This window comes from Micromonospora sp. CPCC 205554 (assembly GCF_036902745.1).
Classification (GTDB): Bacteria; Actinomycetota; Actinomycetes; order Mycobacteriales; family Micromonosporaceae; genus Micromonospora; species Micromonospora tulbaghiae.
In genome coordinates, this window is the sequence record NZ_JBAKHP010000021.1 from 1 (window position 1) to 56636 (window position 56636).

Annotated in this window: 57 protein-coding genes and 1 pseudogene; 23 read left to right on the top strand and 35 right to left on the bottom strand. The window is 73.0% G+C overall.

Features of this window, described 5'->3' with window-relative positions; translation table 11 throughout:
• Positions 1 to 56: 56 nt before the first annotated feature.
• From purB to V6U82_RS22525, 4 genes are all read right to left on the bottom strand, one after another.
• The gene (gene purB / locus V6U82_RS22510; protein ID WP_334464247.1) at positions 57 to 1481 is read right to left on the bottom strand and encodes an adenylosuccinate lyase; all 1425 of its coding nucleotides are present in this window, start codon (positions 1479 to 1481) and stop codon (positions 57 to 59) included.
• A gap of 88 nt (positions 1482 to 1569) precedes the next feature.
• A complete protein-coding gene (locus V6U82_RS22515; protein WP_334464249.1) occupies positions 1570 to 2319 on the bottom strand; it encodes a hypothetical protein in 750 nt (249 codons plus the stop codon).
• The gene (locus V6U82_RS22520) at positions 2316 to 2831 is read right to left on the bottom strand and encodes a SigE family RNA polymerase sigma factor (protein WP_121682930.1); all 516 of its coding nucleotides are present in this window, start codon (positions 2829 to 2831) and stop codon (positions 2316 to 2318) included. Before V6U82_RS22520 ends, V6U82_RS22515 begins: the two co-directional genes overlap by 4 nt.
• Positions 2832 to 2924: 93 nt before the next feature.
• Positions 2925 to 4217 carry an acetyl-CoA C-acetyltransferase gene (locus V6U82_RS22525; protein ID WP_334464254.1) on the bottom strand — a complete coding sequence of 431 codons (1293 nt, stop codon included), beginning with the start codon at positions 4215 to 4217 and terminating at the stop codon, positions 2925 to 2927.
• Positions 4218 to 4272: 55 nt separating this feature from the next.
• On the opposite strand from V6U82_RS22525, the gene V6U82_RS22530 reads away from it, so the two are divergent.
• The 7 genes from V6U82_RS22530 to V6U82_RS22560 all read left to right on the top strand — a co-directional run bounded on the left by V6U82_RS22530 (position 4273) and on the right by V6U82_RS22560 (position 11322).
• Positions 4273 to 5631: a 3-oxoacyl-ACP reductase gene (locus V6U82_RS22530; protein ID WP_334464256.1), complete on the top strand. Its 1359-nt coding sequence runs from the start codon at positions 4273 to 4275 to the stop codon at positions 5629 to 5631.
• Positions 5631 to 6680 carry a MaoC/PaaZ C-terminal domain-containing protein gene (locus V6U82_RS22535; protein ID WP_334464258.1) on the top strand — a complete coding sequence of 350 codons (1050 nt, stop codon included), beginning with the start codon at positions 5631 to 5633 and terminating at the stop codon, positions 6678 to 6680. The genes V6U82_RS22530 and V6U82_RS22535 overlap by 1 nt, the downstream gene beginning before the upstream one ends.
• Positions 6681 to 6760: 80 nt before the next feature.
• Positions 6761 to 7519 (top strand): NUDIX hydrolase, encoded by a 759-nt coding sequence (locus tag V6U82_RS22540; protein ID WP_334464260.1) that lies wholly within the window; start codon positions 6761 to 6763, stop codon positions 7517 to 7519.
• Positions 7516 to 8457 (top strand): serine/threonine protein kinase, encoded by a 942-nt coding sequence (locus V6U82_RS22545; RefSeq protein WP_334464262.1) that lies wholly within the window; start codon positions 7516 to 7518, stop codon positions 8455 to 8457. The genes V6U82_RS22540 and V6U82_RS22545 overlap by 4 nt, the downstream gene beginning before the upstream one ends.
• A gap of 10 nt (positions 8458 to 8467) precedes the next feature.
• Entirely contained in the window at positions 8468 to 9427 is a 960-nt protein-coding gene (locus tag V6U82_RS22550; protein ID WP_334464264.1) for a hypothetical protein, read from the top strand.
• Entirely contained in the window at positions 9424 to 10683 is a 1260-nt protein-coding gene (locus V6U82_RS22555) for an adenylosuccinate synthetase (RefSeq protein WP_334464266.1), read from the top strand. The genes V6U82_RS22550 and V6U82_RS22555 overlap by 4 nt, the downstream gene beginning before the upstream one ends.
• 24 nt (positions 10684 to 10707) lie before the next feature.
• On the top strand, positions 10708 to 11322 hold the full coding sequence (locus V6U82_RS22560; protein WP_334464268.1) for a DedA family protein: 615 nt from the start codon (positions 10708 to 10710) through the stop codon (positions 11320 to 11322).
• Between the two features lie 32 nt (positions 11323 to 11354).
• Here V6U82_RS22560 and V6U82_RS22565 read toward each other — a convergent pair whose 3' ends face one another.
• Positions 11355 to 11999: a response regulator gene (locus V6U82_RS22565; RefSeq protein WP_128138266.1), complete on the bottom strand. Its 645-nt coding sequence runs from the start codon at positions 11997 to 11999 to the stop codon at positions 11355 to 11357.
• Positions 11996 to 13138 (bottom strand): sensor histidine kinase, encoded by a 1143-nt coding sequence (locus V6U82_RS22570; RefSeq protein ID WP_334464270.1) that lies wholly within the window; start codon positions 13136 to 13138, stop codon positions 11996 to 11998. The genes V6U82_RS22565 and V6U82_RS22570 overlap by 4 nt, the downstream gene beginning before the upstream one ends.
• Positions 13139 to 13298: 160 nt before the next feature.
• Between V6U82_RS22570 and V6U82_RS22575 the strand changes: the two genes are divergently transcribed.
• Positions 13299 to 13931: a DedA family protein gene (locus V6U82_RS22575; protein ID WP_128138263.1), complete on the top strand. Its 633-nt coding sequence runs from the start codon at positions 13299 to 13301 to the stop codon at positions 13929 to 13931.
• On the opposite strand, the gene V6U82_RS22580 is transcribed toward V6U82_RS22575, so the two are convergent.
• Positions 13906 to 14544 (bottom strand): TetR/AcrR family transcriptional regulator, encoded by a 639-nt coding sequence (locus V6U82_RS22580; RefSeq protein WP_181726684.1) that lies wholly within the window; start codon positions 14542 to 14544, stop codon positions 13906 to 13908. The genes V6U82_RS22575 and V6U82_RS22580 overlap by 26 nt on opposite strands.
• A gap of 79 nt (positions 14545 to 14623) precedes the next feature.
• On the opposite strand from V6U82_RS22580, the gene V6U82_RS22585 reads away from it, so the two are divergent.
• The 4 genes from V6U82_RS22585 (at position 14624) to V6U82_RS22600 (ending at position 19603) form a co-directional block, all read left to right on the top strand.
• Positions 14624 to 15076: an SCP2 sterol-binding domain-containing protein gene (locus V6U82_RS22585; RefSeq protein ID WP_120572351.1), complete on the top strand. Its 453-nt coding sequence runs from the start codon at positions 14624 to 14626 to the stop codon at positions 15074 to 15076.
• Between the two features lies 1 nt (position 15077).
• Complete coding sequence (locus V6U82_RS22590) at positions 15078 to 16292, top strand: acyl-CoA dehydrogenase family protein (protein ID WP_121684968.1); 1215 nt, start codon at positions 15078 to 15080, stop codon at positions 16290 to 16292.
• Positions 16293 to 16460: 168 nt separating this feature from the next.
• Complete coding sequence (locus V6U82_RS22595; protein ID WP_334464274.1) at positions 16461 to 18026, top strand: AMP-binding protein; 1566 nt, start codon at positions 16461 to 16463, stop codon at positions 18024 to 18026.
• 77 nt (positions 18027 to 18103) lie between these two features.
• A complete protein-coding gene (locus tag V6U82_RS22600) occupies positions 18104 to 19603 on the top strand; it encodes a N,N-dimethylformamidase beta subunit family domain-containing protein (protein ID WP_334464275.1) in 1500 nt (499 codons plus the stop codon).
• Here V6U82_RS22600 and purD read toward each other — a convergent pair.
• From purD to V6U82_RS22620, 4 genes are all read right to left on the bottom strand, one after another.
• Positions 19587 to 20834 (bottom strand): phosphoribosylamine--glycine ligase, encoded by a 1248-nt coding sequence (purD, locus tag V6U82_RS22605; RefSeq protein WP_334464277.1) that lies wholly within the window; start codon positions 20832 to 20834, stop codon positions 19587 to 19589. The genes V6U82_RS22600 and purD overlap by 17 nt on opposite strands.
• Before the next feature lie 90 nt (positions 20835 to 20924).
• Complete coding sequence (locus V6U82_RS22610) at positions 20925 to 21314, bottom strand: hypothetical protein (RefSeq protein ID WP_334464279.1); 390 nt, start codon at positions 21312 to 21314, stop codon at positions 20925 to 20927.
• 30 nt (positions 21315 to 21344) lie between these two features.
• Positions 21345 to 21848 (bottom strand): type IV toxin-antitoxin system AbiEi family antitoxin domain-containing protein, encoded by a 504-nt coding sequence (locus V6U82_RS22615; protein WP_334464280.1) that lies wholly within the window; start codon positions 21846 to 21848, stop codon positions 21345 to 21347.
• A gap of 251 nt (positions 21849 to 22099) precedes the next feature.
• Positions 22100 to 23389, bottom strand: coding sequence for an adenylosuccinate synthase (locus tag V6U82_RS22620; RefSeq protein ID WP_128139228.1), 1290 nt, complete (start codon positions 23387 to 23389; stop codon positions 22100 to 22102).
• Positions 23390 to 23510: 121 nt separating this feature from the next.
• On the opposite strand from V6U82_RS22620, the gene V6U82_RS22625 reads away from it, so the two are divergent.
• On the top strand, positions 23511 to 24509 hold the full coding sequence (locus V6U82_RS22625; protein WP_334464282.1) for a diacylglycerol kinase family protein: 999 nt from the start codon (positions 23511 to 23513) through the stop codon (positions 24507 to 24509).
• Positions 24510 to 24583: 74 nt separating this feature from the next.
• Positions 24584 to 26512 carry a MinD/ParA family ATP-binding protein gene (locus tag V6U82_RS22630; protein WP_334464284.1) on the top strand — a complete coding sequence of 643 codons (1929 nt, stop codon included), beginning with the start codon at positions 24584 to 24586 and terminating at the stop codon, positions 26510 to 26512.
• Positions 26513 to 26560: 48 nt separating this feature from the next.
• Here the strand turns inward: V6U82_RS22630 and V6U82_RS22635 are convergent, their stop codons facing one another.
• Positions 26561 to 26989, bottom strand: a complete 429-nt coding sequence (locus V6U82_RS22635) for a DUF3151 domain-containing protein (RefSeq protein WP_091414087.1) — start codon at positions 26987 to 26989, stop codon at positions 26561 to 26563.
• 262 nt (positions 26990 to 27251) lie between these two features.
• Here V6U82_RS22635 and V6U82_RS22640 point away from each other — a divergent pair, with 262 nt between their 5' ends.
• On the top strand, positions 27252 to 28466 hold the full coding sequence (locus V6U82_RS22640; RefSeq protein ID WP_334464286.1) for an LOG family protein: 1215 nt from the start codon (positions 27252 to 27254) through the stop codon (positions 28464 to 28466).
• A gap of 54 nt (positions 28467 to 28520) precedes the next feature.
• Here the strand turns inward: V6U82_RS22640 and fbaA are convergent, their stop codons facing one another.
• Together fbaA and V6U82_RS22650 are read right to left on the bottom strand one after the other, a co-directional pair.
• Positions 28521 to 29543 carry a class II fructose-bisphosphate aldolase gene (gene fbaA / locus V6U82_RS22645; protein ID WP_121686339.1) on the bottom strand — a complete coding sequence of 341 codons (1023 nt, stop codon included), beginning with the start codon at positions 29541 to 29543 and terminating at the stop codon, positions 28521 to 28523.
• A 162-nt stretch (positions 29544 to 29705) separates the two neighbouring features.
• A complete protein-coding gene (locus tag V6U82_RS22650) occupies positions 29706 to 30089 on the bottom strand; it encodes a phage holin family protein (RefSeq protein WP_128137870.1) in 384 nt (127 codons plus the stop codon).
• A 138-nt stretch (positions 30090 to 30227) separates the two neighbouring features.
• Here V6U82_RS22650 and V6U82_RS22655 point away from each other — a divergent pair, with 138 nt between their 5' ends.
• The 4 genes from V6U82_RS22655 (at position 30228) to V6U82_RS22670 (ending at position 35414) form a co-directional block, all read left to right on the top strand.
• Positions 30228 to 30440, top strand: coding sequence for a hypothetical protein (locus tag V6U82_RS22655; protein WP_091414081.1), 213 nt, complete (start codon positions 30228 to 30230; stop codon positions 30438 to 30440).
• 101 nt (positions 30441 to 30541) lie between these two features.
• A complete protein-coding gene (locus V6U82_RS22660; RefSeq protein ID WP_334464290.1) occupies positions 30542 to 32038 on the top strand; it encodes a 3' terminal RNA ribose 2'-O-methyltransferase Hen1 in 1497 nt (498 codons plus the stop codon).
• On the top strand, positions 32035 to 34551 hold the full coding sequence (locus V6U82_RS22665) for a polynucleotide kinase-phosphatase (RefSeq protein WP_334464292.1): 2517 nt from the start codon (positions 32035 to 32037) through the stop codon (positions 34549 to 34551). Before V6U82_RS22660 ends, V6U82_RS22665 begins: the two co-directional genes overlap by 4 nt.
• Before the next feature lie 23 nt (positions 34552 to 34574).
• Positions 34575 to 35414: a DedA family protein gene (locus tag V6U82_RS22670; RefSeq protein ID WP_334464294.1), complete on the top strand. Its 840-nt coding sequence runs from the start codon at positions 34575 to 34577 to the stop codon at positions 35412 to 35414.
• Between the two features lie 173 nt (positions 35415 to 35587).
• Here V6U82_RS22670 and V6U82_RS22675 read toward each other — a convergent pair whose 3' ends face one another.
• The 16 genes and pseudogenes from V6U82_RS22675 to V6U82_RS22750 all read right to left on the bottom strand — a co-directional run bounded on the left by V6U82_RS22675 (position 35588) and on the right by V6U82_RS22750 (position 48681).
• On the bottom strand, positions 35588 to 35965 hold the full coding sequence (locus V6U82_RS22675; protein WP_007454255.1) for an ArsR/SmtB family transcription factor: 378 nt from the start codon (positions 35963 to 35965) through the stop codon (positions 35588 to 35590).
• Positions 35966 to 36022: 57 nt separating this feature from the next.
• Positions 36023 to 36562, bottom strand: coding sequence for an orotate phosphoribosyltransferase (gene pyrE / locus V6U82_RS22680; protein ID WP_091413808.1), 540 nt, complete (start codon positions 36560 to 36562; stop codon positions 36023 to 36025).
• A 153-nt stretch (positions 36563 to 36715) separates the two neighbouring features.
• Positions 36716 to 37525 (bottom strand): SDR family NAD(P)-dependent oxidoreductase, encoded by an 810-nt coding sequence (locus V6U82_RS22685; RefSeq protein ID WP_334464298.1) that lies wholly within the window; start codon positions 37523 to 37525, stop codon positions 36716 to 36718.
• A 170-nt stretch (positions 37526 to 37695) separates the two neighbouring features.
• Positions 37696 to 38343, bottom strand: a pseudogene (locus tag V6U82_RS22690) (hypothetical protein); the annotation flags it as partial.
• A gap of 72 nt (positions 38344 to 38415) precedes the next feature.
• Complete coding sequence (locus tag V6U82_RS22695; protein WP_128138747.1) at positions 38416 to 39195, bottom strand: hypothetical protein; 780 nt, start codon at positions 39193 to 39195, stop codon at positions 38416 to 38418.
• Positions 39196 to 39262: 67 nt separating this feature from the next.
• Complete coding sequence (locus tag V6U82_RS22700; RefSeq protein WP_334464412.1) at positions 39263 to 40261, bottom strand: hypothetical protein; 999 nt, start codon at positions 40259 to 40261, stop codon at positions 39263 to 39265.
• A 64-nt stretch (positions 40262 to 40325) separates the two neighbouring features.
• Positions 40326 to 41894, bottom strand: coding sequence for a polyamine aminopropyltransferase (locus tag V6U82_RS22705; protein ID WP_334464301.1), 1569 nt, complete (start codon positions 41892 to 41894; stop codon positions 40326 to 40328).
• Positions 41891 to 42664, bottom strand: coding sequence for a hypothetical protein (locus V6U82_RS22710; RefSeq protein ID WP_334464303.1), 774 nt, complete (start codon positions 42662 to 42664; stop codon positions 41891 to 41893). Before V6U82_RS22710 ends, V6U82_RS22705 begins: the two co-directional genes overlap by 4 nt.
• Entirely contained in the window at positions 42664 to 43086 is a 423-nt protein-coding gene (locus V6U82_RS22715) for a DUF350 domain-containing protein (protein ID WP_030269725.1), read from the bottom strand. The genes V6U82_RS22710 and V6U82_RS22715 overlap by 1 nt, the downstream gene beginning before the upstream one ends.
• Before the next feature lie 31 nt (positions 43087 to 43117).
• Positions 43118 to 43543, bottom strand: coding sequence for a DUF4247 domain-containing protein (locus V6U82_RS22720; protein ID WP_334464307.1), 426 nt, complete (start codon positions 43541 to 43543; stop codon positions 43118 to 43120).
• On the bottom strand, positions 43540 to 44034 hold the full coding sequence (locus V6U82_RS22725) for a DUF2617 family protein (protein WP_334464308.1): 495 nt from the start codon (positions 44032 to 44034) through the stop codon (positions 43540 to 43542). Before V6U82_RS22725 ends, V6U82_RS22720 begins: the two co-directional genes overlap by 4 nt.
• 1 nt (position 44035) lies before the next feature.
• Positions 44036 to 44674 (bottom strand): DUF4178 domain-containing protein, encoded by a 639-nt coding sequence (locus V6U82_RS22730; RefSeq protein WP_334464309.1) that lies wholly within the window; start codon positions 44672 to 44674, stop codon positions 44036 to 44038.
• Between the two features lie 85 nt (positions 44675 to 44759).
• The gene (locus V6U82_RS22735; RefSeq protein WP_334464311.1) at positions 44760 to 45137 is read right to left on the bottom strand and encodes a hypothetical protein; all 378 of its coding nucleotides are present in this window, start codon (positions 45135 to 45137) and stop codon (positions 44760 to 44762) included.
• A 224-nt stretch (positions 45138 to 45361) separates the two neighbouring features.
• Complete coding sequence (clpB, locus tag V6U82_RS22740) at positions 45362 to 47953, bottom strand: ATP-dependent chaperone ClpB (protein WP_120572376.1); 2592 nt, start codon at positions 47951 to 47953, stop codon at positions 45362 to 45364.
• Positions 47954 to 48112: 159 nt separating this feature from the next.
• The gene (locus V6U82_RS22745) at positions 48113 to 48367 is read right to left on the bottom strand and encodes a hypothetical protein (RefSeq protein WP_120572377.1); all 255 of its coding nucleotides are present in this window, start codon (positions 48365 to 48367) and stop codon (positions 48113 to 48115) included.
• The gene (locus V6U82_RS22750) at positions 48364 to 48681 is read right to left on the bottom strand and encodes a DivIVA domain-containing protein (protein ID WP_412098840.1); all 318 of its coding nucleotides are present in this window, start codon (positions 48679 to 48681) and stop codon (positions 48364 to 48366) included. The genes V6U82_RS22745 and V6U82_RS22750 overlap by 4 nt, the downstream gene beginning before the upstream one ends.
• A gap of 251 nt (positions 48682 to 48932) precedes the next feature.
• On the opposite strand from V6U82_RS22750, the gene V6U82_RS22755 reads away from it, so the two are divergent.
• The 4 genes from V6U82_RS22755 to V6U82_RS22770 all read left to right on the top strand — a co-directional run bounded on the left by V6U82_RS22755 (position 48933) and on the right by V6U82_RS22770 (position 51550).
• Positions 48933 to 49163, top strand: a complete 231-nt coding sequence (locus V6U82_RS22755) for a winged helix-turn-helix domain-containing protein (protein ID WP_281579381.1) — start codon at positions 48933 to 48935, stop codon at positions 49161 to 49163.
• 68 nt (positions 49164 to 49231) lie between these two features.
• Complete coding sequence (locus V6U82_RS22760; protein ID WP_091416018.1) at positions 49232 to 49732, top strand: cation:proton antiporter regulatory subunit; 501 nt, start codon at positions 49232 to 49234, stop codon at positions 49730 to 49732.
• A gap of 5 nt (positions 49733 to 49737) precedes the next feature.
• Positions 49738 to 50955: a cation:proton antiporter gene (locus V6U82_RS22765; protein ID WP_128137996.1), complete on the top strand. Its 1218-nt coding sequence runs from the start codon at positions 49738 to 49740 to the stop codon at positions 50953 to 50955.
• A 166-nt stretch (positions 50956 to 51121) separates the two neighbouring features.
• Positions 51122 to 51550: a hypothetical protein gene (locus V6U82_RS22770; RefSeq protein ID WP_013473407.1), complete on the top strand. Its 429-nt coding sequence runs from the start codon at positions 51122 to 51124 to the stop codon at positions 51548 to 51550.
• Positions 51551 to 51811: 261 nt separating this feature from the next.
• Here V6U82_RS22770 and V6U82_RS22775 read toward each other — a convergent pair whose 3' ends face one another.
• The 5 genes from V6U82_RS22775 to dnaK form a co-directional block, all read right to left on the bottom strand.
• Positions 51812 to 52018 carry a hypothetical protein gene (locus V6U82_RS22775; protein WP_013283368.1) on the bottom strand — a complete coding sequence of 69 codons (207 nt, stop codon included), beginning with the start codon at positions 52016 to 52018 and terminating at the stop codon, positions 51812 to 51814.
• Between the two features lie 177 nt (positions 52019 to 52195).
• Positions 52196 to 52636: a heat shock protein transcriptional repressor HspR gene (locus V6U82_RS22780; protein ID WP_120572381.1), complete on the bottom strand. Its 441-nt coding sequence runs from the start codon at positions 52634 to 52636 to the stop codon at positions 52196 to 52198.
• Between the two features lie 24 nt (positions 52637 to 52660).
• On the bottom strand, positions 52661 to 53848 hold the full coding sequence (dnaJ, locus tag V6U82_RS22785; RefSeq protein WP_334464323.1) for a molecular chaperone DnaJ: 1188 nt from the start codon (positions 53846 to 53848) through the stop codon (positions 52661 to 52663).
• Positions 53849 to 53927: 79 nt separating this feature from the next.
• Positions 53928 to 54665 carry a nucleotide exchange factor GrpE gene (gene grpE, locus V6U82_RS22790; protein ID WP_120572383.1) on the bottom strand — a complete coding sequence of 246 codons (738 nt, stop codon included), beginning with the start codon at positions 54663 to 54665 and terminating at the stop codon, positions 53928 to 53930.
• A 48-nt stretch (positions 54666 to 54713) separates the two neighbouring features.
• Positions 54714 to 56576 (bottom strand): molecular chaperone DnaK, encoded by a 1863-nt coding sequence (gene dnaK, locus V6U82_RS22795; RefSeq protein ID WP_071097240.1) that lies wholly within the window; start codon positions 56574 to 56576, stop codon positions 54714 to 54716.
• Positions 56577 to 56636 lie beyond the last annotated feature (60 nt).

The following is a 56636-nucleotide window of genomic DNA, read 5'->3' on the forward strand; positions in this document are numbered from 1 at the left end:
GGTCAGTCAGAGGGTGAGTCAGACCGGCCGGGTGACCCGCTCCCACATCATCACTGTCAGAGGATGGGGGGCGGGGAGTAGGCCGCGGCCTGGGGGTGGGTTTCCACGATCTCGGTGATTCGTGCGGTCACGCGGTTGACCTGGTCGGTGGCGGCGCCCACGAAAGCGTTGCGGTCGGCCACCAGGGTGTCGATCTCGGGCCGGGTCAGGCCCAGCCGGCCGTCGGCGGCCAGCCGGTCGAACAGGTCGTTCTCGGCCGCGCCCTTCTCCCGCATGGCCAGCGCCACGGCCACCGCGTGCTCCTTGATCACCTCGTGCGCGACCTCCCGGCCCACACCCCGGCGCACGGCCGCCACCAGGATCTTCGTGGTGGCGAGGAACGGCAGGAAGCGCTCCAGCTCCCGGTTGATCACCGCCGGGTACGGGCCGAACTCGTCCAGCACGGTGAGGAACGTCTGGAACAGCCCGTCGGCGGCGAAGAACGCGTCCGGCAACGCGACCCGGCGCACCACCGAGCAGGAGACGTCGCCCTCGTTCCACTGGTCACCGGCCAGCTCGCCGACCATCGACAGGTAACCCCGGATGATCACCGCGAAGCCGTTCACCCGCTCCGACGAGCGCGTGTTCATCTTGTGCGGCATCGCGCTGGAGCCGACCTGGCCCGGCTTGAAGCCCTCGGTGACCAGCTCCTGGCCCACCATGAGCCGGATCGTGGTCGCCAGCGACGACGGCGCGGCGGCCACCTGGGCCAGCGCGGAGAGCACGTCGAAGTCCAGTGAGCGCGGGTAGACCTGGCCGACGCTGTCCAGCACCCGGCGGAAGCCCAGGTGCCCGGCCACCCGCTGCTCCAGCTCGGCCACCTTGCCGGCGTCGCCGTCGAACAGGTCGAGCTGGTCGGCGGCGGTGCCCACCGGCCCCTTGATCCCGCGCAGCGGGTAGCGGCCGATCAGGTCCTCCAGCCGCTCGTACGCGATCAGCAGCTCCTCCGCCGCCGACGCGAAGCGCTTGCCGAGCGTGGTGGCCTGCGCGGCGACGTTGTGCGACCGGCCGGTCATCACCAGCGCGGAGTACTCGCCCGCGTGCCAGCCCAGCCGGGTCAGCGTGGCGACCACCCGGTCCCGGATCAGCTCCAGCGAGGCGCGGATCTGGAGCTGCTCGACGTTCTCGGTGAGGTCTCGGGAGGTCATCCCCTTGTGCACGTGCTCGTGCCCGGCGAGCGCGCTGAACTCCTCGATCCGGGCCTTCACGTCGTGCCGGGTGACCCGCTCGCGCGCCGCGATCGAGGCCAGGTCGACGTCGTCCACCACGCGCTCGTACGCCTCGACGACCCCGTCCGGCACCGGCACGCCGAGGTCACGCTGGGCCTTGAGCACCGCCAGCCAGAGCCGGCGCTCCATCCGGACCTTCTCCTCCGGCGACCAGAGGGCGACCAGTTCGGGCGAGGCGTACCGGTTGGCGAGCACGTTCGGGATCGTCGTCACGTACCTCAGTCTTTCACGACGCCCGGGCCGGCCCCGGCGACGCCGGTACCCGGTCCGGCCTGTGGGCGGGCCGGACCGGGACACACCGTCAGCCCAGCCGGATCTCCGGGTCCAGCGCGACCGCGGCCATCTCCTCGACTGTCATCAGATGCCGGTCGGTGGACGAGTGCGTCTGCACCGACACGAACGCGCCGTCGGCCCGCTTGACGGTCACGCTACGCAGGACGGTCCGCTCGGTCACCGGACCGACCAGGCGTCGGCCCTCGGCGTCGTTGGCGACCACCAGCTCGCCCCCGGGACCGGTGAAGGACCGGCATGTGACCTCGCCGAGGCGGCACCGGTCCGGTCCCGACGTGTGGCCGGGGCGCACCCGGCCCACGTTGATGTTCAGGTACGACCGGACCTCGCCCCGGGCCGCGACACCCACAGCCAACCAGCCGGTCGCGGACTCCCACTGCAACCGCTGCACCGACCACGGCGGCTCGTCGGTGACCGGGCCGTCCCAGGTCTCGCGGTCGGCTGTCGACGCGCCCAGCACCCACCGCAGGTCCGGTGCCTCCCGGTGGAACGCGGCCAGGATCGCCACCTGCAGGCGCTCCGGCTCGCTCCGGGCGGTGGCGGACGGCGCGGCCGAGTGGGCGGGCGCCGGGCCACCGGACGCCCCCGGCTGCACGACCACGCCGACGCCGAGCGCCAGCGCCAGCACCGCTGTCGCCGAGGCGTACGCGCCCAGGCGTCGCCGCCGGCGACGGCCCTCCCGCGCCACCAGGGCGTCCACGTCCACCGCCGTCGGCGGCGCGTCGCCGATCGCCTCGTCGAAGATCTGCCGGTACGTCATCGCTGCCTCCCGCTCTCCACCGGCGAATGGTGCGAGGCGAGCAGCCGCAACGTCTCCAGCGCGCGGGCGGCCTGACTCTTCACGGTGCCGGTGCTGACGCCCAGGATCTGCGCGGTCTCCTCGACGGACAGGTCGCAGTAGAAGCGGAGCACCACCACCGCCCGTCGCCGCGGCGCGAGCCGGCCCAGCATGTCGAGCAGCATCTCCCGCTCACCGACCGACGGCTCCCCGGCCGCCAGGTCCGCCCGGTCCGGCACCTCGTCGGTGCTGTGCTCCCGCCGCCACGGGCGGCGCCGCTCGTCCAGCCACGCGTTGGTGAGCATCCCCCGGACGTACGCGTCGAGGTTGTTCGCGCCGAGCGCCCGCCGCCAGTTGCGGTAGAGCTTGCCCAGCGTGATCGACACCAGGTCGTCCGCCGTGTGCCAGTCCCGGCAGAGCAGGTACGCCGTGCGGCGCAGCGGCTCCAGCCGGGCGGTCACGTAGTCGCGGAACTCCTCGTCACGCCCGGTCACGGGGGGCCGCTCCTCGTTCGCCTCATGCCCAGGGGACGGAACGGGCCGGCACGCGGGTTGCCCGCCCGGCGAACAACCGGGCGGGCGTCGTCGTCAGCGCTCCAGGATCGCCGTCACGCCCTGCCCGCCGGCGGCGCAGATGGAGATCAGGCCGCGCCCGCTCCCCTTGGAGTCCAGCAGCTTGGCGAGCGTGGCGACGATCCGGCCGCCGGTGGCGGCGAACGGGTGCCCGGCCGCCAGAGACGAGCCGTTGACGTTGAGCTTGTCCCGGTCGATCGAGCCGAGCGGGGCGTCCAGGCCGAGGCGCTCCTTGCAGAACTCCGGCGACTCCCAGGCGGCGAGGGTGGCCAGCACCTGCGAGGCGAACGCCTCGTGGATCTCGTAGAAGTCGAAGTCCTGGAGGCTCAGCCCGGCCCGGGCCAGCATTCGCGGCACCGCGTACGCGGGGGCCATCAGCAGGCCCTCGTCGCCGTGCACGAAGTCGACGGCGGCGGCCTCGGACCAGGAGAACCAGGCCAGCACCGGCAGGTTGTGCGCCTTGGCCCACTCCTCGGAGGCGAGCAGCACCGTCGACGCGCCGTCGGTGAGCGGCGAGGAGTTGCCGGCGGTCATGGTGGCCCGCTCGGCGTCCGCGCCGGAGGCGCCGAAGACCGGCTTGAGCGAGCCGAGCTTCTCCAGGCTGGTGTCCGGGCGCAGGTTCTGGTCCCGGGTCAGCCCCAGGTAGGGGGTCATCAGGTCGTCGAAGAACCCCCTGTCGTACGCGGCGGCGAGCCGCTGATGCGAGCGCAGCGCGAGTTCGTCCTGAGCGGCGCGGTCGACGTTCCAGCGCAGCGCGGTGCGGGCCGCGTGCTCACCCATCGACAGCCCGGTACGCGGTTCGGCGTTGCGCGGGATGTCCGGCTTGAACGGCTGGTGCGGGCGCAGCTTCGCCGCGATCTTCAGCCGTTCGCCGAGCGTACGGGCCGAGTTGAGCTGGATCAGGGTGCGCCGCATGTCCTCGTTGACGGCGAGCGGCGCGTCCGAGGTGGTGTCGACGCCACCGGCGATGCCGACCTCGATCTGCCCGAGGGCGATCTTGTTGGCGACCAGGATGGCCGCCTCCAGTCCGGTGCCGCAGGCCTGCTGGATGTCGTACGCGGGGGTGTGCGGGTCGAGCCGGGAGCCGAGCACCACCTCGCGGGTGAGGTTGAAGTCGCGGGAGTGCTTGAGCACCGCGCCGGCCACGACCTCGCCGACCCGCTCGCCGGCCAGCCCGAACCGGGCGACCAGCCCGTCGAGCGCGGCGCCGAGCATGTCCGCGTTCGACGCGTGCGCGTAGCGCGAGTTGGACCGGGCGAAGGGGATGCGGTTGCCCCCGATGACCGCGACCCGCCGGACACTCTGCACGATCGGCCTCCCTCGAAACTGTTGCCCGAACCCTACTCGCCAGTAGGCTACGCCTATGACCGACAGGTACGCGAGCTTCGTCCAGACGGGGGCCGGTCGCGCGCTGGTCAAGCGCCTCGGGCTGCCCGACCCGCCCCGACTGCGCCGGCACACGCCGGGCGACCCGCTCGTTCCCGGGCCGGTCCTGCTCGGCGCCTCGACCGGCGGCCGGATCGCCGAGCCGGCCGGCAAGATCCTGACCGCCGCCGGGGTCGAGCTGGCCGACCCGGTCGCCGCCCACGACGCCGACCGCCGCTTCGCGGCCCTGGTGTACGACGCCAGCGGCATCACCGACTCCGCCGGGCTGCGCCAGCTCTACGACTTCTTCCACCCGCAGGCCCGCTCGCTGCTGCCCAGCGGCCGGGTGATCGTGCTGGGCACCCCGCCGGCCGAGTGCGGCTCCCCCCGGGAGGCTACCGCCCAGCGCGCGCTGGAGGGCCTGACCCGCAGCATCGGCAAGGAGTTCGGCCGGGGCGTGACCGCCCAGCTCGTCTACGTGACCCGCGAGGGTGACGCCGGCACCCCGGTGAGCCTGGAGTCCACGCTGCGGTTCCTGCTCTCCGGCCGTTCCGCGTACGTCTCGGGCCAGGTCGTACGCGTCGGCACCGGCACCGCCGTCGCGCCGGCCGACTGGGACCGGCCGCTGGACGGGCAGGTGGTGCTGGTGACCGGCGCGGCCCGGGGCATCGGCGCGGCGCTGGCGAAGGTGCTGGCCCGCGACGGCGCCCAGGTGGTGGCGCTGGACATCCCGGCGGCCGGGGACGAACTGGCCGCCGTTGCGAACGACATCGGCGGGAGCGCGGTGCAGCTCGACCTGACCGCGCCTGACGCGCCGACCCGGCTGGCGGAGCATCTGGCGTCCCGGCACGGCCGGGTCGACGTGGTGGTGCACAACGCGGGCATCACCCGGGACAAGACGCTGGGCCGGATGGACGCCGACCGGTGGGACTCGGTGATCGACGTGAACCTGTCCAGCCAGGAGCGGATCAACGACGTGCTGCTGGAACGCGACCTGATCCCGGCGGGCGGCCGGATCGTGTCGGTCTCGTCGATCGCCGGGATCGCCGGCAACCGGGGGCAGACCAACTACGCGACGAGCAAGGCCGGCGTGATCGGCCTGGTCGACTCGCTCTCCCCGGTGCTGCGCGAGCGCGGGATCAGCCTGAACGCTGTCGCGCCGGGCTTCATCGAGACGCGGCTGACCGCGCGTATCCCGCTGACCATCCGCGAGGCGGGACGGCGGATGAACAGCATGGCCCAGGGCGGCCTGCCGGTGGACGTGGCCGAGACGATCGGCTGGCTCTCCTGGCCGGCGAGCGGCGCGGTGAGCGGCAACGTGGTCCGGGTCTGCGGCCAGAGCCTGCTGGGGGCGTGATGGCGAAGGACCACGAGGACGACGACCTGAGCCTGCACGACCTGATCGAGGGCCCCACCCGCGACCTGACGTCGGCCCGGGCCGCCGCCCTGGCCCAGGCCAACGCCCGCCCAGCGTCCGGCGATCATGAAGTTGACGGCACTTCTGGAGATCCACGAGGCGGCCAACTTCATGATCAACCGAGCGAAGGGGCGGCGGGGCGGCGGCGGGTGGAGCTGGAGCGGCTGCCCGCCAGTGGGGCGCTGTATCGGCGGGCGCTGCTGGGAGTCGTGCCCGGGGTCGGGGGGCGGCGCGGGACGGACGTGCCGGCGCTGGAACTCGCCGTCGGTGGGGTCCTGGTGGATCCGGGGCATCTGGCGGACTACGACCGGGTGTGCGGGTTCCGGCTGACCGACCGGCTGCCGGCGACGTACCTGCACGTGCTCGGGTTCCCGCTGTCGCTGCGGCTGATGACGGGTCCGGGCTTCCCGATCCCGCTCACCGGCGTGGTGCACGTGGCCAACCGGATCACCGTGCACCGGCCGGTAGAGGTCGGCGAGCGCGTCGACTTCCACACGTACGCGGAGAACCTGCGCCCGCACGAGCGGGGCCGCCAGCTCGACGTGGTGCTCGTCGGGTCGATCGGCGGCGAGGAGGTGTGGCGCGGCGTGTCCACGTACCTCGGGAAGGAGCGCGGCGGCCCACGGCGCGACCGGGGTGACCGCCCGGCACCGCCGGCCTCCTCGGCGCGGTGGCGGGTGACGCCCCGCGTCGGTACGGACTACGCGCGCGTCTCCGGCGACCACAACCCGATCCACACCTCGAAGCTGGGCGCGCGGCTGTTCGGCTTCCCGCGCCCGATCGCACACGGCATGTGGAGCAAGGCGCGCTGCCTGGCCGCGCTGGAGCCCCGGCTGCCCGAGGCGTACACGGTGGACGTGTCGTTCAAGCTGCCGGTGCCGCTGCCGTCGACTGTGGCGTTCAGCGCCTCGGCGGCGGGCGCGGGCTGGGACTTCGCGCTGCACAGCGCCCGGGACGGAAGGCCGCATCTGGCCGGTTCCGTGCGCTGAGCGAAAGAGGGGACTTGCCGTCCCCTCTTTTCGGCGCTAAGTTCTTCTCAGATTGAGTTGTTCTCAACCTGAGAGAGTGAGTGACCGTGAACGAGCAGGAGTTCCTCGCCGGGTACGACCCCCGGGACTACCCGGCGGTCGCGGTCACCGTCGACGTGGTCGCGCTGACCATCCGCGAGGGCGCGCTGCACCTGCTGCTGATCCGCCGGGGCGCGCCGCCCTACGCGGGGCACTGGGCGCTGCCCGGCGGCTTCGTCCAGCCGGGCGAGGACCTGGCCGCGGGCGCCCGGCGCGAGCTGGCCGAGGAGACCGGCCTCGGCGGCGAACGGCTGCGCCGGGTGCACCTCGAACAGCTCGGCAGCTACGGCGCGCCCGACCGCGACCCGCGCATGCGGGTGGTCTCGGTGGCGCACCTGGCGTTCGCCCCCGACCTGCCCGACCCGGTCGCCGACACCGACGCCGACGAGGCGATCTGGCTGCCGGTCACCGCGCTGACCAGCCGGCAGCTCGCCTTCGACCACGGCCGGATCATCGACGACGGCCTGGAGCGCGCCCGCTCCAAGCTGGAGTACACGCCGCTCGCCACCCGGTTCCTCGCCCCCGAGTTCACGATCACCGAGCTGCGGGAGGTCTACGAGACGGTCTGGGGGCATCCGCTGCACGCCGGCAACTTCCACCGCAAGGTGCTCTCGGTGCCCGGCTTCGTGGAGAGCACCGGCGCCAGCACCGAGCGCGGCGGCGCGCGCGGCGGCCCTCGGGCCAAGCTCTACCGCGCCGGAGACGCCCGGCTGCTGCACCCGGCGCTGCTGCGCCCCGCCCGGGAGGAGACGGTGCGGTGAGGACCGAGGAGGCGATCCGGCTGGTCACCGCCGCGCGCACCGACGCCGACCTGTTCGGCACCGAGGCGCCGGCCCGTCGCTACCGCGAACTGGTCGGCGCGCTGCACCCCGACCGGCTGGGCGCGGCCGACCCGGGGGTACGCGCCGCCGCCGCCGACGCGCTCGTCACAGTCACCACCCGGTGGCGCACCCCCGCCCCGATGTACGCCGGCGACATCGCCGACCTGCACGACCACGGGGACGGGCGGCTGCTGAAGGTGGCCCGGCACCCCGGCGACAACGACCTGATGGCCCGCGAGGCGCGCGCGTTGCGCCGGATCGCCGAGCACGGCGACGCCCGGCACCTCGCGTACGTGCCCCGGCTCGTCGACTCCTACCCGGCGCGTGACCCGTCGACCGGCGTGCAGCGGCAGGTCAACGAGCTGGTGACAGTACCCGGGCTGCACAGCCTGGACGACGTGCGCCGCGCGTACCCGGACGGGCTGGACCCGCGCGACGCGGCCTGGATGTGGCGGCGGCTGCTCGTGGCGCTCGGCCTGGCCCACCGGGCCGGCGTGGTGCACGGCGCGGTGCTGCCCCGGCACGTGCTGATCGAGCCGGACGCGCACGGCGTGGTGCTCGTCGACTGGTGCTTCTCGGCCGAGCCGGGCGGGCTCGTGCCGGCGCTGGTGCCCGGCCACGAGGACTGGTATCCGCCGGAGGTCGCCGCGAAGCGGCAGTGCGGGCCGGGCACCGACATCGCGATGGCCGCCCGCTGCATGACCTGGCTGATGGGCGACCGCGCGCCGCGCGAGCTGCGCGCCTTCGCGGGCGGTTGCCAGGGCACCGCGCTCGCCACCCGGCCGGACGACGCCTGGCGGCTGCTGCGCGAACTCGACGAGGTGCTGCACCGGCTGTACGGGCCGCGCACCTTCCGACCCTTCACCCTCAACCCGTAGGGAGGCTGCCATGGGCAGTGGAATCTGGTCCACCGACGTGTACGACGCCGCCGACCGTTACCGGCGCCGCACCGGCAAGAGCGCGTTCTCGTACAGCGACAGCGGCGCCCGCAAGGTGCACCCGGCGCTCGACCCGCGCGACGCGGCACGGGAGAGCCGCGACTCCGCCGAGCACCCGCAGTCGACGCCGATCGCCGTGCTGTTCGACGTCACCGGCTCGATGGGGCACGTGCCCCGGGTGCTGCAGAGCAAGCTGCCGCAGCTGCTGGGCCTGCTGCTGCGCCAGGGGTACGCCAAGGACCCGCAGGTCATGTTCGGCGCGATCGGCGACGCCACCTGCGACCGGGTGCCGTTGCAGGTCGGGCAGTTCGAGTCCGACAACCGGATGGACGACGACCTCGGCCGGATCGTGCTGGAGGGCGGCGGTGGCGGCCAGATGATGGAGTCGTACGAGCTGGCGCTGTACTTCATGGCCCGGCACACGGCCACCGACAGCTGGGACAAGCGCGGCCGGCGCGGCTACCTGTTCATCATCGGCGACGAGCTGGCGTACCCGGCCGTGAAGACCGCTGAGGTGGCCCGGCTGATCGGCGACGACCTGCGCGAGGACGTGCCGGTCCGGCAGATCGTGGACGAGGTGACCGCGCGCTGGGACACCTACTACCTGCTGCCCGCCGGCAGCCACTACGCGGGCAACCGCAAGGTGCTCGACTTCTGGCGCGGCCTGCTCGGGCAGAACGCGGTCGAGCTGGACGACCTGGACGCGGTCTGCGAGACGATCGCGCTCACCGTCGGCCTCGGCGAGCAGGCCATCGACCTGGACGCCGGGCTGCGCGACCTGGACCGGGCCGGCTCCACCGCCACCCGGACGGTGTCGAGGGCGCTGGCCCGGCTCGGCTCCGGCCGCCGCACCGTGGCGACGCTGCCGTTCAGCCCGGCCGACGGCGGAAGCGGGGTCACCCGGCTGTGAACCACGTGATGGTGGTCGACCTCGGCTACGGCGACGCCGGCAAGGGCACCGTGGTGGACCTGCTCTGCGCCACCCGGCAGGTGCACACGGTGATCCGGTTCAACGGGGGCGCGCAGGCGGCGCACAACGTCGTCCTGCGCGACGGGCGGCACCACACGTTCGCGCAGTTCGGCGCCGGGACGTTCCGTCCGGGCGTACGGACGCACCTGGCGCGGCACGTGGTGGTGGACCCGCTGGCGCTGGCCGCCGAGGCCGACCACCTCGCGTCGGTCGGCGTGCCCGACGCGCTCGACCGTCTGACAGTGGACGGGGAGGCGCTGCTCGCCACCCCGTACCACCGGGCCGCGAATCGCGCCCGGGAGATCGCCCGGGGAGCCGACCGGCACGGCTCCTGCGGGCTCGGGGTGGGCGAGGCGGTCGCGTACGGCCTCGCCCACCCCGACGAGGCACCCCGGGTGGCGGACTGCCGCCGCCCGGCCGTGCTGCGCCGGCGGCTGACCGCGCTGCGCGACCGGCTCACCGCCGAGCTGGGACCGCTCGACGCGCCACCGGTGGAGGACTGCCTGCCCGCCTACGCGGCCTTCGCGCGCCGGGTCGCGATCGTCGACCGGAGCTGGCTCGCGGGCGCGCTGCGCGAGGGCACCTGCGTGTTCGAGGGAGCGCAGGGGGTGCTGCTCGACGAGTGGCACGGCTTCCACCCGTACACGACGTGGAGCACCACGACGTTCGCCAACGCCGAGACGCTGCTGGCCGAGGCGGGCATGGCCGGGACCGCGCAGCGGCTCGGCGTGCTGCGGACGACCACCACCCGGCACGGCCCCGGGCCGCTGGTCACCGAGGACGCGGCGCTGCCGTTCACCGACCGGCACAACTCGGCGAATCCCTGGCAGGGCCGGTTCCGGTTCGGGCACTTCGACGCGGTCGCCCACCGGTACGCGCTGGAGGTGGCGGGCGGCGTGGACGGCCTGGCGCTCACCCACCTCGACCTGGCCAGTCCCGAGCTGCGGATCTGCCGCCGGTACGAGGACATCGACCGGCTCGTCCCCGGCCCGGCCGGTGACCTGGACCGCCAGGCCGCGCTCACCCGCCGGCTGCTGCGCGCCCGTCCGGTGCTGGACGAGCCGCCCACCGACTGGCCGGCGGCCGTCTCGGAGGCGCTGGGGGCGCCGGTGGTGCTCACCTCGCACGGCCCCACGGCCGAGGCGAAGGAAGGGCCCCTGCTCGACGCCTTTTGCCTGAGAAGCGCCCCTGCCTGACACCGCACCACCGAGCATGGGTGCATGGGGGACGTGCTCGACCTGCTGCACCACACGGTGACGTCGCCGTGGGTGTACCTGGTGATCGTCGCGGTCACCGCCGTCGACGCGTTCTTCCCGGCGGTACCCGGCGAGACTGTGGTGATCACCGCCGGGGTCTTCGCGGCGGGCGGCGAGCCGAACCTGGCGCTGGTGATCGTGACCGCCGCGTTCGGCGCGCTCGTCGGCGACCACATCTCGTACGCGATCGGGCGCGGCGGCGGCGCGCACCGGCTGGCCCGGTTCCCGGCGGACAGCAGGCGGCGGGCCAGCTCGGAGTGGGCCCGCCGGGCGGTCGACAGGCGCGGCGGGATGATCCTGACCACCGCCCGGTACGTCCCCGGCGGCCGGACCGCCGTCACGCTGACCATGGGCGCGGTCCGCTATCCGGCGCGCACGTTCCTGCTGTACGACGGCCTGGCGTGCGTCACCTGGGGGATCTACTGCGGGCTCCTCGGCTATTTCGGCGGCCTGGCGTTCGAGCACAACCCGCTGTCCGGCCTGCTCGCCGGCGTCGCCATCTCGCTTGCCGTCACCGGCCTGTTCGAGGCCGCCCGCTGGAGCCGGCGGCGGGCGCGCGCCCGGGCCGCCCGCCGCTGACCGGAACCGGGGCCGGGCCGGGGCCGGGGCCGTCAGTCCAGCAGGTCGGCGTCGTGCACGAGGATGGCGAGCTGCACCCGGTTGGTCACGCCGAGCTTGGCCAGCGCGCGACTGACGTGCGTCTTCACTGTCGCCTCGCTGGTGCCGACCCGGCGCGCCACCTCGGCGTTCCCGTCCCCCCGGGCCACCTCGCGGACGATCACCGCCTCCCGCTCGGTCAGCCGGGCCAGCCGCTGCCGGGCGACCTCCCGCCGTGCCGGGCCACGCTCGGCGAAGGAGCTGATCAGCCGCCGGGTCACGGTCGGCGCGAGCATGGCGTTCCCGGCGGCGACGGTCCGCACGGCGGTGGCGAGTTCCCGGGGCGGCGTGTCCTTGAGCAGGAAGCCGACCGCGCCGGCCCGGAGCGCCTCGTGCACGTACTCGTCCAGGTCGAAGGTGGTCAGCATGACCACCTTCGGTCCGGCGGCCACGATCGCGGGGGCCGCGGTCAGCCCGTCCACGCCGGGCATGCGGACGTCCAGCAGCACCACGTCCGGGCGCAGCCGCACGGTGGCGGCCAGTGCCTCGGTGCCGTCGGCGGCCTCACCCACCACGGTGATGTCCGGCGCGGCCTCCAGGATCAGCCGCAACCCGGCGCGGATGAGCTGCTCGTCGTCCGCGAGCACGACCCGGATCACGACGCCTCCCCGGCCGGCACCAGTGCGCGCAGCAGGAATCCCCCGCCTGGGGTCGGTCCGGCCGTCAGCCGCCCGCCGGTCAGCTCGACCCGTTCGCGCAGGCCCACCAGGCCGAGCCCGGCGCCGGGCAGGACCGGGCCGGCACTGTCGGACGGGTCGTTGCGGACGCTGACCTCGACCCCGTCGGCCAGGTGCCGCAGGCACACGTCGACAGCCGCGTCCGGGGCGTGCTTCCGCGCGTTGGTCAGCCCTTCCTGCACCACCCGGTGCACGGTCCGGGCCACCGCGTCCGGTACCGGCCCGGGCGTTCCCTCGTCCGTCCGGCTCACCCGCAGTCCGGCCGCGCGCGACTCACGGACCAGATCGTCGACCGTGTCCCAGCCCGGGGCCGGGAGCGGCCGTTCCTGACGCAGCACGCCGAGCACCTCCCGCAGGTCGGTCAGAGCGGCCCGGCCCGTGGACCGGATCAACCCGGCCGTCTCGACCGTGGCGGGGTCGGCGGTGGTCACCTCCAGCGCGCCCGCGTGCACCACCATGAGCGAGACCCGGTGCGCCACGACGTCGTGCATCTCCCGCGCGATCCTGGCCCGTTCGTCGGCCCGTACCCGGTCGGCACGCGCCTCCTGCTCGCGCTCCAGCCGCTCGGCCCGGTCCCGCAGGGCGGCCAGGGCGTCCCGGCGGGCCCGGATCCAGAGCCCGACGATCGCCGGAGCGATCACCAGCCAGGCGTAGAACACCACCGCGTTTCCGGGAGTGGCCATGACCAGGCGGCGTTCGCCACCCATCACGCTGCCGACCGCCATTCCCGCGAGCATGACCGGGAACGTCCCGAGCAGGTACGCGGCGAGCTGCCGGCCCCGCAGTCCGGTGCCGGCCCGCCAGGACGCGACCACGACGGCGGCCCAGGCAGCCAGGACCAGCCAGCACACGGCGGCCACGGCGGGTAGCACCCAGCGGCGTGACGGGAGCACCGACGCACCGGTGGCCAGCGCGAGCAGGAGGATCACCGCGGTCGGCAGCGGCGAGCGGACACCGAGCCCGCCGGTCGCCGAGGCCCAGGTGGCGGCGGCCACCGTTGCGGCCAGCAGCACCGGCAGGTGCGGTTCGACGCGCCGGACGGCGCCCGGCCAGGCGGTCACCTGACGAGCCTAGGCCCGCCGGGCCCGCGACGGCACCGGGCTCGGGGAGGGTTGGGTGCCGACCCCGAGTCCGTCTCGGGGTACGGCACGACGAAAGTGGACCCTCCCCGCCGACCGACGACAGATTCCGTCGGCGCCCGGCCGGACCAGCATCGACGCCATGGATGCCGCTCTGGAACTGCTCCACGACACGATCTCCTCGCCCTGGGTCTACCTGGCGCTGTTCGCCATCGCCGTGGTGGACGGGTTCTTCCCGGTCGTACCGAGCGAGACCGCCGTCATCACCGCCGGCGTGTTCGCCGCCACCGGCCAGCCGGACCTGCCGCTGGTGATCGGCGTGGCCGCGTTGGGGGCGCTGGTCGGCGACCACGTGTCCTACGCGATCGGCCGGCACGGCGGCGCGCGGCTGCTGGACCGGCTGCCACGGGAGAGCCGCCGACGGGCCGCGGTGGACCGGGCCCGGCGGGGAATCGCGGTTCGCGGCGGGCTCATCCTCACCGTCGCCCGGTACGTGCCGGGTGGCCGGACCGCTGTCACCCTCACCATGGGCGCGACCCGCTTTCCCCGGCGACGGTTCCTCGCCTTCGACGCGCTCGCCGCCGCGACCTGGGGCACCTACTCGGCGTCGGTCGGCTATCTCGGCGGACTCGCCTTCGAGCAGGACCCGATCCGGGGACTGCTGTTCGGTCTGGGGCTGGCCCTGACGGTGACGCTCGTGGTGGAGGTGGTGCGCTGGGCGCGGGGCCGCCGCGCGCCGCAGACCGGCGTCACGTCACCGGCGGATGCCAGGTGACGCCGCGCAGCAACTGGTCGGCCCCGAGCCAGGCCACGTTCATCATCCGGGTCGCGGTCTTGCCGGCGTCGGCCTCGGGGTGGTCGGCCAGCCAGTCGGCGAGCGACTCGCTGGCGCCGACGAGCGCGTACGCGACCACCTCCAGGTCGGTGGCGCCGACCTCGCGCCCGGACGCGCGCAGCGCGTGGTCGAGCATCCCGGCGACCACCTCGACCAGCCGGCCCCGCATGGCGGCGAGTTCGGCGGCGAACGGCTGGGAGCCGCGGGCCTGCCGGTAGAGCACGGCCCAGCCGTCGCGGTGTGCGCCGACGAAGCCGAAGAACGCGCGCAGCCCGCGCCAGAGCCGCTCGTCGGCGGGCAGCTCGGGGGCGGCGGCGCCGGCGATCGCCTCCATCATCCGGGTGCTCTCCCGGTGCAGGCAGGCGACGAAGAGCTCCTCCTTGGTGCCGAGGTAGGCGTAGACCATCGGCTTGGAGATGCCGGCGTCGTCGGCGATCTCGTCCATGCTGGCGGCGTGGAAGCCGCGACGGGAGAACACCTTCACGGCCGCGTCGAGCATCTGCTGCTCGCGTACGGCCCGAGGGAGGCGCTTGAAGGTCGGCGTGCTGGACACCCTTGCGAGCATACCTACCCGTGCGTAAGGTTACGCCAGAGTAACCAAAGTCGGCTCCGCCCGAGAGGTGCAATCCCCCATGACTGACTTCGACCCGGCCAACTTCGCGAACGTGGGCCCGAAGGAGTTCGCGCAGCTGGTCAAGACCACGCCGGACGCCAAGATCGCCGAGATCATGTCGGGCGAGGCGCGCGGCAAGATCCTCAGCGAGGTCTTCAACCGGATGCCCGCGCTGTTCCGCGCCGACCGCGCCGGCTCCACCAACGCGGTCATCCACTGGAACATCACCGGCCGCCCGGACGGTGGCACCGACACCTACGAGATCGTCATCGAGAACGGCACCTGCACCGCCTCGGAGACCGCGACCCGCGACCCGAAGCTGAGCCTCACCATGGGCCCGGTCGAGTTCCTGAAGATCGTCTCCGGTGGCGCCAACCCGGTGATGATGTTCATGACCGGCAAGCTGAAGGCCAAGGGCGACCTGGGTCTGGCCGCCAACATCGCCAACCTGTTCGACATCCCCAAGGCCTGACATGGCCGAGTTCTCGCTAGACCTGAACGAGGAACAGCGGGACCTTCGCGACTGGGTGCACGGCTTCGCAGCCGAGGTCGTGCGCCCGGCCGCGGCCGAGTGGGACGCCCGGGAGGAGACCCCCTGGCCGATCATCCAGGAGGCCGCGAAGGTCGGCCTGTACGGGTTCGAGTTCCTCGCCACCTGCTGGGCCGACCCCACCGGCCTCTCCCTGCCGATCGCCAGCGAGGAACTCTTCTGGGGTGACGCCGGCATCGGCCTGAGCATCTTCGGCACCTCCCTCGCGGTCGCCGCGATCTACGGCGCCGGCACCCCCGACCAGCTCGTCGAGTGGGTGCCGCAGTGCTTCGGCGACGTCGACTCCCCGGCCGTCGCCGCGTTCTGCACGAGCGAGCCGGAAGCCGGCTCCGACGTCGGCTCGATGCGTACCCGCGCCGTCTACGACGAGGCCACCGACGAGTGGGTGCTCAACGGGCAGAAGGCGTACGCCACCAACGGCGGCATCGCCGGGGTGCACGTGGTCACCGCCTCGATCGAGCCGGAGCTGGGCTCGCGCGGCCAGGCCGCGTTCGTCGTACCCCCGGGCACGCCCGGTCTGACCGCCACCCGCAAGCTGCGCAAGCTCGGGCTGCGCGCCTCGCACACCGCCGACGTCTTCCTCGACGACGTCCGGGTGCCCGGCCGCTGCCTGCTCGGCGGCAAGGACGCGCTCGACGAGCGCCTGGCCCGCGCCCGGTCCGGGCAGCGCGCCTCCGGTCAGGCGGCGATGCGGACGTTCGAGCTGTCCCGCCCGACCGTCGGCGCGCAGGCGCTCGGCGTGGCCCGCGCCGCCTACGAGTACGCCCTGGACTACGCCAAGGAACGGGTCCAGTTCGGACGCCCGATCATCGAGAATCAGGCGGTCGCGTTCGCGCTCGCCGACATGAAGATGGAGATCGACGCGGCCCGGCTGCTGGTCTGGCGCGCGTCCTGGATGGGCCGCAACAACCGGCCGTTCACCGCCGGCGAGGGCTCGATGTCCAAGCTCAAGGCCGGCGAGGTGGCCGTCTCGGTGACCGACAAGGCGGTCCAGCTCCTCGGCGGCGCCGGCTTCCTGCGCGACCACCCGGTCGAACGGTGGTACCGCGACGCCAAGATCTACACCATCTTCGAGGGCACCTCCGAGATCCAGCGGCTGGTCATCTCCCGGGCCATCTCCGGGATGCAGATCCGCTGACCGCCGGCGGGCCGCGGCCCGACCCGTGACGACCGTTCGTGCCGTCGCGGGCCGGGCCGCCGCTCCCGGGCCGACCCGAACCGCGAGCGGGCACAAGATCATGCCGAACCGGACGGCCGACCCGTCCCGAGCCTGGTCGACGAACCACGGACGCGAAGGAGTTGCGCCTTGGACCTGCCGTTCATCGCCGCCACGCTGACCCGACGTGGACTGCTCACCCCGGGCGGACCGATCCGCGTGGTCTCCCAGCTGAACGCGCTGCGCCGGTGGGGCTGGAGCCTCGCCGGGGAGCTGCGCCAGGCCGCCGCCCGCGACCCCGGCCGCGTCGCCGTCGTCGACGAGCGCGGCGCCACCATGACGTACCAGGAACTGCTCGACCGCTCCGAGCGGCTGGCCCGGTCGCTGCGGTCCCACCTCGGCGTCCAGACCGGAGACCGGGTGGGTGTGCTCTGCCGCAACCACCACGGCCTGATCGAGGCGATAGTCGCCGCGATGCTGCTCGGCGCGGACGCCGTCCTGGTCAACACCGGACTGTCCGCCGCCCAGCTGGTGACCGTGGCCGAGGAGCAGGGCCTGCGCGTCCTCGTGCACGACGGCGAGTTCACCGAGCGCGTCCTCGGCCTCCCGGCCGAGCTGCACCGGGTCGACGAGCGGCGGCAGGAGGAGCTGATCGCCGCAGCGGTCCCCGGCGAGAGGCTCCAGCCGCCGGAGCGAGACGGGCGCACCATAGTGCTCACCTCCGGCACCACCGGCGCGCCCAAGGGCGCCCGCCGGCCCACCCCGCACGGCTTCGGCCCGCTGGTGTCCATCATCGACCGCATCCCGCTGCACGCGAAGAACACCGTGATGATCGCCGCGCCGATCTTCCACACCTGGGGGTACGCCGCGCTCCAGGTCTCGTTCGCGCTGCGCGCCACAGTCGTGCTGCACCGGCGCTTCGACCCGGCCGCCACGCTCGCCGCGCTCGTCGACCAGCGGTGCGACGCGATGTTCGCCGTACCGGTGATGCTGCAACGGCTGATGGAGGTGGCGCCGCCGCAGCCCCGGCCGCCGCTCAAGGTGGTCGCGGTCAGCGGATCCGCGCTGCCGGGCAACCTGGCCGTCGCGTTCATGGACCGGTACGGCGACGTGCTCTACAACCTGTACGGCTCGACCGAGGTCTCCTGGGCCTCCATCGCCGGGCCGGCCGAGCTGCGCGCCGCGCCCACCACCGCCGGCCGGCCGCCGCACGGCACCCGGTTGGCCATCCTGGACGAGACCGGACGGCCGGTCCGCGACGGTGAGGTCGGGCGGATCTTCGTGGGCAACGAGATGCTGTTCGAGGGCTACACCTCGGGCGCCGGCCGGGAGAGCCGCGACGGCCTGCTGGACACCGGCGACCTGGGCCGGGTCGACGCCGACGGGCTGCTCTTCGTCGACGGCCGGGCCGACGACATGATCGTCTCGGGTGGCGAGAACGTCTTCCCGTCCGAGGTCGAGGACCTGATCGCCCGGTTGCCGCAGGTCCGCGAGGTCGCCGTGATCGGCGTACCGGACCCCGACTACGGCCAGCGGCTGGCCGCGTTCCTGGCGCTGCGCACCGGCGAGACGCTCGACCCGGAGGCGGTCCGCGAGTACGTCCGGCGCTACCTGGCCCGCTTCTCCGTGCCCCGCGACGTGGTGTTCGTCAAGTACCTGCCGCGCAACGCCACCGGCAAGGTGCTCAGCCGGGAGCTGCGCCGCTACTTCGACTGATCGACATCGGTCAGCCGGAACTGGCCTCCTGGTGCTACCGTCTCCCCCGATCGAACGGGGAGACGGGGAGCGCCACAGTGGACCGATTTCGGCGGCGTACCGCGCTCGGCCTCCTCGTCGGCGGCGCGTCCGCCGCCGCGCTCGGCCCGTTCGACCCGGTCCACGGACGGCCCGACGACTCACCCACGCGCTGGCCGGTCCCGCCCGTCGAGCGGGAGAACCGCGCCGCCGGTGAACCGTGGTGGCCCGAACGCGGCGGCCGGGCCGCCGACGACCGGCGGCGCCAGATCCAGGGGTACGCCTCGACGACGAGCGTCGCCCCCGGCGAGGAGATCGACTTCCACGTCGCGGTCAACCCGGCCGGCCGGTTCCGGATCAGCGTGCACCGCCTCGGCTGGTACGACGGCGCGGGCGCCCGCACGATGCTGACCAGCCCCGAGCTGCGCGGCGTGCCACAGCCGGTGCCGGTCGCCGACCCGGACACCGGCGTGCTCGACTGCCGGTGGCCGGTGTCGTGGCGCCTGTCCGTCCCGCACGGCTGGACCTCCGGCCTCTACCAGGCGGTCTTCACCTCCGCCGACGGCTGGCGGGCCTGCACGCCGTTCGTGGTACGCGACGACAGGCGCCCGGCCCCGCTCTGCGTGGTGCTGCCGGTGACCACCTGGCAGGCGTACAACCAGTGGCCGCGCGACCGGCGCGTCGGCAAGAGCCTCTACAACGGTTACCGGGCCGACGGGTGGCGCGACCCGGCGCTGCGGGCACGCGCCGTCACGTTCGACCGCCCGTACTCCGGCGCGGGCATGCCCACCCACTTCGACCGCGACGAGGCCGCGATCCGGTGGCTGGAACGCAACCTCTACGACGTCAGCTACGCCACCAGCTTCGACCTGCACTCGGGGCGACTCGACCCGGCCCGGCACCGGGGCCTGGTGTTCTGCGGGCACGACGAGTACTGGTCGGCCGAGATGCGCAGCGCCGCCGAGGTCGGCCTGGCCGGGGGCACCAGCCTCGCGTTCCTCGGCGCCAACAGCGTCTACTGGCACGTCCGCGTACGCGCCGCCGCCGACGGCCGCCCCGAACGCGTCGTCGAGTGCGCCAAGACGCTCCCCGACCCGGGCGCCGGCACCGGCGACCCGACTGTCACCTGGCGCGACCTCGACCGTCCGGAACAGGCCATGCTCGGCGTGCAGTACAACGGCATCGTGCTGACCCCGCAGCCGCTCGTGGTGCGCGCCGCCGACCACTGGGTGTGGGCCGGCACCGGCGTCGCCGACGGCGACCGCATCCCCGGCGTGGTCGCGGGCGAGGCGGACGGGCTGCACGCGGCCCTCCCCCGGCCCGCCGGGACCACGCTCAGCTCCTCGCCGTACCCGGCCCAGCAGGGCGGGCGGCGGCTCCAGAGCAGCCACGTCCACGAGACGGCATGCGGGGCCGTCGTCTTCGCCAGCGGCACGCTCGGCTGGACTCTGGCGCTGGACCGGCGGGGACACCGTGACCCGCGCATCGAGCGGGCCACGGCGAACGTGCTCAACCGGATGGCCGGCCGGCGCCGCGGCCCGGTCAGCCCGGGATCGTGATCCGGCCGTCCACCGCCGCCGCCGCGATGTCGGTGCGGTGGTGGGAACCGGCCAGCTCGACGTCGCGTACCAACTCGTAGGCGGCGTCGCGCGCGGCGGCCAGGTCCGGGCCGGTCGCCGTACCGCAGAGGACCCGGCCGCCGGCGGACCGCAACGTGCCGTCGGCGTCCCGGCGCGTGCCGGCGTGGATGATCCCGGCGCGGTCCGCGCCGGTGATCACGTCACCGGTACGCGGGCCCGCCGGGTAGCCCTCGGCCGCCACCACGACGGTGACCGCCGCGCCGTCGCGCCAGCGCAGCGGCGGGTGCGCGCCCAGCGTGCCGGTGGCGGCGGCGTGCAGCAGCCCGCCCAGCGGCGTCTCCAGCAGGGCGAGCACGACCTGCGTCTCCGGGTCGCCGAAGCGCGCGTTGAACTCGATCACGCGCGGGCCGGACGGGGTGACCGCCAGGCCCACGTAGAGCAGGCCGGCGAACGGGGTGCCCCGGCGGCGCAGCTCCGCCAGCGTCGGGTGCACCACGTCGCGCATCACGTCGTCGACCAGGTTCGGCGGGGCCCACGGCAGCGGCGTGTACGCGCCCATCCCGCCGGTGTTCGGGCCGGTGTCCCCGTCGCCGACCCGCTTGAAGTCCTGTGCGGGCAGCAACGGCATCGCCGCCTCGCCGTCGGTGACCACGAACAGGGAGACCTCGGGGCCGGACAGGTACTCCTCGATCACCACCCGGCCGCACTCCGCGGCGTGCCGCTCGGCCTCGGCCCGGTCGTCGGTGACCACCACGCCCTTGCCGGCGGCGAGCCCGTCGTCCTTCACCACGTACGGCGCACCGAACTCGTCGAGCGCGTGCGCCACCGCCGCCGCGTCCTCGCAGGTGTACGCGCGGGCGGTCGGCACCGCCGCAGCGGTCATCACGTCCTTCGCGAACGTCTTCGAGCCCTCCAGCCGGGCCGCCTCCGCGCTCGGGCCGAACACCGCGACGCCCTTGGCGCGTACCGCGTCGGCGACGCCCGCCACCAGCGGCGCCTCCGGCCCGATGACCACCAGGTCGGCCGCGACCTCGACGGCGAGGGCCGCCACTGCCGCCGGGTCGGTGGGTGTCACCTCCCGCAGTTCGGCCACGGCCGCGATCCCCGGATTGCCCGGAGCCGCGAACAGCGCCTCGACAGCCGGATCCCCGGCCAGTCCGAGCGCGAGAGCGTGCTCCCGCCCACCACCACCCACAAGAAGTACGCGCACGACCGGCATCCTACTGACCACCCCACCCCGCCCCGTCGATCAAGGACTTTGCGTCTCACATTGAGGAGCTCGGGTCCGTAAACTCCTTGATCACCGGCGGTTCAGGGCGTGCTTGACCGTCTGGGGGATGTAGTCAGGGCGCAGGGTGTCCGACCAGGTGAAGCGGAGGATCCGCCAGCCGGCGTTGACCAGGCGGTTCTGCCGGAACCGGTCCGCGTAGACGGCCTGCGGCGTCAGGTGCGGAGCCCGGCCGTCCGCCTCCGCGATCAGACGCGCGCGCCGCCAACCCAGATCCCCGACGCCGAGCAGGTATCCGTCCTCGTCCCGTACCGGCAGTTGCAGGACGTCCGGCGGCACGCCGCCGTCGACGCAGCGGAGCCGCGCGCGGGTCTCCAGCGGCGACTGTGCCCGGCCGTCCGACTCGGCCAGGTATCCCCGCGCGGCGACCGCCCCTCGACGTCCGGCGAGGTGCGCGAGCACCAGGGACAGGTCGTTCTCGGCCAGGATCCCCTAGTAGAGCGCGGAGTCGAGGACGCACACCGCGGGGTAGCGCCGAGCCCGCAGCAACACGTCGGCAACGGTGCGCACCGGTGTGGTGACCGGCACACCGCCGACCCGGCACACGTCCGCGTCGGCGAGCGTCAACTGATGCACCGTCAGGCCCGGCTCCGCGCGGCGCTGTACGTGCGGCCGATCCCGCGGGACCGAGACGTGGATCGCCGCCGTCGGTGGAAGGCCGGCGATGCCGTGCAGTTCGGCGGCGGTACTCAGCACGGCGACCGCGCCCTGCCCGAGGCTCGCGATCGTGGCGCGGATCATGGCACGCCGCAGTGCCACCGGCGCCGGCCCGGCCGGGGACGGCAGATAGCAACCGCGCGAGAGTCGCGTCCATCGCCCGGACCGGACGAGGTACCGGATCTGCTCCCGGCCGAGGCCCAGGCGCAACGCCTGCTCCGCCGTCACGAACCCGCCCTGCGTTGCGGCCATCCGCGTCAGTTCGTCGAATTCACGCACACGCGCAGGCTCCCCCCGCGCCACCCACAGCCGACACCCCTGTGGACAACCCTGTGGACAACCAGGCTCGTGCTCCCCGTGGCCCTCCCGCCGCTCCCGCCCTCCGCCTCCCCCAACCCTCCGGCCTCACCCCGGTGATCAAGGAGTTTGTGTCCGGATCCGACGCCGAACTGGACACAAACTCCTTGATCACCGGGGTGAGGCCGGAGGGGGAGAGGGAGGGGGAGGGGGAGGGGGAGAGGGGGGTGGGGTTAGGGGAGGAGGGGGTGGCGGAGGACGTTTTCCTCTCGGCCTGGGCCTACGCCTACCACGCTCACCCGGGTGCCGGTCAGTTCCTCGATGCGGGCGACGTAGCGCCGGGCGTTCTCCGGCAGCTCGTCCTCGGTCCGCGCCTTGGTGATGTCCTCCCACCAGCCGTCGAGCTCTTCATAGATCGGCGTGGCGTGGTGGAAGTCGGTCTGCGTCATCGGCATGTCGTCGAAGCGCTCGCCGTTGATCTCGTACCCGACGCAGATCGGCACCTTGGCCAGGCCGGTCAGCACGTCCAGCTTGGTGACCACCAGGTCGGTGACGCCGTTGAGGCGGCACGCGTACCGGGCCACCACGGCGTCGAACCAGCCGCAGCGACGTTCCCGGCCGGTGGTGGTGCCGTACTCGTGACCGACCTTGCGCAGGTGCTGCCCGTTGTCGTCGAACAGCTCGGTCGGGAACGGACCGGAGCCCACCCGCGTCGTGTACGCCTTGCTGACCGCGATGACCTTGGTGATCGCGGTCGGCGGGATGCCCGCGCCCACGCACGCCCCACCGGCCGTCGGGTTCGACGAGGTCACGAACGGGTAGGTGCCGTGGTCCATGTCGAGCATGGTGGCCTGGGCGCCCTCCAGCAGCACGGTCTCGCCGCGGTCGAGCGCGTCCCAGAGCATCACCCGGGTCTCGGCGATGTACGGGCGCAGCCGCTCGGCGTACTGGAGGTACTCCTCGACGGTCTCCTCGACGTCGATCGCCTTGCGGTTGTAGATCTTGAACAGCAGCTGGTTCTTCTCGCGGAGCGCCAGTTCCAGCTTCTTGCGCAGGATGCCCGGGTCTAGCAGGTCCTGGAGCCGGATGCCCATCCGGGCGACCTTGTCGCCGTACGCGGGGCCGATGCCCCGGCCGGTGGTGCCGATGCGGGAGCTGCCCAGGTAGCGCTCGACCACCCGGTCCAGCGCCCGGTGGTGCGGCATGATCAGGTGGGCGTCGCCGGAGATGCGCAGGCGGGACACGTCCACGCCGCGCTCGGCGAGCCCGTCGATCTCCTGGAGCAGCACCTTCGGGTCGACCACGACGCCGTTGCCGATCACGATCATCGCGCTCGGTGACAGCGCCCCGGACGGCATGAGGTGCAGCGCGTACTTCTGGCCGTCCGGCGTGATCACCGTGTGGCCTGCGTTGTTGCCGCCGGAGTAGCGCACGACGTAGTCGACCCGCTCACCCAGCAGGTCGGTAACCTTGCCCTTGCCCTCGTCGCCCCACTGGGCGCCGAGCAGCACGATCGCTGGCATCTTCTCGCCTCCAGAAGGCTCGGGTGCCAGGTGGCGACCGGTCAGCGAGCCCGGGGTGTCAGGCTAACAAGTAGTGACGGTGGGACCAGCAGGGGTTGGTCGGAAAGCGGGAGGCTCCTTCGTGTACGACGTGGTGCTGCTCACCCTCGGCTCGGAGCGGGACGCTCCCGGTGGTGGCTGCGGCAGCGGCGGCGCCTGCTGCGGCGGCGCGGACGACACCGGCGCCGAGACCGGCGAGGAGCGCTGCGAGACGCCGCGCGTACCGGTGCTGGCCTGCGCGGACGAGCTGACCGCCCGGGGTGCCCGGGTGACCACCGTGACCGCCCGGTCGGACTCCGAGATCGACGAGGTGCTGGCCCGCCTCGACGGCCCGCCGCGCGCCGACGGCCTCACCTGGCCGGACTCCGACGGCAAGACCCGGCTCATCGTCGCCACGGCCAGTGACGGTCAGTTGCGCGCCGTCCTGCGCCGGCTGGTCCGGCGGTACGCTCCGCCGCCGAGTCGCCGCCCCGCGGACCTCGCAGACGACCGTACGGTGCCCGACCTGCCGCCTGTGGGCGTACTCCCGCTCGATCCGGCCCGGTCCGGGACGGCGCGGGACCTGGCCGCGCAGCTCGGGCTGCCCCGGGATCCGGCGGGTGTGGCCGCCGCGGTGCTGGACGGCACCGCCCGGCGGCTTGACCTGCTGCGCAACGACGGCGGCTCGGTGACGCTCGACGGGGCGCTGCTCGGCGCCGCCGACGACGCGGGCCGTCCGCTGCACTGGCGGGCCCGGGTCGAGGTCGACGGCACGGTGCTGAGCGACGGTTCGGAGCCGATCACCGCGTGCGCGATCGGCAACGCGGGCGGGTACGCGCGCCTGGGCGAGGTCGACCTGCTGGGCGGCCCGGACCCGGCCGACGGGCGGGTGACGGTGGGCGTCGCCGTACCAGTGGTGACCCGGTCGGCGTTGGGCCGGAAGAAGGTCCGGCTGGAGGTACGCCGGGCGCGGGGACGTGCGGTGGCGGTGGTGCCCCGCGACGAGAAGGTGCCCTTCCTCGACGACGGCGTCGAGGGCGAGCTGAGCCGCAAGCGCTCCTGGTGGACCGAGCCGGGCGCCTGGGCGGTCTGGACGGGCTGACCTCGGTCGATCCCCACCCGGCTCGCGGCGCTGGCCGGAACGCCTATCCTCGGCGGAAGGAATGGGGAGGAACCGTGGTGCACGAGAACGACGACCGGGCCCACGTACCGGGCCGGCCGCAGGTGCCGCAGCGGGACGTCGAGCCGCTGTGGCCGCCGGAGGAGACCGACGCGGCGGCGGCCACGGCCCCGCCGTGGGCGTCGGTGCCCTGGCCGCTCCCGCCCACCGACGCTCCCACGCCGGTGGCCGCGGACGTCCCGGCGCCCCAGGCACCGGTGGCGGCGGACGTTCCGGCGCCCCAGGCACCCGCTGTCGACCTGGACCTGCCGTTCACGCTCGACCGGGCGACCTCCGCCCCGTCACCGGCCCAGCCGGAACCGGCGGCATCCGGCTCACCGGCGGTGCCCGGTACGCCGGCGGCACCCGTCCCGGCGACCACGCCCGCCACCGGGACGACCGGCCCGGGCACCACCGGCGAGGGCGCCGGGAACGGACGGCCCGCCTCGCCGTGGGCACAGCCGCCACAGCGGGCCGGGTCGGACTCCGCCACCACGCCGGACCTCGCCGACGCCACGACGCCGCCGTCCGAGGCGGTGGAGGCCGACGGCATCGCGTCCGGCCGCGCCACCGTGGCACCGCCCCCGCCCGAGGCACTCTCCACCGACGGCACCGCCTCCGGCCGGGCCACCGTGGCACCGCCCCCGCCGCCTGACGCCCTCCCCGAGGACGGCACGGTGTCCGGCCGGGCCACCGTCGCCGGGACGCAGCCGTCGCCGGACTCCGGTACGGGACCGGCAGGGACGGGCGCGCCCGAGCAGGCGCCCCGACTCGGGCCGTTCCCGCCGTCGCCGGGCGTACCGGCACAGCCGTCCCCGTACGGCAACGGCTACCCGTCGCCCGGGTATCAGCCCGGTCAGCCCGGCTGGTACCCGCCGCCCGGCTGGACGCCCCAGACCGGCGTGCCACAGCCGGGCGGCCCGATGCCCCCGCAGGCGCCGGTGTCCGGCCCGGTGGCGCCCCCACCACCGCATCAGCCCCCGGCCCACCCGGAGCAGGGCTGGACGCCGCAGCAGGCGGTACCCCCGACCGCCGAGGACTTCGCCCGCCGCCGCCAGGCCCGGCCGATCGACCCGGTGGCCACCATGGGGGTACGCGCGATGGTCAACAAGATCGGGCTGGTCCGGCTCGCGCCCGGGCGGCACGAGCAGGAGATGAAGCGCGACATCGAGATGGTCCGCCGCAACTTCGGCGGCCTGCGTCAGGTGACAGTGGTCAACCCGAAGGGCGGCGCCGGCAAGACGGTGGCGATCCTGCTGCTCGCCATGACGTTCGGCCAGAAGCGCGGCGGATACGTGCTGGCCTGGGACAACAACGAGACCCAGGGCACCCTCGGCATGCGCGCTCAGCAGGACTTCCACGCCCGTACGGTGCGGGACATGCTGCGCGACCTGGCCCAGTTCCAGGGTCCGCACGGCCGGGTGGGTGACCTGTCGCAGTACGTCCGCTCACAGGGCGAGGGCATGTTCGACGTGCTGGCCTCGGACGAGTCGGCAACCGGCGGCGAGATGCTCACCGCCGCCGCGTTCGCGGAGATCCGCGAGGTGGTCAGCCGGTTCTACAAGCTGATCTTCGTGGACACCGGGAACAACGTCCGGGCGCAGAACTGGCAGGCCGCGATGGACGCCACCGATCAACTCGTGGTCACCATGTCGGCCCGGAACGACTCGGCCGAGACCGCCGCCCGGATGCTCGACCACCTGGAGCAGAGCGGCCGGCAGCGGCTGGTCCGGCAGGCGGTCACCGTGGTCTCGATGCCGCCGTCGCGCAAGGAGATCGACCTGCCCGCGATCCAGGCCCACTTCGCGGCGCGGACCCGGGCGGTGCTGCTGGCGCCGTACGAGCGGCTCATCGACACCGGCGAGCCGCTGCGGTACGGACAGCTCTCCTCCGCCACCCGCGACGCCTGGCTGAAGATCGCTGCGTCGGTGGCGGAGGGGCTGTAGGACGGGCGCGACGACCGGCCACGAGAGGACCGGCCGTCGCGGCAGTGGTCAGTCGCCGGACAGCGCGTCGCCGGCGGCCGGGTCGCAGTCGCGGAGGAACTGGGCGCACCGGGCCGCCTCGTCCGCCTCACCGATCTCCCCCGCCGCGCGGGACAGCACGTAGAGGCAGCGGAGGAAGCCCCGGTTGGGCTTGTGCGACCAGGGCACCGGGCCGTGGCCCTTCCAGCCGCTGCGGCGCAGCTGGTCGAGGCCCCGGTGGTAGCCGGTGCGGGCGTACGCGTACGCCGTGACGACCTGATCCGCGGCGAGCGCGCGGCCGGCCAGCGCGGCCCAGGCCGCGCTGTAGGTCGGGAAACGGGCCGCGACCTCGGCGTACGCCTCGTCGGTGCCCTGCTCGGCCGCCGCCGCCAGCGCGGCGTCGGCCTCCTCGTGGGTCGGGAGCAGGGTGGCCGGTGGCTCAGGCAACAGGTTCTGCATCGCCCCATTCAACCCGCTTCGCCCTCGGGTACGCGAGGGGCCCCGCCCGTACGGTTGGCTGAACGGCTGAGGGTTTCGTCACGCCTGCGGCGGGAGCGGGCGTACCCGCGGCCCATGCCGCCGCCGTGGTTCTTGCACTACAAATACAGATCCGGAGCCTCCCCAGGACCCGGTTACGCAGGAGCCCGGCGGCGTGCCCGCCGGGCTCCTGTCGTTCCCGCCCCCGGTTTCGGCACTTGCCGTGCGGGGGCAGGATGACCTGGTGCCGACCCCACCACCTGCGGACGTCATCGAGCCGCACGCGCCCCACGTCAACGAGATCGAGACCCGCACCGCGTTCGAGCAGCGACTGGCCGGGGGCACCCTGGCCGGGCTGACCGTGCAGGGCCTGCGCCTCGACCTCGACCCGGTTCCCGACCTGCGCGACGTCGACGTCACCGGCACGCTCTTCGTGGGCTGCCGCTTCGCCGGCCGCGAGGTGGGCGCGGACCTGGTCCGCCGGGGCGCCAACGTGGTCCCGCCGTTCTCCGGGCTGCCCTACCCGACCCAGCCGTCGCACCTCTACACCGCCGACGAGCTGGCCGCCGGGTTCGCCGAGGGCGGGTTCGCCGAGATGTACGACACCCGGGTGTACGCGCACTTCCGGGCGCACGGCGGCGCGCTGCCGGACGTACGCGAGGCGCTCGGTCAGCGACTGCACGACCACGGCGTGGACAACGCGCTGGCCGACGCCACCCGGTCGTGGCTGGCCTCGCACGGCCCGCAGTCGGTGGTGGGCGTGATGGGCGGGCACGCGGTGCCGCGCGGCAGCGTCGCGTACCGGATGGCCGCCGTGCTGGGCTGGGAGCTGGCGCGGGCCGACCGCCTGGTGGTCACCGGCGGCGGTCCGGGCGTGATGGAGGCGGCGAATCTCGGCGCGTTCCTCGCGGCCTGGCCGGCCGAGGAGCTGTCCGCCGCGATCGACGTGCTCGCCGTCGCGCCGGACTTCACCGACCACGACCGGTACACCGCGGCGGCGCTGGCGGTGCGCAAGCGGTACGCGGGCGGCCCGTCGCTGCCGTCGCCCCGCCCGTCGGCACCCGGCACCGAGTGGGCGCGGTCCGGCGGGCTCGCCATCCCCACCTGGCTGTACGGCCACGAGCCGGCGAACCTGTTCGCGGGCCGGATCGCGAAGTACTTCTCCAACGCCATCCGGGAGGACACGATCCTGCGGCTGGCCCGGGGCGGGATCGTGTTCGCGCCCGGCAAGGCCGGCACCGTGCAGGAGGTGTTCCAGGCGGCCACCAAGACCTTCTACGGGACCGACGGGGCGAGCGGGGCGTACGTCTTCCTGGACCGCACGTACTGGACCACCGAGCTGCCGGTGGAGTCGCTGCTGCGGCCGCTGTTCGCGGCGTCCCCGTTCGGCGACCTGTCGCACACGATCCACCTGACCGACGACGTCCGAGACGCCGTCCGGGTGCTGACCGCCGGGTGAGACACGGAGGGCCGGCCCCGTCCGGGTGCCGGCCCTCCGTTCACGCGCGAGGCGTCACTTCATGGTGGTGCCGGTGGAGCGCAGGTGCTCGCAGGCCTCGACCACGCGGGCGGCCATGCCGGCCTCGGCGGCCTTGCCCCAGACGCGCGGGTCGTACATCTTCTTGTTGCCGACCTCGCCGTCGACCTTCAGCACGCCGTCGTAGTTGCGGAACATGTGGTCCGCGACCGGGCGGGTGAAGGTGTACTGGGTGTCGGTGTCGATGTTCATCTTCACCACGCCGTAGTCCAGCGCCTCCCGGATCTCCGACAGCAGCGAGCCGGAGCCGCCGTGGAAGACCAGGCTGAGCGGCTTGTCCTTGCCGTACTTGGCGCCGACCGCGTCCTGGATCTGCTTGAGCACCTCGGGGCGCAGCTTGACGTTGCCCGGCTTGTAGACGCCGTGCACGTTGCCGAAGGTCAGCGCCGCCATGTAGCGGCCCTTCTCGCCCAGGCCGAGCGCGTCGACCATGGCCAGGCCGTCCTCGACGGTGGTGTAGAGCTTGTCGTTGATGGCGTTCTCGACGCCGTCCTCCTCGCCGCCGACGACGCCGACCTCGATCTCCAGGACGATCTTGCCCTTGGCGGCCTCGGTGAGGAGCTGCTCGGCGATCTCCAGGTTCTCCGCCACCGGCACGGCCGAGCCGTCCCACATGTGCGACTGGAACAGCGGCTCCTGGCCGCCCTTGACGCGCTCCTGCGAGATGGCCATGAGCGGCCGGACGAACTTGTCCAGCTTGTCCTTCGGGCAGTGGTCGGTGTGCAGCGCGATGTTCACCGGGTACTTCTTGGCGACCTCGTGCGCGTACGCGGCGAACGCCACCGCGCCGGTCACCATGTCCTTCACGGACGGGCCGGACAGGTACTCCGCGCCACCGGTGGAGACCTGGATGATGCCGTCGCTCTCCGCGTCGGCGAAGCCCTTGAGCGCCGCGTTCAGCGTCTGCGAGGAGGTCACGTTGATCGCGGGGTACGCGTACCGGCCGGCCTTGGCCCGGTCCAGCATCTCCGCGTAAGCCTCGGGGGAAGCGATGGGCATGTCGAACGCTCCTTACTTACCGCTCTCGGCCGTGCAGGCCGCTGTCTTCCATGGGCGCGACCGTTCCGGTCGCTCACGTCCACGGTTGCGCCGGACCGCGCTGTCCACCGCGGGCAGTATCCCGTAGGAGCGCGAGAGGGGCACAACCGGCCCGGATGCCGCTCACCGATTCTCCAGCCGGTCCGGTACGACGACACTGATCAGCCAGCTCACCACCGCGACCACGATGGCCCCCCAGAAGGCGGCCCAGAAGCCGTCCACGTGGAACGGGAGCTTCAGCACCCCGGCGATCCAGTCGGTCAGCAGGAACAGCAGCGCGTTCACCACGAGCGCGAACAGGCCGAGCGTGAGCAGGTAGAACACGCAGCCGAACACCTTGATGAGCGGCTTGAGCACCGCGTTGACCACACCGAAGACCAGTGCCACCACGATCAGGGTGAGCACGGTGCTGCCGGTGTTGCGGCCACTCACCTCCACTCCGGGCACGATCAGCGTCGCGATCCACAACGCGACCGCGGTGATCGCCAGCCGGATCAGGAAGCCCATGCCTCCCATCCTGGCACCGGCCGCGCGCCGGGAGCGGGACAATCGCCGACTCCGCCGTTCCGCCCGCCACCCAGCGGTGGCCCGGAGCAGCCCGTACGGTGGTGGGGACGATGCCCGCACGGAGAACAGGGAGGGACGATGGGTCAGCCCGACGAGGACTTCGCCCCCAGTGACCACCTCGCCCCGGAGGAGCGGGATCTGGAGGCCGAGCCGGCCGACGCGGTCGAGCAGGCCACCACGGTGACCCCGGACGACACCGACGGCGAGCCGCACCGGGGCATGGAGGTCGACGACTGGGACGCCATGGAGCAGGCCCGCGTCGTCACCGCCGACGAGGACGACTACCGCTGACCGGCACCGGGTCACCGCAGGGCGGTGACCCGGTGGGCGCGGGCCGGGCTCCCCCGGAAACCCCCACGACAGAAACGGGAAAAGAACGAGATCATCGGCAGGTGCTGCTGACCCTGACCACGACCCACCGCCCGGCGACCGACCTCGGACACCTCCTGGTGAAGCATCCGGACCGCGTGCAGACCTTCGACCTGCCCGCCGGCGCCGCGCATGTGTTCTACCCGGAGGCGGACGAGGCGCGCTGCACGGCGGCGCTGCTGGTCGAGGTCGATCCGCTCAAGCTGGGCGGCGGCCGGAAGAACCGGGCGCCGGAGGGCTTCGCGCTCGGGCAGTACGTCAACGACCGCCCGTACGCGGCGTCGAGCCTGCTCTCGTCGGCGCTGGCGAAGGTGTTCCGCTCCGCCCTGCGCGGCGAGTCGCGCGACCGTCCCGAGCTGGCCGCGAGCGCGATCCCGCTGGCCGTACGGGTGCCGGTGCTGCGCTGCCGGGGCGGCGCCGACCTGGCGGTACGGATCTTCACCCCGCTGGGCTGGACCGTGACGGCCACCCCGATCCCGCTCGACGAGACGTACCCGGAGTGGGGTGACAGCCGCTACGTCGACCTGACGCTGACCGGGACGCTGCGGCTCGCGGACGCCCTCAACCACCTGTACGTGCTGCTGCCGGTGCTCGACGACGCCAAGCACTACTGGGTGGCGCCGGACGAGGTGGACAAGCTGCTGCGCGCCGGTGCCGGCTGGCTGGCCGGTCATCCGGAGCGGGGCCTGATCACGCGCCGCTACCTGGCGCACCGCCGGGCGCTCGCGGGCGAGGCGATGGCCCGGCTGACCGAGCTGCGGCTGGCCGACGAGCCACCCGCCGACGACAGCATCGAGCCCGCGACCGGAGAAGCCGCGGCGGTGGAGGACGTCCGCCGCGCCTCGCTCGCGGTACGACGGCGGGAGGCGGTGCTCGCCGCGCTGCGGGACAGCGGCGCGAGCCGGGTACTGGACCTGGGTTGCGGTGGCGGCGCGCTGCTCACCGCGCTCGTCGCCGACCGGCGGTTCACCGAGGTGGTGGGCGTCGACGTGTCGGACCGGTCGCTCGGCCTGGCCGCCCGGCGGCTGCGCCTGGACCGTCTGCCGGAGCGGCAGCGGGACCGGATCCGGCTGTGGCAGTCCGCGCTGACCTACCGGGACGACCGGCTCCGGGGGTACGACGCGGCGGTGCTGATGGAGGTCGTCGAGCACCTCGATCCGCCGCGCCTGCCGGCGCTGGAGGACGCGGTGTTCGGTCACGCCCGGCCCGGCACGGTGGTGGTGACCACGCCGAACGTCGAGTACAACGTGCGCTACGAAGGGCTCGGGCCGGACCGGTTGCGGCACGCGGACCACCGGTTCGAGTGGACCCGGGCGGAGTTCGCCGCCTGGGTGGACCGGGTGGCGGCGGCGCACGACTACACGGCGGTGCTCGGTGGCGTCGGCGACGACGACCCGGAGGTGGGCACGCCGACCCAGATCGCGGTGCTGACCCGCGCCGACCGTGACGAAAGCGCCGGTCGGCGCGACCGGAACGACAAGAACGACAGCAACGACCGGAAGGAGGCGACGAACCGATGACCGTCCTGGACATCCCGGAGCTGGCACTGGTGGCGCTCGTCGGCGTCTCCGGCTCCGGCAAGTCCACGTTCGCCCGGCGGCACTTCGCGCCCAGCCAGGTGCTCTCCTCGGACACGTTCCGCGGCCTGGTGGCCGACGACGAGAACGACCAGTCCGCGTCCGCCGACGCGTTCGACGCGCTGCACCACGTGGCCGCGATCCGGCTGCGGCGGGGACTGCTGACCGTGGTCGACGCGACGAACCTCCAGCCGCACGCCCGCGCCGGGCTGATCCGGGTGGCCCGGGAGCACGACGTGCTGCCGGTGGCGATCGTGCTGGACGTGCCGGAGGCGGTGGCCTGGGAGCGTACGGAGGCGCGCGCCGACCGGACGCACGGCCGCCAGGTGCTCAACCGGATGCGCCGGGACCTGCGGCAGTCGTACGGGCGGCTGGCCCGCGAGGGCTTCCGCAAGGTGCACGTGCTGCGCGGGGTGGAGGAGATCGACGCCGCGGAGGTCCGCTACGAGAAGCTGTTCAACGACCGGCGGGAGCTGACCGGCCCGTTCGACGTGGTCGGGGACGTGCACGGCTGCCGTACCGAGCTGGAGGCGCTGCTGTCCCGGCTCGGCTACGTGCTGCGGCACGACGACGCGGGCCGCCCGGTGGACGCGGCGCACCCGTCGGGGCGTACCGCGGTGTTCGTCGGTGACCTGGTGGACCGCGGCCCGGACTCGCCCGGCGTGCTCCGCCTGGTGATGGGCATGGTGGCGGCCGGCCACGCGATCTGCGTGCCGGGCAACCACGAGCAGAAGCTGCTGCGCAAGCTGCGCGGCCGGGACGTCCGGCTGACCCACGGCCTGGCCGAGACGATGGAGCAGCTCGCCGCCGAGTCGCCGGAGTTCGTCGCCGGGGTGGAGACGTTCATCGACGGCCTGGTCAGCCACTTCGTGCTCGACGGTGGCCGGCTGGTGGTGGCGCACGCCGGGCTGAAGGAGGCGTACCACGGGCGGGCGTCCGGCCGGGTGCGGTCGTTCGCGCTCTACGGCGAAACCACCGGCGAGACCGACGAGTACGGCCTGCCGGTGCGCTACCCGTGGGCGCGGGACTACCGGGGTTCGGCGATGGTCGTGTACGGACACACGCCGACGCCCGAGCCGGAGTGGGTGAACAACACCATCTGCCTGGACACCGGTTGCGTGTTCGGCGGGAAGCTCACCGCGCTGCGCTACCCGGAGAAGGAGCTGGTGGCCGTCCCGGCGGTGAAGGAGTGGTACGCCCCGGCCCGCCCGCTGGTCCCGGTCGCGCCGGCACGGCCGGACACCGTGCTGGACCTGGCCGACGTGACCGGGCGGCGGCATCTCACCCACGCGTACGGGTCGCTGACCGTGCCGGCCGAGAACGCCGCCGCCGCGCTGGAGGTGATGAGCCGCTTCGCGGTCGACCCGGGCCGGCTGGTGTGGCTGCCGCCGACCATGCCGCCCTGCTCCACGTCGAGCGTGGACGGGTTCCTGGAGCACCCGGCCGAGGCGTTCGCCGACTACCGCGCGGCCGGCGTCGACCGGGTGGTCTGCGAGGAGAAGCACATGGGCTCGCGGGCGGTGGTGCTCGTGGAACGCGAGCCGGGCCGCTTCGGCGGCGGGGTGGTGCACACCCGTACCGGTAGGCCGTTCTTCGGCCCGCCGCTCGACGGCGAACTGCTGGCCCGTGTGCGCGCCGCGGTGACCGCCGCCGGTCTCTGGGCCGAGCTGGGCACCGACTGGCTGCTGCTCGACGCCGAGCTGCTGCCCTGGTCGGCGAAGGCGGGCGGGCTGATCCGCGAGCAGTACGCCGGAGTCGGCGCGGCCGGGCGCGCCGCGTTGCCGGCGGTGCTCGCCGCGCTGGACACCGCCGCCGGACGCGGGCTGCCGGTGGACGCGCTGCGCGACCGGATGGCCGGGCGGGCCGCCGAGGTCACCGCCTACTCGGCGGCCTACCGGGCGTACGTCCGGCCGACCGACGGGCTGCGCGGGGTGACGCTGGCGCCGTTCGCGGTGCTGGCCGGGGCCGGGGTGAGCTACGCCGACCGCGACCACGGCTGGCATCTGGCGCTGGCCGACCGGCTCTGCGCCGCCGACCCGGAGTTCTTCACCCCGACCCGGCGGCGGGTGGTGGACCTGGCCGACGGGCCGGCGGTGGCCGACGCCACCGAGTGGTGGCTGGCGCTCACCGCGACCGGCGGCGAGGGCATGGTGGTAAAGCCGTACGCGGGGCTGGCCGCCCGTTCACCGAAGGGCTCGCTGCTCCAGCCGGGGATCAAGTGCCGGGGGCGGGAGTACCTGCGGATCATCTACGGTCCCGGGTACACCGGGGCGGCGCAGCTCGCCGCGTTGCGCCGCCGTTCGCTGGGACGCAAGCGCGGGCTCGCCCTGCGGGAGCACGGCCTGGGCCTGGCCGCCCTGGACGCGCTGGCCGAGGACGCCCCGCTCTGGCGCCGCCACGAGCTGGTGTTCGCGATCCTCGCCTGCGAGTCCGAGCCGGTCGACCCCCGCCTCTGACGAGGACGCCCGGTCCGGCCGAAATGCCGGACCGGGCCGGGGTACCCTGTGTGGCCGTGGACACAGCAGAGAAGACCCGGATGTTCTCCGAGAGCGTGGCGCTGAACCCGCTCGATCCGAAGGACCTCATCCACACCTTCGGCATGATCGGCGTCTGGGTGATCCTCTTCGCCGAGACCGGCCTGCTCGTCGGGTTCTTCTTCCCTGGCGACTCGCTGCTGTTCCTGGCCGGGGTGGCCGCCTCCCCGGTGGCCGACGCCATCTTCGGCGACGGCACCCGCCTGTCCCTGGCCGGGCTGATGATCGGCGGTCCGCTCTGCGCGATCGTCGGCGCCCAGCTCGGGCACTGGCTCGGCGCCCGGTACGGCCGCCGGATGTTCGAGAAGCCCAACTCCCGCCTGTTCAAGCGGGAGTACGTGGAGAAGGCGGAGTACTACTTCCAGAAGTTCGGCCCGGCGAAGGCCGTGGTGCTCGCCCGGTTCATCCCGATCGTGCGGACGTTCCTCAACCCGGTGGCCGGGGTGCTCGGCATGTCGGCCCGCCAGTTCTTCGTGTGGAACGTGGTGGGCGCGATCCTCTGGGTGGACGGCATCCTGCTGGTCGGCTACCTGCTGGCCCGCCAGATCTACGACGCCATCGGCGACAAGATCGACAGGTACATCCTGCCGGTGGTCGCGCTGATCATCGTGATCTCGGTGCTGCCGATCTTCTTCGAGTTCCTTCGCGACCGGCGGGCGCGCAAGCGCGGCGAGGCGGTCGCCGTCATCACCGCGGCGACGGTGGCGGGCACTGTGGAGGCGGCCCGGGAGGGCATCGAGGAGCACCGGCCCGGACACGGCGACGGCGGGCAGCACCGCCGCTGAGCGCGCACGGACGCCGAAGGCCGGCCCTCGGACGAGGACCGGCCTTCGACATCACTGATCTCGCCGGGTCACACGGACGACGGCAGCCGTCACCGTGCGCTGATGGCGCCACCCCTCGCACGCCACCGGTCACCCGGTCGGGACGACCCTCGGTCGGGCCGGCCCGAAAGGTTTCAGCGAGCCTTCTTGGTGGCCCGCTTCCGCGGCGGGGTGAGCAGATCCGCGATCGTGGCGATCGCGGACGGCACCAGCCGGTAGTACGCCCAGACCCCGCGCTTCTCCCGCTCCAGCAAGCCGGCCTCGGTGAGGATTCGCAGGTGGTGGCTGACCGTCGGCTGCGAGAGGCCGAGCGGCGCGGTGAGGTCACACACGCACGCCTCCCCCTCGGGAGCCGACTGGATCAGGCTGAGCAGCCGCAGCCGGGCGGGGTCAGCGAGGGCCTTGAGGACCCCCGCAAGCCGCTCGGCGTCGGCGCGTTCGATCGGCTCGCCGGCAAGCGGCGAGATCTGAGGCATGGTCATTTCAGCCAACGCAGTTCCCACGTATTCCATCCTTCCACCAGCAGCATCGATCCGCCTGCATATCAGCAGATCCGAATCGGCAAACTTTTACGCCACAAGGCCGAGGTCAGCCAACGTATAGGCCGCCCGATAGGGCAATCCGGCGGCTCGCACCGTGTCGCCGGCACCTCGATCAACAATAACCGCCACACCGACCACCTCGGCCCCTGCCTCACGCAATGCCTCGACCGCCGTCAACACGCTTCCACCGGTGGTGGAGGTGTCCTCGACTGCGAGCACCCGCCGCCCGGAGACGTCCGGCCCCTCGATCCGGCGCTGGAGACCGTGGGCCTTGCCCTCCTTGCGGACCACGAAGGCGTCGACCGCGCGGCCGGTGCCGGCCGAGGCGTGCAGCATGGCGGCGGCCACCGGATCGGCGCCCAGGGTCAGCCCACCGACCGCGTCGTACGCCCAGTCGGCGGTGAGGTCACGCATGACCCGGCCGATCAACGGGGCCGCCTCGTGATGGAGCGTGACGCGACGCAGATCCACGTACCAGTCCGCCTCGCGGCCCGACGAGAGCACCACCCGGCCGTGCACCACAGCTAGGTCAGTGATGAATTTGCGCAGGTCGTCGTGGTCGCCCATGGCCCAAGAGCGTACTTCGCAAGTCTGAGAGCCGTGCTTCGGGTCTGCTCTGGTCAACCCTGCGGGCGACCGACGGGTGGCGATGAGCGGCTACGCTGTGCGACCGTCCATCCCGGCCGGCCGCCGTACCGGCCACGTACGGGTCGCTGCCGGTCAGCCGCGCTGCCGGCCGACCGCACCCCGGGTGTCCCGCCGGAACCCGCGCAGCAGGCGCTTCGGCGCGTACCGCAGCCCGGCCACCGCCACCTTGTACTTCCAGTCCGGGACACTCACGAACTTACCTTTATGCAGGTCAAGCAGCCCTTCGGCGACGACATCGTCGGCTCGCAGCCAGGCCCAGGCGGGCAGGCGGGACATGTCGATGCCCGCGCGTTCGTGGTTTCCGGTCCGGGTGTAGCCGGGGCAGAGCGCCATCACGCGTACACCGAGGGGCGCGACGGACTGGCCGATCGATTCACTGAAATTCGTCACCCACGCCTTGCTGGCCGAGTACGTGGATCCCGGCATGGGGACACCGAAGCCGGCAACGGAAGAGACATTTATCACTGCCCCATGGCCTCGCTCGATCATCGGACCGAGGGCGGCGTGGGTCAGACGCAGCACCGCGAGCACGTTGAGCCGGACCAGCCGCGCCTCGTCCGCCACCGACGAGCGGACGAACGACGTGTTCAGGCTGATGCCGGCGTTGTTGACGAGCAACTCGATCGGCGTACCGGCGGCCAGCCGTCGTTCGACCGCCGCACAACCGTCCTCGGTGGACAGGTCCGCGGCGATCGTCTCGGCGTCGCCGCCGTGCCGGCCGGTCAGCTCGGCCGCCAGCGCGTCCAGCCGGGCGGCGTCCCGGGCCACCAGGACGAGGTCCCAGCCGTCGGCGGCGAGCCGGCGGGCGAACGCCTCGCCGATGCCCAGGCTGGCGCCGGTGACCAGGGCACGGCGCCGGGAGGGGTCGGTGTCACCTGTCATCGGCGGTCCTCGGGAGGCGGCGGGAACCCACCCGGCGACGGCGCGGGCGGTGCGGACGGGGGCGGCGCGGGCGGTGCGGACGGCGACGGCGCGGGCCGCTCGTACGGCGACGGGCCGGAGGCGGGCGGCGCGGAGGCCGGTGGGGCGGAGGCGGGCGGGTTCAGGCCGGGTGGCGGTCCCCAGGGCGTCGGCCCGGGGGCGGTCGCGCCGGACACGGTCGAGCCGTAGCCGGACAGCCGCAGCGGCGCGGTGCGGCGGCGCAGGAACGCGCCGGACGGCGGCAGCGTGAGCAGCACGGCGACCACCAGGTAGCCGAGGATCTGCGCCACCGACAGCGTCGCGTTCACCGGGATCCACCAGGACGGGTAGGCGTCGCCGACGAGTCCCAGCAGGTCGGCGGTGATCCGGTCGTCCGCGCCGAGCCGCAGCGGGGCGGCTCGCTGGCCGATCAGCACCGCCAGCCCGCAGCAACCGCAGAGCAGGCCGGTCCCGGCGACCACCCAGGTCGCCGTGCGGGCGCCGGAGCGGCCGGCGAGCAGGCCGAGCGCGAGCCCGACGAGCAGCAACCCGGCGAGCACGCCGAGCACGGCGGCCAGCACTGTGGAGCCGCGCAGCAGGCCGGCCACCTGGTCGATGTCGCCGCCGCTCGCGCCGGTCCGTTCCGCCGCCGCGTCCCGGAACCGGTCCACCGTGCCGCCGCTGACCGCCAGGTTGACCACCGCGTACGCCACGGCGCCGACCGCCATCGCCAGCAGCAGCGTCACCGCGGCGAGGACCGTGCCGGGCCGGCGGGGTGCGGCCCGATCGGGGTACGACACGACTGATCCCTCCGGTAGGCGTCGGCTTGCAACCTACTCGGAGGGATCGTCGGCGTCGCTGCTATCCGGACGTCAACTTCCGGATGGCGGCTCCGGGTCGCGGCGCTCACCCGGCTGGCCACCCGGCGTCGACGGCGGCTGACCACCCGGCGCGGACGGCGGCTGACCGCCGGGCGTCGACGGCGGCGTGCCGGGAGCCGGCGGGTACGACGGGTACGCCGGATCCCCCGGCTGGCCCGGGTGCGACGGGTACGCCGGGTAGGCGCCACCGGGCACCGGCGGCTCCCAGCCGGCCTTGGGCTTGCGGAAGAACTCGTTCGCCTTCGGCAGCGCCAGCAGGATCAGCGCGGCCAGCAGGGCGAGCAGCGCGACCAGGCCCAGCAGCAGGTTGACCGGGGTGTACCAGGACGGAAGCGCGTCCTCCAGCCGGCGCTGGATCTCCTCGGAGCTGGGCACGTCACCGGTGGTGGTGCCGCCGCCCGTCATGCCGCCGGTGAGACCGGTCAGCAGCCCGCCGCCGGTGCAGCAGAACAGAATGCCGCCCAGCACCCAGGTGGTGATCCGGGAGCCGTTCTTGCCCCGGTTGTTCAACAGCGCGAGGACGACGAGCCCGGCCGCGATCAGCAGCGACACGACCGCCGTGATGATGCTGAACGCGTACGCGATGTCAGCGGCCGACTCGGCCGAGGTGCCCGCGTAGGCGTCGGTGAGAACGTCGCGGATCTTGCCGACGACGGCCAACGCCACGATCAGGTTCAGCACCTGGATCGCGGCGACGAGGATGAGCAGCCAACTGGAGAGCGTCACCACGCCGGGACGCGTGCGGGGCGGGGTGCCCGGAGCATCGACCATGATTCTCCCTTCCTGGATCAGAAGCCCACCGTAGCGATCTTCCACCAGCTCAGCACGCCGGAACGGCTCACCTCTCGGCGGCGCGCCGCAACCGGCGGTGCTCGGCGGTGACCACGCCGAGCAGCGAGAGGTCGAGCGCGACGGCGAAGACCGCGCCGAACTGGTTCACCGTGAAGTTGAAGACCTGCCCGAACAGCAGGTCGACGAGCAGCGCCAGCTTGAACAGGCGGAACGCCTCGGCCCGGTTACGGCGCAGCAGCCAGGCGGCCCACAGGCCGAGCACGGCGGTGATCAGGGCGGTGGCGCTGACGCCGAGCACCGCGCCCCATTCCCGTTCCTGGTCCAGCTTCCCGGTCACGCCGTCGACGAACACCGCCACCACCGTGAGCACCGGCTCCACCACCAGGTAGACCACCACCGGCCAGACCAGCCAGCGGCGTCCGGCCGCCCAGACGGCGAGGCGCCGGGCCGGGTCCGCCGCCCGCTGCCAGAGCGGCACCGGCGGCGGTTCCCGGTGGGGTACGGCGTCCAGCAGTTGCGCCATCGCCGTCTCGGTTGCCGGTCCGGTGCCCTGCACGAGCCGCAGCACGGCGATGCGGCGGCGGTCGGTCAGCCCGCCCGGCAGGCCGCTGAGCACCATGTCCAGCGCGTTCGCGGTGCGCTCGGCCGGGGTCAGCCGGGACCGGCCGGTGCGTCCGCGTACCGCCTGGGTGAGCAGGACCAGCAGCGCGAACGCGACGTAGATGATGGCGGCGGCGGGTGCGTAGAAGTAGTCGGTGCCGGTGGTGACGAACTTGCCCACCTCGTCGATGAACAGCCCGAACCCGATGCCGCCGACGACCGCACCGCCGGTGCGGGCGCCGCCGCCGAGGAAGACGAGCGGGACGCCCAGGCCGACGGCGAGCAGCAGGCCGCCCCAGAGGACGTGTGCGATGTGCAGCCCGCCTCCACCGAGCTGCGGATAGTCGGTGGCCTTCAGGTACGCCCGTACGGCCAGCACGGTGACCACGCCGGAGAGCACGAACGCCTGGAGGTAGGACGCCGCCTCGACCGCCCGGGTCGGCAGCCGGCGGACCAGCCAGCCGATGCCCGGTCGGTGGCGCGGTGATTCGGGTGGCATGTCCCGAAACCTAGTAGCCGCGCCACTCCTCGCGGGCGTAGTCCAGCACCCTCGGCCGCAACAACGTGGAGGCCGGCACGTCCAGCCGGGCACGGTCGGCGGGGAACGTGCCGGCGGCGGCCAGCACCGCCGGGGTGAGGAAACGCAGCGGCGGCGGATCGGCCGGCAGCGCCAGCTCCGGCGCCACGTCGCCCGGCGCGGCGAGCACGAACCCCCAGTCGCCGAAGCTCGGCACGTCGACGTGGTACGGCACGGTGGCGAAGCCCGCCTCGCGGACCGACCGCTCGATCGACCAGTACGACCGGGGCGCGAAGTAGGGCGACCCGGACTGCACGACGAGCCGACCGCCGGGGGCCAGCACCGGCCGGACCAGCGTGTAGAACTCGATCGTGTAGAGCTTCGCGGTGGCCGTCTCGTCCGGGTCGGGCAGGTCGGCGATCACCACGTCGAAGCGGTCCGTGGCGGTACGCAGCCAGGCGAACGCGTCCAGGTTGAGCACCCGTACCCGGGGGTCGGTGAGCGACTCCCGGTTCAGCTCACGTAGCTGCGGCTCGCGGCGGGCCAGCTCGACCACGGCCGGGTCGAGGTCGACGAGCGTCACCGAGCGCACGTCCGGGTACTTGAGGATCTCCCGCGCGGCCAGCCCGTCCCCCGCGCCGAGCACCAGCACGTCGCCGTGCGCCCCGCGCATCGCCGGGTGCACGAGCGCCTCGTGGTAGCGGTACTCGTCGATCGAGCTGAACTGCAGGTCGCCGTTGAGGAACAGCCGCAGGTCGGTGTCGGAGTGGCCGGGCTCGCGCACCGAGCGGGTCAGCACGATCTCCTGGTAGCGGCTGCGCTCGGCGTGCACCACCGGATCGCGGTAGAGCTGCTGACGCGCGGTCACCTCGAAGTCGTGGGCGGTCACCCACGCGTACCCGAGGAGCAGGCCGACCACGACGGTGGCGGCGCCCAGCGCGGCCCGCGCCCGGCGGCCGAGTTCGGCGCGGAACACGGTGAAGACGAGCACGACCCCGGCGACCGCGTTCACCGCGCCCACCACGAGCGCGCCCTTGAGCTGGCCGAAGACCGGGATGAGCAGGAACGGGAAGGCCAGCCCGCCGAGCAGCGCGCCCACGTAGTCGGCGGCGAACAGGTCGGCCACCGCGCTGCCCGCGGACTGCTCCCGGATGCGTTGCAGCATCACCATGAGCAGCGGGATCTCCGCGCCGATCAGCAGGCCGAGCACGAACGCGGTGCCGACGAGCGCCGGGCCGTACAGGTCGAGCCAGGCGAACGCGGCGTAGAGGCCGAGCACGGAGAGGCCGCCGAGCAGCGCCAGCGTCAGCTCGATCACCGCGAACGAGACCACCGCGCGGGACTGCAACGGCTTCGCCACCAGCGCGCCGACGCCCATCGCGAAGACCATCACGCCGAGCACGATCGACGCCTGACCGACCGTGTCGCCGATCAGGTAGCTGCCGAGCGCGACCAGCGCCAGCTCGTACACCAGGCCGCAGGCCGCGCACACGAAGACCGCGAGCAGGACCGCCGCGCGGGCCAGGCGCCACCGCGGCCGTGCGGCCACGTCGACGGTCACCGTCTGCTCCGGGTACGTCCGGCGGCTCCCGCCCCGGCGCGCTGCGCGGGCACCCGTACCCGGTGGTTGCGGCGCTGTCGCACGCCCACGGCGAGGAACAGCGCGGCGAGCAGGAACAGGCCGACCGAGCTGAGCACGTAGATCCAGCGGTCCCGCCAGAAGTCGTTGCCGGCGTCCGGCAGCGGGGCGGCGGCTGTCGACGGCGCGGCGGTGGGTGTCGCGGCCGGCTCGGCGAGGCCGCGCTCGGCGGCGAGCAGCGGCAGGATCGTGGCGGCCCGGGTGACGGCCCAGCCCGGGTCGTCGACGAACGCGTCCTCGTCCAGCCCGAACCGGCCCAGCCGGGTCTCGATCGCGGCGAGGTCGGCGAACTCGATGTCGTCCGAGCCCTTGATCCGGATCGTGGCGGAGTCCTCCGACTCGCTGCTCGACGAGGTGTACCTGACGTTGGCGGAGACCGCGAGCCAGCGCGTGCAGCCGGGCGCGTCGACGACTGTGGTGCCGTCGCCGAGGTTGGAGCCGACGCTCACCTCGTCGTACACGTCGAGCAGTTCCCAGCCGTAGCAGATGCCCTGGCTGTCGGCGGCGGCGCGGAGGATCGGCACGGTGCCGGAGCGCTCGTCGGCCGCCGGCGCGGGGACGGAGGTGTCCGAGTCGCCGCTGAACGCGCCGATGGCGCAGACGACCACCACGACTCCCACGACCACGGACCAGATCACCGTCTGGGTGCGCTTGTCCTTCCCCACCTGGTGCTTGGCGGGCTTGCCGCTCATCAGATGATCGCGGCCGCGATGATCGCACCGGTGGCGAGGTGCACGGTGGCGGAGACCCACACCGCAGGGTGCGGCTCGGGGTCGACGAGCAGCTCACCGAGCTTGCCCGGGGTGGCCACGTCGAGCAGCACGAACGCCGCCGCCATGATCACCAGACCGAGGATGCCGTACGCGGCGGCGCCGACCAGCCCCAGCGTGAAGTCGTCGTCGCTGGCGACGATCGCGGCGACCACGATCGTGCCCACCCCGAGCAGGTTGGACGAGAGCAGCAGCGCCGCGTTGCGGTTGCGCTCGGTCCAGATCAGCTCGTGGAGCTTGCCGGGGGTGGCCAGGTCGACCAGGACGTAGCCGATCGCCATCAGGACGACGCCGACCGCGCCGTAGGCGAGGGTGACCAGCAGGTCGGTGACGAGATGCTGCACAGGAGACTCCAGGGTGAGGTGGTCGGAGGGGCTACTTGCCGGAACCGGGGCCGCCGCCCCGGACCGTGCTGCCTCGGCCCCAGCCCCAGCTGTTGCCGACGACGCCGTGGTACCGGGGGTAGGCGGTGGTCATCTTCTCCAGCAGGATCACCGAGCCGACGGCGAGCGGGAGGATCACCACCGAGTCGTCGTCGTAGCGCAGGTAGACGCCGCTGCCGTCGACGTACTGGTCGGCCGGCTTCCAGGCGTCGGTGATCTGCTTGGACACGTCGCTCGGCGCCTTGTTCGAGGTGTACGCGATCGCGTTCGAGCCGATGTCCCGCCCGGTGGCGCGGGAGAAGTTGTCCTCCACATACCCGCGGGGCGAGAAGTTGCCGTAGAAGATCGTGAAGGCGGCGATGAGCGCGCCGATGACGGCGACCGCCACGCCCACCACGAACCACCGTCGGTACGTCACAGCTCCTCCACCACGGTCTCGGTCAGGACCAGCTCGTTGGTCTGCGGGTAGGCGTGCCAGGTGCGCCAGGCGAGCGCGCCGTCCGGCGGGCCGGGCCGCACGGAGAGCGCGGTGACCGCGTCCTCGTCGCCGGGGAAGACGCCGATCAGCGCGTACGGGTCGGCGGCCAGTTCGGCGCGCAGCGCCGCGACGCGGGTGCGCAGGCCGTCGCCCTCCGGCCGGAGCACTGTGGCGAGGAACCGGTAGCCGGCCGTCTCGTCGTGCAGCGTGCCGGGCAGGTGCGGCGGGCGGCCGGGCAGGCAGGCGACCGTCTCGGTGAGCGTGCCAAGCACGACCTGGTGGGAGGCGCCGAGCAGGCGCAGCCGCAGCCGGGGCAGGCCGGGCAGGTCGATGTCGCGTACGGCCAGCGCCGGCAGCTCCGGGCCGCCCAGGGCCAGGCTCAGATCGGCGGCGCTGGTGTCGACGTAGGGCGCGTCCAGACAGACGAGCACGTCAGCGCACCGTGTCCGGGCCGCCCTGCGGGTAGATCATCACCTCGGCGCGGCGCAGCTCCTCGCCGAGGTTGACCTCCCAGCCGGCCTCCCCGTACGCCTCGAACGACAGCCGCGCGCCACCGGGCGCCTGGTAGTCGTAGTAGCGCATGGTGCCGCTCGGGTCGAGGCCGGTGCCCTCGGTCGCGGTGTACCGGGCCTGGCCCGACTCGTCCCAGTTGTAGCGGCGGCCGGCGATCTCCAGCGTCGGGGCGCCCGGTGTGACGGTGGCGCCCGGCTCGCTGGTCCAGAGCACCATCTCCAGGTCCGGGTCGGTCTCGACGGAGAGCCAGCGCTTCACCCCGCCCGCGTCGTCGAGCAGGTGCTCCGCCCAGCTCCACCCGCCCTCGACCAGGTGCACCGAGCCGCGCACGGTGTACGGCACCGTACGGATCTCGACGATGTCGCCGGGCTTGAGCGCGCGCGGGTCGCCACGCAGCGCGTCGGCGTCCCGGTCCCGGAACGGGTCGCCCAGCGCCGCCTTCGTCCTCGGGCGCGACGCCGATCGGGACTTCCGTACCGCGATGACGGCGATCACCACACCGGCCACCCCGACCAGGCACCCCAGCGTGGTCACCACGTACGCCAACGAACCGTTCACGACCGCCTCCCCCAACGTGCTCGGCGGGAACGGTAACAACCGCACGCACGCCTGATGAAGTCCTGTTCGCTGAGTGTGCGGTCAGCTACTGCGCGCCGTCGGCGAGCCGCTCGGCGGCGTATTCGCCCAGCGTGGCGCGGCCCATGAGGCAACCGGAGAACGTGGTGAACTCGCCGTCGTCGCCGCGCAGCCGCGCCCAGGCGTCCCGCCCCGCGGCCGGGTCGACCGCCTCCAGCAGGGTCGCCGCGTACGCCCGGCCGGCCGGCGAACCCTTGCGGAGCAACCTGTCGATCCGCTTGCGCGCCGCCTCCGGGTGCTCCCGCAGCGCTTGCTCCAGCGTCCGGTACGCCTCGGTCGCGGGCAGGATCTGCCCCGCCAGCCCCACCCCGCCGAAGGCGAGGGTGTCCGCACCGTCGAGTTCCCGCACGGCCGCGTCCAGTTCCCGTTCCCAGCTCCCGCTCATGCCCCACTATGTGCCCACCCCACCAACCCCTCACCCCTGCCGCCCGCCACCCACCCCCGGTCCTCCCCGTCCCCGCCCTCGGCTTCCCTGTTGATCAAGGAGTTTGTGTCCCCGCAGCCGCCTCCAGAGGACCCAAACTCCTTGATCACCGAGGCGGGGCAGGGGCGCCCGGGGGGACGGCGAAGGCCCGGCTGGAGGCCGGGCCTTCGTGCGGGTGGGGTGGGTCAGGCGGCGGTCACCGCCAGGGACTCCTTGGAGTCGGACAGGTCGACGCGAACCGTGTCGCCGTCGCGGATCTCGCCGGCCAGCAGCGCCTTCGCGAGCTGGTCGCCGATCGCCGACTGCACCAGCCGGCGCAGCGGCCGGGCGCCGTAGATCGGGTCGTACCCGTGTTCGGCCAGCCAGGTGCGTGCGGAGTCGCTGACGTCCAGTGCCAACCGGCGGTCCGCAAGGCGGGTCCGCATCCGGTCGAGCTGGATGTCCACGATCGACCGCAGGTCCTCGCCCTGGAGCGCGGCGAACACCACGATGTCGTCGAGCCGGTTGAGGAACTCCGGCTTGAAGTGCGACCGGACCACCGCGAGCACACCCTCCCGGCGCTCGTTCTCGGTGAGCGTCAGGTCGCTGATCACCGACGAGCCCAGGTTCGAGGTGAGAATCAGGATCGCGTTGCGGAAGTCCACGGTACGGCCCTGACCGTCGGTGAGCCGGCCGTCGTCGAGCACCTGGAGCAGCACGTCGAAGACGTCCGGGTGGGCCTTCTCCACCTCGTCCAGCAGGATCACCGAGTACGGCCGGCGGCGTACCGCCTCGGTGAGCTGACCGCCCTCCTCGTAGCCGACGTACCCGGGCGGGGCGCCGACCAGGCGGGCCACCGAGTGCTTCTCGCCGTACTCGCTCATGTCGATGCGGACCATGGCCCGCTCGTCGTCGAAGAGGAACTCGGCGAGCGCCTTCGCCAGCTCGGTCTTGCCGACGCCGGTCGGGCCGAGGAACAGGAAGCTGCCGGTGGGGCGGTCCGGGTCGGCGACGCCGGCCCGGGCGCGGCGTACCGCGTCGGACACCGCGCCGACCGCCTCGGCCTGACCGACGACGCGGGCGCGCAGCGACTCCTCCATCCGCAGCAGCTTGGCCGTCTCGCCTTCGAGCAGCCGCCCGGCGGGGATGCCGGTCCAGGAGGCGACCACGGCGGCGATGTCGTCCGCGCCGACCTCCTCCTTGAGCATCGCGCCGTCGGCCTGGAGCCGGGCCAGTTCCTCCTCTGCCTGCTTCAGCTCGGTCCGCAGCGCGGGGATCCGGCCGTACCGCAGCTCGGCGGCGCGTTCCAGCTCGCCGTCGCGCTCGGCCCGCTCGGCCTCGCCGCCGAGGCGCTCCAGCTCCTCCTTGGCGGTGGAGAGCTTGGTGATGTGGCTCTTCTCGGTCTGCCAGCGCTCGGAGAGCGCGGTGAGCTGCTCGCGCTTGTCGGCCAGCTCCTTGCGCAGCCGCTCCAGGCGCTCGGCGGACGCGGCGTCCGGCTCCTTGGCCAGCGCCATCTCCTCGATCTCCAGCCGGCGTACCGCCCGCTCGATCTCGTCCACCTCGACCGGCCGCGAGTCGATCTCCATGCGCAGCCGGGACGCGGACTCGTCCACCAGGTCGATCGCCTTGTCCGGCAGGAACCGGTCGGTGATGTACCGGTCGGAGAGCGCGGCGGCGGCCACCAGCGCGGCGTCGGTGATCCGTACGCCGTGGTGCACCTCGTAGCGCTCCTTGAGCCCGCGCAGGATGCCGATGGTGTCCTCGATGGTCGGCTCGCCGACCAGCACCGGCTGGAAGCGGCGTTCCAGGGCCGGATCCTTCTCGATGTGCTCGCGGTACTCGTCGAGCGTGGTCGCGCCGACCATCCGCAGCTCGCCGCGCGCCAGCATCGGCTTGAGCATGTTGCCGGCGTCCATCGAGCCCTCGCCCTTGCCGGCGCCGACCACCGTGTGCAGCTCGTCGAGGAACGTGATGACCTGGCCGTCGGAGTTCTTGATCTCCTCCAGCACGGACTTCAGCCGCTCCTCGAACTGACCCCGGTACGACGCGCCGGCCACCATCGCGCCGAGGTCGAGCGAGACGAGCTTCTTGTCCCGCAGCGACTCCGGCACGTCACCGGCCACGATCCGCTGGGCCAGGCCCTCCACGATCGCGGTCTTGCCGACACCCGGCTCGCCGATCAGGACCGGGTTGTTCTTCGTACGCCGGGACAGCACCTGGATCACCCGGCGGATCTCCGAGTCCCGGCCGATCACCGGGTCGATCTTGCCGTCGCGGGCGCTGGCGGTCAGGTCGACGCCGTACTTGGACAGGGCCTGGTAGGTCTGCTCCGGGTCGGCGGTGGTGACCCGGCGGTCCCCGCCCCGGACGGTCGGGAACGCGGCGACCAGGTTCTCCTCGGTGGCGCCGGAGTTCTTCAGTGCGACCGAGACAGCGCCACCGACCCGGGCCAGCCCGGCCAGCAGGTGCTCGGTGGAGGTGTACTCGTCGCCGAGCGGCCGCGCGATCTGCTCGGCGGCGCCGATGGCGTTGACGAACTCACGGGCCAGCGTCGGCTCGGCGATGCTCGACCCGCGCGCGGCGGGCAGCGCGTCGACCGAGCGCTGGGCGACGCGGCGCAGCTCGGCGGGGTCCGCCCCGACGGCGCGGAGCAGGCCCGCGGCGGTCGAGCCCTCGGTGTCCAGCAGTGACAGCAGCAGGTGCCAGGGCTCCACGGTGGCGTGACCGCGCTGGTTCGCCAGCGCGACGGCACCGGTGATGGCTTCGCGGCTCTTGGTGGTGAGGCGTTCCGTGTTCATGGGCTCCCCCGGATCGGCGTGTCCACTGGACATGACACAACCAGAGTTGAGTCTATTCCGCTCAAGTCCACCCCTGTGACCTGAGTCACCGCCTGCCGGTCCGGCCGGAGAGATCTTGGTAGGAAACGGCCCTTCCGAGGGCCCTTTCCTACCAAGATCTCAGCGACGTGGAAGGCGCGCCAGGCAAGGGGTCTCGTGGTCGGCGCGCAGCACGCAACGCCGGCCGCCGTCCAGCTTGCGGTCGCAGAACACCCAATGACGTACGGCCTGGTCGTCCTCGGCCGAGACGGTGATCCCGCCCAGCTCCACCACCGCGAGGAACGCCAGCGACCGCCCGGCCGTGCGACCGAGCATCTTCGCCCGAGCCAGATCAGCCGCGCGTACCGGCAGATGGATCACGTACCGCCCGGTCACGGCCGCCCGGCCAGGTCACGCATCGACGGGGCCTGCCGGGACTGCCACTCGCGCAACGCGCTTTTGATCCGGGCCGTCTCCTCACGACTCCTGGCGACTTCGGCGTACGCGGCGGCGAGGTCCCCGGCGACGCGATCGAGGAACGCCGCGACCTCGGCCGGGTCCAGCCCTCGACGGCACGTCGTGAAGCGGTGGCCCCGCACCTGCCAGGGCCGGAGCGGAAGGTACGACGCGGAACGGTAGGCGCCGACCGGCGCGGAGTTGGGCGGGCCCGCGTTCCGCCGCTTCGGACGTATTCGCAGGAGGTTGCGCACGACGCTGTCCCTTCTTCCGAACCAAGGAGACGGGTGAGGCGACACGACTGGCCGCGCACGACCAGTCGCGCCGACCACGGCTGCCAACCGGGGGCCGGTTTGCCTACCAGGCGTTCCGCCGAAGGCATCCGCACGAGGAACATACAATGCAAAGCATTGCATGACAAGGAGTGAGCATGCTTAGCACGCGAAGTGTTGGCTGACCGGTCTGACTCGTGGGAAGATCTTGGGGCCTACCAGGAGTTGCCGCCATGCCCCGAGTTTCGGACCGTCAGAGAATCGCGCAGGACATCAGAGACAAGATCGCTTCGGGCGAGTACGGCCCTGGCGACAAACTCCCCTCCCTGCGTGAACTGATCGCGCATTACCAGGTGTCCGCGGAGCCGGTCCGCTCGGCGCTGTTGATCCTTCAGGCCGAAGGTCTGGTCGAGGGACATCAGGGCAAGGGCACCTATGTCACCGCTCGCGACGACACCCCCTGACCCCGCACCGCCGGGCGGCCGATCCACCCCGGAACCAGCACGTGCGCGCCCGGAGTAGCCTCACCCGCGTGCGAGTACGTGTCGAACAGACCGCCCTGCCCGGGATCGGCGTACGTCATGATCTGATGACGGAGTCCGGCCGCCGGCTCGGCGTGGTCTCCCACCGCAATGGCCGTCGCGACCTGGTCCTCTACGACCCGGACGATCCCGACTCCTGCCAACACGACATACCCCTGACCGACGACGAGGCGGAGGCGCTCGCCGACATCCTCGGCGCGTCGCTGATGCTGGGTCAGCTCTCCGGGCTGCGCGAGCAGGCAGCCGGGCTGCTGACCGAGCAGATCGCCATCCCGGCGGGGTCGAAGTACGTCGGCAAGCGGCTCGCGGACACCAAGGCGCGCACCCGGACCAGCGCGTCGATCGTGGCCGTGCTGCGTCAGGGCGCCGTGAACGTCTCGCCCGATCCCACCTTCCGGTTCGAGGCCGGCGATGTGGTCGTCGTGGTCGGTACCCGTCAGGGGCTCGACGGCGTGACCGCGATCCTCGCCGAGACCGATCCGGACGGCTGACGCGTATGCACGAAACCACAATCCTGCTCATCGAGGTCGGTGCGCTGCTGCTCCTGCTCGGCCTGCTCGGCCGGCTGAGCCGTCGCTTCGGCGTGTCGCCCATTCCCCTGTACCTGCTCGCCGGCCTGGCGTTCGGGCACGGTGGTCTGCTGCCGCTCAACGCCAGCGAGGAGTTCTTCGCCGTCGGCGCGGAGATCGGCGTGATCCTGCTGCTGGTGATGCTCGGCCTGGAGTACAGCGCCAACGAGCTGGTGGGCAACCTCCGCTCCGCCGCGCCGGCCGGCGTGATCGACGCGGTGTTCAACGCGCTGCCCGGTTTCGCCTTCGCGCTCCTGCTCGGCTGGGGCTGGGTGGCGGCGGTGGTGCTCGCGGGCGTGACCTGGGTGTCGTCGTCCGGCGTGATCGCGAAGGTGCTCGGCGACCTGGGCCGGGTCGGTAACCGGGAGACCCCGGTGATCCTCTCCGTCCTGGTGATCGAGGACCTGGCGATGGCCCTCTACCTGCCGCTGGTCACCGCGCTGCTCGCCGGGGTCGGCCTGGTCAAGGGCGGCATCGCGCTCGCCATCGCGGTGTTCACCGTGGTCGTCGTGCTGGCCGTGGCCATCCGGTACGGCCACCTGATCTCCGCCGCGCTCTCCGCCAAGGATCCGGAGGCGCTGCTGCTCGGGGTGCTCGGCCTGACCCTGCTGGTCGCCGGTGTCGCGGCCAAGCTCCAGGTGTCCGCGGCGGTCGGCGCGTTCCTGGTGGGCATCGCGCTGTCCGGGCCGGTGGCGCACCACGCCACCGAGCTGCTCTCCCCGCTGCGTGACCTGTTCGCCGCGGTCTTCTTCGTGTTCTTCGGTCTGGTGACCAACCCGCTGGACATGCCACCGGTGCTGCTGCCCGCGCTGCTGCTCGCAGTGGTGACCATGGCGACGAAGGTGGCCACCGGCTACCTGGCCGCCCGCCGGGCCGGGATCGCCGAGCCCGGACGCTGGCGGGCCGGCCTGGCGCTGACCCCGCGCGGCGAGTTCTCCATCGTCATCGCCGGACTGGCCGTCGCGGCCATCTACCCGGTGGAGCCGAAGCTCGCCGCGCTCGCCACCGCGTACGTGTTGATCACGGTGGTGACCGGACCGCTGCTCGCCCGGCTGCCCGACACCCCGTGGTTCAAGCAGTGGCTGCGCAGCCGCGCCGCCGCCGCACGGCCACCCGCGCCGCTACCTCTGGGCTCCGGCGACTGACCCGGCGCCGGGCCGGATCAGCCGTAGGACAGATCCGGCCCGGCGTTGTCAAATTGAGCCCGGGAAGGTCTACCCCTGCTCCGTCCAACCGCGTTAACGTTTCGGCCCAGCAGCCAGGGTCCGCGGGTGGCCTGCGCCCCCGCCAGCGCAAGCGGAAGGTCGGCCGGTGAGCGTGCAGGAAGAGACGTTCCGCGGCTTCGCCAACCCGGTCGATCCCTCGCCCGCCGAGCTTCGGGCGTGGGCCTATCAACCGGATTCGGTGCCGCTGACCTCGATGCCGCCCGACTGGGACCTGCTGGTCGCCGGTGACCATCTGGTGCAGACGCTGTTCGATCTGGCGATGGACCAGGGCTGCCCGGCGCGGCGGTTCACGCTGCACTGCCTCTACATCTACGCCGCCGACGGCATCCGGACGAACTTCCGCGCCCACCCCAAGCGCCGGTTCCGCAAGCTGGTCGAGCAGGCCGAGAAGTCCGGCGACGACCTGATGCGCAACTGGGCGCACAACAGCCGGGTGCTGCTCGCCCGGCCGGATCTCTTCGTCTACCGGGACTGGTGCGAGGGCGGCCTGGTCCGCGAGAACCGCCGCCTCTGACGCCTCATCGCCGGCTTGAACGGCGAACGGACCGACATCCCCCCCATCCCCCCATCCCCCCATCCCCCCAGGATCAGCGTCGCCCAGCCACCTCGACCCGACCGTCCTGGTCGATCATGAACTTGGCGGTGTTTGGTGTCCGGTTTGTCGCCGCCAACTTCATGATCGACCGCGAGGGCGGGTGCGTGGTGCCCGCCCGCCCCTCGGGACACGAACGGGCCGGGATCCCCCGTGGACCCCGGCCCGCACGTCGGCGGATCGTCAGGTCGATCCGCCCTGCTTCTTGCGCCGCTCGTCGTCCCGCGCCCGGTCCACGCCGTGGTCCGTCTGGTCGGCGAAGCGCCCTTCCTTGACCTTGTCGCTGAAACGTCCCTCGGTGACCCGGTCGAATCGCTCGCGGACGTTCTCGGCCACCTTCTCCAGCCGTTCCTCCGCGCGCTCGGCCACCTTCTTCGCCGGTTCCGTCATGACTCCCCCCGCCAGCCCGGAATCCGCTTTGGGGGCTTTTGCCCCTGTGGAAAGCCTAGTTGACCCCAACCCGCCGTACCCCGCTTTCCCCTGACCCGGCCCGCGAACCGCCCGGGGGGACGACGAAGGCCGGCGCGGCCCCGGGGGAGCGGGGCGCGCCGGCCTTCAGGTACGAGGTCAGCGGTCGGGAGCGCGGCGCGGACGCCAGACGACGAGCGCGGTGGACGTGCGGTTGGTGGGCACGAGGTCGCCGCGGGGGAAGCCGCCGAGCGACTCCAGCTCGGCGATCCGCCGGTACGCGGCGTCCAGTTCCGCCTCCAGCCGGGCCACCCGCTGCTGCGCCTCTTCGAGCAGCCGCTCCAACCCGATGATCCGCTTGACCCCGGCCAGGTTGATGCCGTCGTCCTGGCTGAGCCGCTGCACCTCGCGGAGCAGCACCACGTCCCGGACGCTGTACCGGCGACCGCCGCCGGACGCCCGGCCCGCCTGCACGAGGCCCAGCCGGTCGTACTGGCGCAGCGTCTGGGGGTGCATCCCCGCCATCCGCGCGGCCACCGAGATCATCAAGACCTTGGCCTCGTAGGCCGGGTCACCCGAGCCGACGTACTCCTCCGACATGCCCGCTCACCTCCGCTGCCGACCTCAACTGAATCGACGTACCCGCGCGTCGAGATGTTCCCGCGCGGCGGGCGGAGTCTGCGCCGCGAAGGTCTCCAGCGCCGCCCGCGCCTCGTCCGACACCTTCGCCGGGACCACCACGTCGAGCGTGACCAGCAGGTCACCGGCGCGGCCGTCCTTGCGTACGACGCCCTTGCCGCGGGCGCGCAGCACCCGCCCGCTGGGCGTACCCGGTGGCACCCGCAGGGTCACCGTCCCGTCCAGGGTCGGTACGCGCAGGTCCGTGCCGAGAACCGCCTCGGCGTACGTGATCGGGACGGTCAGGGTCAGGTCGTCCCCGGTACGCCCGAACAGCTCGTCCGGGCGGACCTTCACCTGTACGAACAGGTCACCCGCCGCACCGCCCCGCTCGCCGGGCTCACCCCGGCCGGCCAGGCGGATCCGCTGCCCGTCGGCCACACCGGCCGGGAAGCGCACGTTCAGCGTGCGGGTCTTGGTGACCCCGCCGGTGCCGTGGCACTCCGGGCACTTCTCCTCGACGATCGTGCCGACGCCCTGGCAGTTGCGGCACGGCTCGGAGAAGCTGAACGACCCCTGGTTGCGGGTGGTCACCCCGGCGCCGTGGCAGACCGGGCAGGCCACCGGCTGGGTGCCGGGCTTCGCGCCGTTGCCGTGGCAGGTGTCGCAGACCCCGGGAGCGCGCAGCGTCAGCGGCAGCGTGACGCCTCGTACCGCGTCGGTGAAGTCGAGCGCCACCTCGGTCTCCACGTCCCGGCCACGCGCCGGGCCGCGCGGGCGCGCCGGGCCACCGCCGCCTCCGCCGCCGGAGAAGATCGAGCTGAACAGGTCGGTGAAGCCGCCGCCGCTGAACCGGTTGTCGCCGGCGCCGGCGCCGCCGCCGAACAGGTCGGAGACGTCGAACGGCATGCCGCCCGGCTGGCCCGCGCCGCGGGCGTTGCGCCGGAAGGCGCCGGAGCCGAACAGCGAGCGCATCTCGTCGTACTCGCGGCGCTTCTTCTCGTCACCGAGCACCGCGTACGCCTCGGAGACGGTCTTGAACCGCTCCTCCGCGCCGGTGTCGCCGGGGTTGTGGTCCGGGTGCGACTCCCGGGCCAACTTGCGGTACGCCTTCTTGATCTCGTCCGAGGAGGCGGACTTGTCCACGCCCAACGCGGCGTAGTAGTCCTTCTCGATCCAGTCCTTGGAACTCACCGGTCCACCCCCTTCCACGGGTCGAATCCCGGTCGTCCCGCCCGCCCGGTGCGGGCGGGCGGGACGTCACGGGTCGGCACTACTCCGGGTCCGCGACCGCGACCATGGCGGGCCGCAGCAGCCGCTCGCCGAGCTGGTAGCCGCGCCGCATGACCTGCACGCAGGTCGGCTCCGTCACGTCGGCGGAGGTCTGGTGCGCCACCGCCTCGTGCCGGGTCGGGTCGAACGGGTCACCCTTCTCGCCGAACGCGGTCAGGCCGAACTTCGTGAGCGCGCCGGTGAGCTGCTCGGCCACGCTGCCGAACGGGCCCACCAGGTCGCCGTGCTCGCGGGCCCGGTCCAGGTCGTCGAGGATCGGCAGCAGCGCGGTGAGCACAGCCCCGGTGGCCTGCTCCTGGACCAGGTTGCGGTCCCGGTCGACCCGCTTGCGGTAGTTGGCGTACTCCGCGGTCACCCGCTGGAGGTCGCGGGTGCGCTCCTCCAGGTCGGTGCGGAGCGACTCCAGCTCGGCGCCGAGCGGCGCGTCCGTGCCGGTCCCGCCCTTCGGCTCGGCGGGCGAGTCGACCACGGTCGGACCGCCGACCTCGGCCTCGCCGCCGATCTCGTCGACCACGACCTCGGCCTCCTCGACCAGCCCTTCGGCGGGCGCGTCGGCGGCCGCGTCGGCCGCCGAGGCGTCGTTCGCCGGCTGCTCGGTCACCTTGCCGAGCTTGCGCTTGTCGCGGATGACGACCCGGGGTTCGTCGCCGGTGTCCTTGCCGGCGCCCGGCGCCGACCCGGTGGCACCCGGGTCGGCCGCTCGTGGCTTGTCCGTCATGCGGTTACCTCATCCCTCTGCCGTGCGAATCGTGTCCGGGACCGGAAGTCACTTCTTGTCCTCGTCCACGATCTCCGCGTCGACCACGTCGTCGTCGCCACCGGCCTTCGGGCCACCGGCCGCACCCGCGCCGGCACCCGGCCCGGCCGCGCCCGGGGCGGTCTGCTCGCCCTCCTGCTGCTGGGCGTAGAGCAGCGAGCCCGCCTGCTGGGAGACCTGCGCCAGCTTCTCGTGGGCGGACTTGATCTTCTCGATGTCCTGCCCGCCGAGGGCGCTGCGCAGCTCGCCGAGCGCCTCGTTGAGCTGGTCACGGTTCTCGCTGGGCAGCTTGTCGCCGCTCTCGGCGAGGAACTTCTCGGTCTGCCACTGGAGCGCCTCGGCCACGTTGCGGGTCTCGGCCTCCTCACGGCGACGCTTGTCCTCGTCGGCGTGCTCCTCGGCGTCCCGGCGCATCCGCTCGATGTCGTCCTTCGGCAGCGAGGAGCCGCCGGTGATCGTCATCTTCTGCTCCTTGCCGGTGCCCAGGTCCTTGGCGTGCACGTTCACGATGCCGTTGGCGTCGATGTCGAACGTGACCTCGATCTGGGGCACGCCGCGCGGGGCCGGCGGGAGACCGGTCAGCTCGAAGGTGCCGAGCTTCTTGTTGTAGGCGGCGATGTCCCGCTCGCCCTGGAACACCTGGATCAGCACCGACGGCTGGTTGTCGTCGGCGGTGGTGAACACCTCGGAGCGCTTGGTCGGGATGGTGGTGTTGCGCTCGATGAGCTTGGTGAAGATGCCGCCCTTGGTCTCGATGCCCAGGCTCAGCGGGGTCACGTCGAGCAGCAGGACGTCCTTGACCTCGCCCTTGAGCACACCGGCCTGGAGCGCGGCGCCGACGGCGACGACCTCGTCCGGGTTGACGCCCTTGTTCGGGTCGCGGCCGGTGAGCTGCTTGACCAGGTCGGTCACGGCCGGCATCCGGGTCGAGCCGCCGACCAGGATGACGTGGTCGACGTCCGAGATCTTGATGCCGGCGTCCTTGACGGCCTGCTCGAACGGGCCCTTGCAGCGGTCCAGCAGGTCCTGCGTCATGCGCTGGAACTCGGCGCGGCTGAGCGTCACGTCCAGGTGCAGCGGGCCGGCCGAACCGGCGGTGATGTACGGCAGGTTGATGTTGCTGGTGGTCGCGGCGGACAGCTCGATCTTGGCCTTCTCGGCGGCCTCCTTGAGCCGCTGCATGGCCATCTTGTCCTGCGAGAGGTCGATGCCGTGCTCGCCACGGAACGTCTTCACCAGGTGGTCGATGATGCGCTGGTCCCAGTCGTCACCACCGAGCTGGTTGTCACCGCTGGTGGACTTGACCTCCACCACGCCCTCGGCCAGCTCCAGCAGCGACACGTCGAAGGTGCCGCCACCGAGGTCGAAGACCAGGACGGTCTGCTCCTTGGAGCCCTTGTCCAGGCCGTACGCCAGGGCCGCCGCGGTCGGCTCGTTCACGATCCGCAGCACGTTGAAGCCGGCGATCTCACCGGCCTCCTTGGTGGCCTGGCGCTGCCCGTCGTTGAAGTAGGCCGGGACGGTGATCACCGCGTCGGTGATCTGCTCGCCCAGGTACGCCTCGGCGTCCCGCTTGAGCTTCATCAGCGTGCGCGCCGAGATCTCCTGCGGGGTGTACTTCTTGCCGTCGATGTCGACGGTCCAGTTGGTGCCGATCTCACGCTTGACCGACCGGATGGTCCGGTCGGGGTTGGTCACCGCCTGGCGCTTGGCGACCTCACCGACGAGCACCTCGCCGTTGCGGGCGAACGCGACGATCGAGGGAGTCGTACGCGAGCCCTCGGCGTTGGCGATGACGGTGGGCTCACCGCCCTCGAGAACGCTGACGCAGGAGTTCGTCGTGCCGAGGTCGATGCCGACCGCACGTGCCATGTTCGCTTCCTCGCTTCGTAACGGGTGAGCAGGTCAGACGGCCTGCCCGGCGGGTCGCCC

Excerpts from the sequence above, each read along its gene's own strand:
- V6U82_RS22515 (WP_334464249.1), bottom strand. The coding sequence starts at position 2,319 with ATGACGTACCGGCAGATCTTCGACGAGGCGATCGGCGACGCGCCGCCG.
- V6U82_RS22530 (WP_334464256.1), top strand. The coding sequence starts at position 4,273 with ATGACCGACAGGTACGCGAGCTTCGTCCAGACGGGGGCCGGTCGCGCG.
- V6U82_RS22535 (WP_334464258.1), top strand. The coding sequence starts at position 5,631 with ATGGCGAAGGACCACGAGGACGACGACCTGAGCCTGCACGACCTGATC.
- V6U82_RS22550 (WP_334464264.1), top strand. The coding sequence starts at position 8,468 with ATGGGCAGTGGAATCTGGTCCACCGACGTGTACGACGCCGCCGACCGT.
- V6U82_RS22560 (WP_334464268.1), top strand. The coding sequence starts at position 10,708 with ATGGGGGACGTGCTCGACCTGCTGCACCACACGGTGACGTCGCCGTGG.
- V6U82_RS22575 (WP_128138263.1), top strand. The coding sequence starts at position 13,299 with ATGGATGCCGCTCTGGAACTGCTCCACGACACGATCTCCTCGCCCTGG.
- V6U82_RS22585 (WP_120572351.1), top strand. The coding sequence starts at position 14,624 with ATGACTGACTTCGACCCGGCCAACTTCGCGAACGTGGGCCCGAAGGAG.
- V6U82_RS22590 (WP_121684968.1), top strand. The coding sequence starts at position 15,078 with ATGGCCGAGTTCTCGCTAGACCTGAACGAGGAACAGCGGGACCTTCGC.
- V6U82_RS22620 (WP_128139228.1), bottom strand. The coding sequence starts at position 23,389 with ATGCCAGCGATCGTGCTGCTCGGCGCCCAGTGGGGCGACGAGGGCAAG.
- V6U82_RS22635 (WP_091414087.1), bottom strand. The coding sequence starts at position 26,989 with ATGCAGAACCTGTTGCCTGAGCCACCGGCCACCCTGCTCCCGACCCAC.
- fbaA (WP_121686339.1), bottom strand. The coding sequence starts at position 29,543 with ATGCCCATCGCTTCCCCCGAGGCTTACGCGGAGATGCTGGACCGGGCC.
- V6U82_RS22650 (WP_128137870.1), bottom strand. The coding sequence starts at position 30,089 with ATGGGCTTCCTGATCCGGCTGGCGATCACCGCGGTCGCGTTGTGGATC.
- V6U82_RS22655 (WP_091414081.1), top strand. The coding sequence starts at position 30,228 with ATGGGTCAGCCCGACGAGGACTTCGCCCCCAGTGACCACCTCGCCCCG.
- V6U82_RS22665 (WP_334464292.1), top strand. The coding sequence starts at position 32,035 with ATGACCGTCCTGGACATCCCGGAGCTGGCACTGGTGGCGCTCGTCGGC.
- V6U82_RS22670 (WP_334464294.1), top strand. The coding sequence starts at position 34,575 with ATGCCGGACCGGGCCGGGGTACCCTGTGTGGCCGTGGACACAGCAGAG.
- V6U82_RS22675 (WP_007454255.1), bottom strand. The coding sequence starts at position 35,965 with ATGGAATACGTGGGAACTGCGTTGGCTGAAATGACCATGCCTCAGATC.
- pyrE (WP_091413808.1), bottom strand. The coding sequence starts at position 36,562 with ATGGGCGACCACGACGACCTGCGCAAATTCATCACTGACCTAGCTGTG.
- V6U82_RS22685 (WP_334464298.1), bottom strand. The coding sequence starts at position 37,525 with ATGACAGGTGACACCGACCCCTCCCGGCGCCGTGCCCTGGTCACCGGC.
- V6U82_RS22695 (WP_128138747.1), bottom strand. The coding sequence starts at position 39,195 with ATGGTCGATGCTCCGGGCACCCCGCCCCGCACGCGTCCCGGCGTGGTG.
- V6U82_RS22710 (WP_334464303.1), bottom strand. The coding sequence starts at position 42,664 with ATGAGCGGCAAGCCCGCCAAGCACCAGGTGGGGAAGGACAAGCGCACC.
- V6U82_RS22735 (WP_334464311.1), bottom strand. The coding sequence starts at position 45,137 with ATGAGCGGGAGCTGGGAACGGGAACTGGACGCGGCCGTGCGGGAACTC.
- clpB (WP_120572376.1), bottom strand. The coding sequence starts at position 47,953 with ATGAACACGGAACGCCTCACCACCAAGAGCCGCGAAGCCATCACCGGT.
- V6U82_RS22755 (WP_281579381.1), top strand. The coding sequence starts at position 48,933 with ATGCCCCGAGTTTCGGACCGTCAGAGAATCGCGCAGGACATCAGAGAC.
- V6U82_RS22765 (WP_128137996.1), top strand. The coding sequence starts at position 49,738 with ATGCACGAAACCACAATCCTGCTCATCGAGGTCGGTGCGCTGCTGCTC.
- V6U82_RS22775 (WP_013283368.1), bottom strand. The coding sequence starts at position 52,018 with ATGACGGAACCGGCGAAGAAGGTGGCCGAGCGCGCGGAGGAACGGCTG.
- V6U82_RS22780 (WP_120572381.1), bottom strand. The coding sequence starts at position 52,636 with ATGTCGGAGGAGTACGTCGGCTCGGGTGACCCGGCCTACGAGGCCAAG.
- grpE (WP_120572383.1), bottom strand. The coding sequence starts at position 54,665 with ATGACGGACAAGCCACGAGCGGCCGACCCGGGTGCCACCGGGTCGGCG.
- dnaK (WP_071097240.1), bottom strand. The coding sequence starts at position 56,576 with ATGGCACGTGCGGTCGGCATCGACCTCGGCACGACGAACTCCTGCGTC.